Origin of the sequence: Marinobacter sp. UBA2688 (genome assembly GCF_002352785.1) — a bacterium.
Lineage (GTDB): Bacteria > Pseudomonadota > Gammaproteobacteria > Pseudomonadales > Oleiphilaceae > Marinobacter > Marinobacter salarius.
On record NZ_DELU01000008.1, the window covers coordinates 1 to 45,392 of the forward strand.

Sequence of the window (45,392 nt, forward strand, 5' to 3'; positions counted from 1 at the left end):
TAACTCCCCCTCCTACTCGATGGCTTCGTCGATGTAGATTTCGGGGGTCTCCCCGCGTACATCGAAGTAAAACCCATAGGTACCAGTCTCGGGCGGGGTAAAGCGGAAGTTTTCGAAGACCGCGGAGCAATTAGTCTTTACCGGTTTGTTCAGCTGAACATCCTTGTCTTCTTCCGACAGATAGCCGCAATTGGTGCCTGACGTCCAGTTGGCATCACCAAACTTGAACTCGTAGGGTTGCCCGTCAGCCTTGAGTTCCACTTCCGTGCGATAGAGCCCGTTGTCCACTTTCTTGACCTTGTATTCCGGCAGTGCATCCCACCAGGCAAATTGCCCACGTAGATACAGGGATTTGCTGTAATCGCGTTCACCACCGGTGGTGGCGCAACCGGCTGTGATGGCCATAACCGAGGCCAAAGCCAGCGTTGTGAGTTTCCTGTTCATGATTGTCTCCTTTATGGTTGCTGGCCCCATGGGTCTGTTCTTCCATGGGGCCGCCAGGGCCGTTGTCAGCGGCCTTATCGATTGAATACAGCCACTGACAGGGCCGGTACCGTGAAGGTGCCGTTCGCTGCCGCAGCGGTCTGTTCCGGGGAGGTGTCCGCCATCACGGAGAAGGCCTCACTAAGGCTGGTGTCCAGTGCCTGTTGGGTCCCTGTGCTGTTGATCACCACGACGACCTGATCCACGTCGCTGTCCAGATCGGTCAGGCCGTTGTCGGGGCCATCGTCCAGGCTGAAGGCAATCACGCCGGGTACCTGGCTGGGACCGGTGTTGTGGAACGCCAGCCGCTCACTGACCTGTTCAGCGGTGCGTAGACGGAAAAGCTCGCTTCCGCTACGAACGGTCAGCAACTTCTCGACCTGCTTGCGGGTGTAGTCGATCTCGCTTGGCGTTGGGCCGGCCGGGAACTGGCCGATAATCTCGGTGATCAGGTCCCAGTTCGCGCCGTCTTTGTCCTGACGGGGCAGGCCACGATTCCAGGCGGTTTCCTGGTAACTGAAGTCGACTTCATTAAACCAGTCGCCGGAATCGTAACTGTCCCTTTCCATGGATTTGGAACGCAGCAATTCCGAACCCATATGGATGAAGGGAATGCCCTGGCTGAGGATGGGGACGGAAAGCCCCACCACCTGCATCTGGGCACGTTCCTGAAGCGTGGCGGCGAAATCCGCCTTGTACTGGTTGTTGTCCCAGAGCGTCTGGTTGTCGTGCTTGGAGACGTAGTTGATGATTTCCTGGGGGTCGCTGGTATACCCGGCACTCTGACCGTTGTAATCGATCTCCGCGCCGGTTCTGGTGGTGCCATCGGCGGTGACCAGCGAATAGTTGCTCAGGCTGCCGGCAATGCCGACGCGGATCCAGTCGCTGATCTGCAGCAGGCGGGTTTTCTCAGCGTCACTGCCGCTGTTTCGGTCGTTGGGGATGCTGAACAGACCATTGCTGAAGCCCTGGTTGGCGCGCAGTGCGTCACCGCCATCGAAGGGGCCGCCACCACGTACGGCGTCACGCAGGCGATCGTTGAAGGAGCCGATGCCCGTTCCGGCCATGTTCGGCTGGATGGCGTTGACGCCACGCGCATTATTGGCGACTTCACCGAAGTTCCAGCCCTCACCGTAGAAGTAGGTGTCTGGATCGACCGCAGTTACGGCATCCAGTGCCTTTTCCATGTTCGACAGCATGTGATGCCCCATCAGGTCAAAGCGGAATCCGGAAATGCCGTACTCCGACGCCCAGGTGACCAGGGAGTCGATCATCAGCTTTTCCATCATCCGGTGCTCGGACGCGGTGTTTTCACAGCAGGTTGACTGCTCAACAACGCCGGTTTCGGGGTTCTGGCGGTGGTAGTAGCCGGGGACCAGTTTGTCGAGAACCGACTTTTCGGCAAGCCCGGAGGCGTTGGTGTGGTTGTAGACCACATCCAGGACCACGTTCAGGCCCAGATTGGTGGCGGACTGCACCATTTCACGGAATTCCCGTATCCGGGCCACGCCGTTGGCATCAGAGGCATAGCTGCCCTCGGGAACGGTGTAGTGCACCGGGTCATAGCCCCAGTTGAAGCTGTCGAGGCCACGAAAAGTGCCATACAGCGCCTGGGCATCGCCGGTTGCAGGGTCGAAGGATGCAAGGACCGTGCGGATGGTGTCGCCACTGCCGCAGAGGTCCGCATAGTTCGCTGCGGCTTCGTCAGACAGGTCGCACAGTTTGCTGAAGTCGTCGTCGATATTGACCACCTCGGCCGGGTCTTCGTTGATCGTTGCGATATCGAAGGACGGCAGCAGGTGGAGGTGGGTGATGCCAGCGTTCGCCAGGCTTTCCAAGTGGGTGACGCCATCGCTGGTGGATTCCGTAAAGGCGGCGTACTTGCCCCGATTGGCCGCTGCAACGGTTTCGTCGGTGGCGCTGAAATCGCGAATATGGGTTTCATACACCACGACATCCTCGGGTGCCTGCACTGTCGGTGGGGTCAGGCTGTCCCAGTTGGCCGGTTTCAAGTCGCTGTCAGCCAGGTCGACGACCTGCGCATACACCCCATTTTCGGAAAGGCTCAGGGCATAGGGGTCCGATGTCATAGTGGTTTCGATGGCATCGGTACGGGGGTGGTAGACCGTCACTTCATACTGGTAGAACTTACGGTCGACATCGGTGGTGTTGCCGGTATGCCTCCAGACACCGTTATCCCGGGTCATGTCTACCGGATAGCCGCTCACCATGCTGCCGTCGGCATTGAACACGTGCAGGCGCATGCTCTGGGCGGTTGGGGCCCAAACTGCAAACCCGGTATCGGCGCCGCTAACGGTAGCGCCCAGAGTGCCGTCATAGGCATAGAGATCGTCGAGCACACCCGGGATCTGAAGGCGGGTAGCCGATATCAGCTCATCATTGCCATTGTAGGCGCCGGCAATCAGTTGGCCGCGCAAAGCGTCCATTTTGGTCTGACTGTCTGTGTCCACGCTATAGGCCGGCCAGCCCGCAAGATGGGGGAATGCCTCTTTCAGATCTGGCGAGAGGGTGGTTGCGCTCAGCTCAATAGCGGTGCCCCCGTTCAGAGTTTTATCGGAGTCATCGACAGTGATGCCGGCGCCAGCGTCATATCGAAGTTCGACTCGGGTTGCCGAGGCGGTGTCGGCAAAAACAAGCGTATTGGCATCCAGCCAGTGTGCCTTGGCGCCGTCGACGGCCAGTTCCTCGGCTTCGATCGGGTCGGGGGAGAGCAACTGACTGCCGCTGATCGTGAAGATCCGATTGCCCAGGGCGCCAAAATGCCAGCGTTTATCATTGTCACCCAGGTCTTTCTCATCACCCTTGTGCATGATGAAGTTCATGCAGTCTCCGCCATCGCGCATGGGAATGATGTAATAGGCGCCGTAGGTGTCGTTCACACCACTGGAGGTGTGTGGGTCGGTCCACTCGGTCGGCACGCCTTCCGCCAGGCCATCGCAACCGGCTGCGGTGTCGTTCCAGAGATGGAGCCCCCAGCCGTCGTAGTCGCCGGCGGGGCGTTTGTAATAGAGGATGGCTTCGTTGTCGCCGGGTTCCAGCAGGGCGGTTGAGTCCCCGCCTCCGCCGTCGCCGGAGTCTGAAGATGAGCTGTTGCTACCGGAGTTGCAACCGACAAGAGCCAGGGACAAAGCCAAGGCCCAGCCGCCTGCAACCAGTTTATGGTCAGGCATAACGCGTATCCTTTTTCCATTGTTGTTGTTTGGGATGTTGCTTGCGAACCGGCAGAACCTGTACGCAAACGTTGCAGGATCATGGTTGCGCGAAGAGCTCGGCCACACATCCTTCGGCAACGGACTTTTGCGGGCGTAGTCTGAGGGGCGTATGGGGAGTAGAGAATAGAGGAGTGGTGCGTACAAAAAAGGGCCGGCTGAAAAGCCGGCCCAAGGAGGTCCAACGAGAGTGTGTGGGGTTTAGAGCCTTACCACCAGGTTTCGATCTGGGCACCGATCTGGATGTCGCCATCGATGCCCTCACTGCGAGCGGCTTCCGCCTGATCGCCAAAGAACGCTGCGGCGTAGGCGCGGATCACCGGGCGTGCCCAGTAACCGGGACCGGCACTCCACTGCTGCGCAATGGCTACCTTCTGCAGATCGGTCTCTTCGTCGTTATAGGGCTGGTGCACGTCCTCGTAGCCAATTTCCAGAGCCGTGCTGGTCACGGAGTTCCAGTTGTAGATCGGGCGAGCAACAACGCTCAGGCGGGTGGGTTCTTCTTCATTGATCGGGCCGTAGGTTTCACCTTTGGAATACAGGGCGGAGTAGCCAAGCTCCCACGGGCCACCGAGTTTGATTACACCATGGTTCAGAACCCGCCAGCTCTTCTCAAGCGTACCGGGGTAGTAGGGCCCATTGAGGCTTGAATTGCCACCCTGGTTATTGAATGCTGCTTCGCCCAGTGAGTCGGTCGCATACTGCAGGACGAACTTGTTAAAGCCGCCCATAAAGCCCGTCGCAAGCTCAACGGTACCAAAGAAACCATCCTCGTCCATGATGTCGGCCGCTTCCTGCTCATCGGTCAGGTCGGCCATGCCATAGATGCCCGCCAGTGTCAGCGTGCTTTCGCCAACCGGGAAGGCGTAGCGCAGGTCCAGCTTGTTGTTCTGAACGATGGTGTCGCTTTCCTGCTTGTCAAAGTTGATCCATGCAGCGGAGAACTGGCCAGCACCGGCCTGAATGTTTTCAACGCCGGCACCGTAGCCGGAGTTGTTAATATAGTACAGGTCCAGCTGGTGCACGTCGTGACGCTTGTAGTAGCGCTTGCCAGCCCAGAGCGTGGCGCCAGGCAGAGATTCGATGACGTTGGTGCCGGACACGTAAAGCTGACGCACCGCTACTTCGCCGCCGCTATAGGGGTTGCCGTTGTTGCGAGTGGTTTCCTCACCGGCAAAATCGACGCCGTTGACATCGTCGGCGCCGTCAAATGCCTGGTAGTCGTTACCCTGGTTGATGGCTTCGTAGGAGACCATGGAGTCGAAGCGGAACGTTTTACCGTCCTGGCTGAAGAGCTGGTCACCAAAGGCCAGTTCCGCATAAGTGTCGCATTCGTCTGCAAGGCGTCCGACAAAGTGGCCGTTGGCACCGCTACCGAAACAGGTTTGTTCCCCGCCACTGCTGGTGTTGGTGGAAAGGCCTGAGCGGGCGTAACCGTGGAACTCAACGGCGATGGCGGGCGTAGCCATGATGGCAGCTGTGACCGCAGCCGCAAGCGGGAGTTTGTTCGGGAAAAAGCGCTTATTGTTTTGCATCATCTGCATCCTGTGCTTTTTGTCTTTTTTGAATGTCAGGGAAGCGGAAGTTCCGACATCGTGTCGTGGACAGTCAGTTCCGGAACAGGCCTCCGGTTCCCTTGATTGCAGCTTCTGCCAATCAGACATTGGGAAACCGGATTTCATAGTCCTGTAACGGGTGGGGTAGTGCATCCTCCGCCCTGAAGAAAAAGGGGGGTGAGTTTTCAGGGGGAGGGGGGGCGTAGAGGGATGAGATGCTAAATCAGTGGTTTTGCTACCTTTAGACTGTGTGGTGCTCAGGTCGTCGGGAAGCGAGTTGGTTTCAGGCTTTCCTTGATTTTTTTAAGGTGGCCCAGGAAGTCTGCACCGCGCTTGAGAGTCACGCCGGTCGCGAGGATATCGATCACCGTCAGGTGAATAATGCGGGAGGACATCGGCATATAAACCTCAGTGTCTTCCGGCGCGGTTACCTCGATGACCACGGTGCAGACCTCCGCCAGCGGAGAACCGGGCATGGTGATGCCAATAACGGTAGCGCCGTTGGTGCGCGCATGCTGCGCAATCTCGACGGTTTCGCGGGTGCGCCCGGTGTAGGAAATCAGCACGATGACATCGCCCTTGGTGGCCCCCGCGGCAACCATGCGCTGCATCAGGGCGTCATCGTACGACATGACCGGGATATTGAAACGAAAGAACTTATGCTGGGCATCCATGGCAACGGGTGCGGAGCCGCCCATGCCGAAGAAGTTGATCTGCTTGGCCTGGATCAGATAGTCGATAGCCGACGCCAGTGCTTTTGGGTCAAGGGCCTGACGTGCCTTGTCCAGGCTGGCGATGGTGCTGAGCATGATCTTGTCGGAGAACTCTGCGACAGTGTCGTCGGGTTCCACATTCTGGCCAATATACGGTGTGCCAGTGGCAATGCTCTGGGCCAGGCGTATTTTAAAATCAGGAAAGCCGGTGGCTGAAAAGCCGCGACAGAAACGATTAACGGTTGGCTCACTGACGTCTGCTGCCCTTGCCAGAGCGGCAATGCTGTATCGGGTGGCGGCACTTGGGTCGCGAAGAATCGCTTCGGCAACCTTGCGCTCCGATTTATTGAGCGTGTCCAGTCTTAGCTGGATATCTTCGAGCAGGTTGTCATCGCGTTGCGCCTGGTTCGCAGCCATTTGGGATACTCCCTGAATCATCGGCGTTCTTGTGAAAATCCGCGCTGATTATAGCGTGTTTTTGGGAGGTTTGTGGTAGTAAAAGTGTCATTAATTCGAAAATATCCTTGGAAAACGTCATATTTGGTGTCATTATTTGCATAAAATTACTACATTGATGCCTCGAGTCGTGCAGTAGTGCGCTGCTGCATGAAAACAAAGAGAGAAGGAACCGATGGCTGATCCGATAAATACCCGCTGTGACCTGATGATGTTTGGTGCGCTTGGTGACCTGGCGCAACGCAAACTGTTTCCCGCGCTGTATCAGCTTGAGCGTGCGGGGCTGCTCCATAAGGGCACTCGTATTTTAGCAATCGCGAGAAACAAGGCAGACAGCAGCGAGGTTCGCAAGATCCTTCTTGGCAAGTTGAAAGAGCACGTCAAGAAAGTCGAATTTGACGCCGAGGTGGCTGAGCAGTTCCTGCGGCGCGTGGATTACCAGTTCCTCGATTTTGCCAACCCTGATGGCTACGGTGCCCTCAACGACTGGCGCAGCACTGAACCCAGCAACCTGATTGTCTACATGGCGACACCACCAGCCATGTACGGCGAGATTTCGCGTAACCTCAGGGCAAACAACTGCTGTGATCACAACACCCGGGTGGTTGTCGAAAAGCCAATCGGTCACGACCTGGAGTCGTCCAAGGTCATCAACGATGAGTTGGGCGAAGTCTACAACGAAAACCAATTGTTCCGTATCGACCATTATCTGGGTAAGGAAACGGTCCAGAACCTGATCGCGCTGCGATTTGCCAACAACCTCTTTGCCTCGCAGTGGGACCAGAATCATATTTCCCACGTCGAGATATCCGTGGCTGAGAGTGTAGGTATCGAAGGCCGATGGGGCTATTTCGACAAAGCCGGTCAGGTTCGCGATATGGTGCAGAACCACCTTCTTCAACTCCTGTGCCTGATCGCCATGGATCCACCGTCGGACCTGTCTGCAGACAGTATCCGCAATGAGAAAGTGAAAGTGCTGAAGGCGATGCGCCGCATCACTCCGGACATGATGGATACCCATGTGGTGCGCGGGCAGTACACCGCTGGCACCAGTGGCGGAAAGCCCGTGCCGGGCTATCTGGAGGAAGAGGGCGCGGCGCGCGGCAGCAAGACCGAAACCTTTGTGGCCCTGAAAGCCGAGATCGATAACTGGCGCTGGTCTGGCGTACCGTTCTACATCCGTACGGGTAAGCGCCTGCCGGAGAAGCTGTCGCAGATCATCATTCACTTCAAGCCGGCGCCACACTACATCTTTGATCCGGATCAGAAGCACCTGGCGAACAATAAACTCATCATCCGCTTGCAGCCGGACGAGGGCATGTCCCTGCAAATTCTGACCAAGGACCAGGGTCTGGATAAAGGTATGCGCCTGCGCCAGGGGCCTCTGGAACTGACGTTCTCGGAAACCTTCGAAACCGATCGTATCCCGGACGCCTACGAGCGCCTGCTCTGGGAGGTCATGAAAGGCAATCAGTATCTGTTCGTCCGTCGCGACGAAGTGGAACACGCCTGGCAATGGGTTGACCAGATCATGCGCAATTGGGACGACAGTGGCGTGCCGCCAAAACGTTACGCCGCAGGTACCTGGGGCCCGGTTGCCTCCATCGCCATGATTACCCGTGACGGAAGGAGCTGGTATGAAGATGCATGACCTGAATCTGCCGGAGTCAGTGGATGCGTATTTTTTCGACACCCCTGGTGATACGGCGGTTGCGCTGGCGGATGCAGTCGCAAAACACCTCTCGGAACGGCTGCTGATTGCACCCCGCGCCAGTCTGGCGGTGTCTGGCGGCTCAACCCCGCTGCCATTTTTCGAGGCCTTGCGGGAGAAGCCGTTGGATTGGGCGCGCATTGACGTGCTGCTGGCGGACGAGCGCTGGGTCTCCGAAGACGATAACGACAGCAATACCCGCCTGGTGCGGGAAAGTCTGTTACAAGGCCCTGCCTCGGAAGCCCGGTACCTGTCCCTCAAGCAGCCAGGCGACACGCCGGCTGACGGCTTGGCGGCCGCGGAAACAGCCCTTGAGGAGCTCCATCTTCCGCTGGATGTGCTGATCCTGGGTATGGGCAACGACGGCCATACGGCGTCATTGTTTCCAGATGCGCCGGAGTTGGATCAAGCCCTTGATACGGATTCGACCGCCATCGTGGCCCCCATGACGCCACCTTCCCAGCCCCAGAAGCGCATTACGCTGACGCTGCGTGCCCTGAGCCGTGCGGGTTTTACGGCATTGCACCTGAAGGGGGACGACAAGCTGGAAACCCTGCAGGGTGCCTGCAGCGATATCGAAAACATCCGCGAAATGCCCATCCGCGCTTTCCTGAAACCGGGGCTGCAGGTTTACTGGAGCGCTTAAGGCTGTTCGCCCGAGATTTGTTATACCGGAGATATGTATGAACCAATTGTCTGACTTCCACCGCGAGCGCGTCCAGGCGGTCTTGAACGCTTCCCCGCTTGTTCCGGTGATTACCATTAACCACCCGGACGAAGCGCTGCCACTGTGTCAGGCTTTGGTTGATGGTGGCATTCGAGTACTGGAAATCACCTTGCGTACCCCTCATGGCGTGAAGGCCATTGAGCAGGTACGAAAAGCGATCCCGGATGCCTGGGTTGGGGCGGGCACGGTCACCAGCATTGCCCAGTACCGGCAGGTTGAAGCCGCCGGCGCCCAGTTCGTGATCACGCCGGGTGTCACCGAGGCCATTCTGGAGTTCGGTGTGACTTCGGAAGCGCCGTTGCTGCCGGGCATTTCAACGATTTCGGAGCTGATGGTGGGCTACAACCTGGGCTACCGCGAATTCAAGTTCTTCCCGGCCGAAGTCGCCGGCGGCATCCCCGCCCTGAAGGCGTTCTCTGGTCCTTTCCCGGACGTTACCTTCTGCCCGACCGGCGGTATCCGCCGCAACACTGCCAAGGACTATCTGGCCCTTAAGAACGTCTCGGCCGTTGGTGGTACCTGGTTGACCCCTGGTGATGCCGTTGCTTCCGGTGACTGGGGGCAGATTTCTGAGATTGTTCGCGGGAGTCTTGGTGACCTGTGAGCTCTGTTCTCGGTCTGTAGCCTGAGAGGTTGGGGTATTCGCGGTTGGTGGCAGGGCCGTTCGGGAAACGCTACGAGCACATCCATGTGCGCTTGGAATTGGCCATCCATGGCCAATTACATTCCCGAACGGCCCTGCCACCAACCGCTTGTTCTGACTCTTAAGATAGCTCTTTCGGTGCTTTGGTCATGTATAAGGTGTGGATACGGCAAGTGTTTTAAGCAGATATAAGATTCGGCACGAATAACACGAACGCTAAAAGTGCTGTCTGGCGATAACTGGTTAGTTCAAACAAGAGGCTGCGGGGCGGGGCTTCCCAAAATGTAATTGGCCAGGGATGGCCAATTTCAAGCGCACATGGATGTGCTCGTAGCGGTTTTGGGAAGCCCCGCCCCGCAGCCTCAAGGCACCAAAACCATCAGGCTACAAAAGACGACACCTCCCAATTCCCGTCTAGCGAATATCAGCCCCAACACGAACAATCTTCATAGTGTTCGTGCCGCCCTGGGCATTCACATAATCGCCCTTGGTAATCACCACCAGGTCACCCTCTTTGACGGCCCCCATCCGAACCAGCTCAGCCACCGCGCGCGAGTTTGTCTGCTCGGGCGGAATCGTCGCCGAATCAAAAGGCACCGTCTGTACACCACGGAACATCGTTACCCGATGTTGAGTAGAGTGATTGCGCGAGAAGGCGAAAATCGGAAGGCTGGATTTGATGCGCGACATCAGCAGGGGAGTGGCACCGGTTTCCGACATGCAGATAATCGACGTCACACCATCCAGGTGATTGGCCGCGTACATGGCAGACAGGGCGATCGCCTCATCCACATGCTCCATGCTTTCATGAATGCGGTGCTTGGACTGATGCATCGACGGATGCTTTTCTGCGCCCATGCAAATTCGCACCATGGCTTCCACCGCTTCCGTGGGGTAGTCGCCGACCGCCGTTTCTGCAGACAGCATGACCGCGTCGGTGTAGTCCATCACCGCGTTCGCCACGTCGGAAACCTCCGCCCGGGTCGGCATCGGGTTTTCGATCATCGACTCCATCATCTGGGTGGCGGTAATCACCACCGTGTTCAGGGCGCGGGCGCGGTTGATGATGTGCTTCTGAACGCCCACCAGCTCGGCGTCGCCAATCTCAACAGCTAGGTCGCCCCTGGCCACCATAACCGCGTCCGACGCATCGATGACCGCATCCAGGGCGGCGTTATCGTGGGCCAGTTCCGCGCGTTCAATCTTGGCAACCAGGCGTGCTTCCGAGCCAGCTTCCTTCAGCAGGCGGCGGGCAACGTGCATGTCTTCGGCGGTGCGTACAAACGACACCGCGACATAATCGGCGCCCAGGCGGGCGGCGGTTTTGATGTCCTGCTTGTCTTTCTCGGTCAGGGCTTCGGCGGAGAGGCCGCCGCCGCGCTTGTTGAGGCCCTTGTTGTTGGACAGGGGGCCGCCGATAAGAACGCGGGAGGAGATGCTGGTGCCGTCAACGGACTCGACTTCCATCTCGATGCGGCCGTCGTCCAGTACCAGGATGTCGCCTGGCTTGACGTCTTCAATCAGTTGCTCGTAGTCAATGCCGACGCGCTCTTCATTGCCGGCTTCCTTGTCCATGCTGGCGTCCAGGATAAACTGCTGGCCGGCCTTGAGGGTCACCTTGTTTTCCGCGAAGCGCGCGATACGAAGTTTTGGCCCCTGGAGGTCGGCGAGCAGGGCGACAAACCGGCCGTTGGCGGCGGCAGATTCCCGCACCCGCAGGGCGCGTTGGATGTGGTCTTCCGCACTGCCGTGGGAAAAATTCAATCTCGTAACATCAACACCTGCAGCAATAATAGCTGACAGTGATTCCGGTGAATCGGTGGCGGGGCCGAGAGTGGCGACGATCTTGGTGCGCCTTAACATGGTTCCAGTTTCCTTTTGTTTTTCAGTGAAGCTTTCCGGTTGTGCTGGACGAAATGGCAGGTGAGCAGAGTTACTGGCTCGCCTTTTTCATCAGTGCAACAGCGTTGTCGAGCATCCGGTTGGAGAAGCCCCATTCATTGTCGTACCAGGCCATGACTTTCGCGTGACGGCCCATGGCCCGTGTGTGATTGGCGTCGAAAATGCTGGACAGGGCGTTGTGGTTGAAGTCCACACTAACCAGTTTCTCTGCGTTGTAGCCAAGGACCGGGTTGTTTTCCGCTGCAGCTTTCACGACCTCGTTGATTTCTTCCACGGTGGTGTCGCGGCTGGCGATGAAGCCGAAATCCACCAGGGAAACGTTGATAGTAGGAACCCGCACGGCCAGTCCGTCAAGTTTTCCGGACAGTTCCGGGATCACCTTGCCAATGGCTGCGGCTGCACCGGTTTTTGTCGGGATCATGGACTGGGTGGCCGAGCGCGCGCGATACAGGTCAGAGTGGTAGACGTCGCTCAGTTTCTGGTCATTGGTGTACGAGTGGATCGTGGTCATCAGGCCACTCTCAATGCCAATTTTCCTGTGCAATGCTTCAACAACCGGTGCCAGGCAGTTGGTGGTGCAGGAGGCGTTGGAGATGATGTTGTGTTCGGCGGTCAGAACGTCGTCGTTGACCCCGTAGACAACCATCGCGTCGGCGTCAGAAGAGGGGGCTGAGATAATGACTTTGCGTGCGCCGGCTTTGAGGTGACCCTCTGCCTTGTCACGGGCGGTAAACAGGCCAGTGCACTCGAAGACCACATCCACATGGTAGTCTTTCCACGGCAGTTCTTCGGGGTTACGGATGGCGGTGATGGCGATGCGGTCACCGTTGACGGAGAGTGATTCGGCATCGTGGTTCACAATGCCGTTGAAGCGACCGTGAACGCTGTCGTATTTGAGTAGGTGAGCGTTGGTTTCCGCGTCTCCCAGGTCGTTGATGGCAACCACCTGAAGCTCATTTCGGTAGTCGTTTTCATAAAGTGCGCGGAGAACATTGCGGCCAATGCGACCAAAGCCGTTAATTGCGATACGAATAGTCATGTTCTGGCTCCAGATTTGTTTGTTTATTGTTCGTTTCAGTTTCTGATGTAGTAAATATAACAACAAATAATGGAAAAATGAATGACTGGCGGGTGAAAGTAGCAAAAAAAGAAAGTAAACTTACGGGAATAAAAAAGTAATTAGATAACAAGTTTCAGGAGACCCACTATGCACCCGACCGTAGACGCGGTTACCAAGCGGATCATCGAGCGCAGTCGCGCTACCCGGCAGGATTATCTGGACAGGATGGGCGAGCTCAAAGCCCAGTCACCCCAGCGCAGCACGCTGTCCTGCGGCAACCTGGCTCATGGCTTTGCCGCCTGTAACCAGTCCGATAAAGATACCCTCAAATTCATGAACAAGGCCAATGTGGCCATTGTCTCCGCCTACAACGACATGTTGTCGGCCCACCAGCCTTATCAGGACTTTCCGGACGTGATTCGCAAGGCGGCCAACGGAATGGGCTCGGTGGCGCAGTTTGCCGGTGGCACCCCGGCCATGTGTGACGGTGTGACCCAGGGCCAGCCGGGCATGGAGCTGAGCCTTTTTTCACGCGACACCATCGCCATGAGTACGTCGGTCGCCCTGAGTCATAATATGTTCGATGCCACCATGTTGCTCGGCATCTGCGACAAAATCGTTCCTGGTTTGCTGATCGGGTCGCTGAGCTTCGGCTACCTGCCGACCATTCTGGTGCCGGCTGGTCCCATGCCGTCTGGGCTGCCCAATAAAGAGAAGCAGCGCATTCGCCAGCTCTACGCCGAGGGCAAGATCGGTAAAGACGAGCTGCTGGAGGCGGAATCCCAGTCCTACCACAGCCCCGGTACCTGCACGTTCTATGGTACCGCCAACAGTAATCAGCTTCTGGTGGAGGTAATGGGGCTGCATCTGCCAGGGTCGGCCTTCGTGAACCCGGGTACGCCGCTACGTGAAGCCTTGACCCGTGAGGCAACCGAACAGGTTATCCGGCTGTCCAAGCCCCACGGAGGCTCGTTGGGTCTGGGCGACATGGTGGACGAAAAGAGTATCGTGAATGCGCTGGTGGCGCTGCTGGTGACCGGTGGCTCCACCAATCACACCATTCACTGGATCGCCATCGCCCGAGCCGCCGGCATCATTGTCGACTGGAACGACTACTCCGAGTTGTCATCGGCGGTACCTTCGATGACGCGTATTTATCCCAACGGCCAGGAAGACGTGAACGCCTTCCACGAAGCGGGGGGAACGCCGTTCCTGATCCGTGAGTTGCTGAGTGCCGGTCTGCTTCATAATGACGTTGAGACGGTTGTGGGGCATGGGCTGGAACAGTACGCACGAATGCCGGAACTGGAGAATGACAAGCTGGTGTGGAAGCCGGCGCCTGAGAAAAGTGCCAAGCCGGATGTGCTGAGTACGGCGGCGGAGCCCTTTGCGCCGGACGGCGGGTTGCGGGTTCTGGATGGCAATCTTGGCCGTGGCGTGATCAAGGTGTCGGCCGTGGCGGAGGAGCACCGCGTAGTGAAGGCACCGGCTGTTGTGTTCAATGACCAGAACGAACTCAAGGCGGCCTTCGATGCGGGTGACCTCAACCGCGATTGCGTTGTGGTGGTCCGGTTCCAGGGCCCGAAAGCCAACGGCATGCCTGAATTGCACAAGCTGACGCCGTATCTTGGTGTGCTTCAGGACCGTGGCTATAAGGTTGCGCTGGTTACCGATGGTCGCATGTCCGGAGCGTCCGGTAAGGTGCCGGCAGCCATACACGTCTATCCGGAAGCGGCGAATGGTGGGGAGCTTTGCCGGGTGCGCAATGGCGACGTGATCAATCTGGACGCGGTTGCCGGAACACTGGAGATTGAGGTGTCGGCTGAGGAATTTGCCAGCCGCGAGGCAGAAAAAGCGGACCTGAGCAGTTATCATCACGGCCTGGGCCGGGAGCTGTTTGGCTGGATGCGCAAAGCCGCCAGCAACCCGGAAGAGGGCGCCAGCTTTTTCTGGAATCACGACGCATGACGAAAGACAACTACTCGCTGGTAGGAGACATCGGGGGTACCAACGCCAGGTTTGCTCTCGTTCGCTCCGGTGACGTTACCCCGGAGGCTGTTGAAGTCCTTGCCTGCGGGGACTACGACAATCTTGATGCTGCCATCGTTGATTACCTTGCCCGCTGCGGCGTAGGGGAGGTGCAGGATGTCTGTCTTGCGGTAGCATCGCCAGTCCAGGGCACCCAGGTGCGGATGACCAACAACCACTGGCGTTTCGACAGCGAGGAGGTTCGCAGGCGGTTTGGTTGGGGCGCGTTCAAGGTGATCAATGACTTTACTGCCATGGCCCTCGGGGTTCCCCATGTCAGTGCCGATAAGCTGGTCCACGTTTGCGGCGGCCCGGGCAATGCGGCGCGCCCCCGGCTGGTTATCGGTCCGGGTACCGGCCTGGGAGTGTCAGGGTTGGTTCCGTTGCAGCATGGCTGGGTGCCGCTGATGACTGAGGGTGGTCACGTGGACTTTGCCCCGACAGACGACACCGAGATGGCTATCCTGCGGATTCTGAAGGCCCGGTTCGGTCGCGTTTCCGTCGAACGTATCCTGTGTGGTCAGGGTTTGCTGAACCTTTACCAGGCCCACGCAGAGATACAGGGCGTGGCCGCCCCCCTGGATGCGCCGGAGAAAATAACCGCCGCCGCGTTGGATCAGTCTGATCTGCTTGCCCGCCAGACTTTGCGGCACTTCTGCGAGATTCTTGGGCGCGTTGCCGGCAATGGGGTTCTGACTCTCGGCGGCACTGGGGGTGTTTACCTGTGCGGAGGCATTCTCCCCAGGTTCATCGATTTCTTCCTGGAAAGCCCGTTCCAGAAAGGTTTCGAAGACAAGGGGCGGATGCGTCCCCTGCTGGAATCAACGCCGGTTTACGTGGTGATGGATGGGTACACCGGTTTATTGGGGGCTGCCGAAGCGCTGGCCAACCCGGAAGTGTAGTCCGGCGCTCATTCACAGGTAGTGAATGAGCGTATCCCTCTCAAAGCGGTATTGGCGGTTATACACGCCCTTGTCTGAGCGTTTCCCCGCCGCCAGTACCATGGTCACCAGGCCCTTTCGCGGTAGCTTCAACAGCCGTCTTACCCGGCATTCGTCAAAGCCTTCCATGGGGCATGAATCGTAACCGTGGGCCCTCAGCGCCAGCATGGCCAGCTCAAGGCAATCATCCAGCACGTGTTCCGGCACTGGCTCGTCGGTAAATCGGCGTACTGAACGCCGGCTGCGAACAACCTCGCGAAACGCATTCAGGGTGGCGTTGGAGTCAACATCTGACTTGGCATTCATGGGCGGAGCAGTCCTTGTGCCGTTCTCGGAATCGTCGATTTGTGGCTAACGGGTTGAGGCTTTATGGTTACGTTAAGTGGCTGTGTATGCAATGGCCTATTCTTCTGGAGTGGTTGGCACAAATGACCAGTCTTTATTCCCGGATGCCGTTTGGTGAATTGGTGGCGAACGTTCGCCAGTGCCGGATCTGTGAAGCTCAGTTGCCCCTCGGGCCCCGGCCGGTGGTCCAGATCTCGCAGTCAGCGCGTTTGCTGGTGGTGGGGCAGGCGCCCGGGCGCCGTGTTCACGATACCGGATTGCCGTTCAACGACCCCAGCGGCGACCGGCTGCGTAACTGGATGGGCATTGACCGGGACACTTTCTACGACGAACAGCAACTGGCGATCTTGCCCATGGGGTTCTGTTATCCCGGCACAGGAAAGAACGGTGACCTGCCACCACGGCCGGAGTGTGCGCCTGCCTGGCGGGACCTGCTACTGGAACGCCTGGAGCATGTGGAGCTGACGTTGGTGATTGGACAGTACGCTCATGCCTGGCACTTGCCAGGGGCGAAAACGTCGGTGACTGAGCGGGTGAGGCAATGGCGGGAGGTGTGGCCGACCATGTTGCCGTTGCCACACCCCAGCCCGAGAAACAACCTTTGGCTACGGCGCAATCCCTGGTTCGAGCAGGAGGTTATTCCCGAGCTGCGCCGCCGGGTAAAGGATATTCTGGACGACTGAGCTCCCAGGTGTCTGTTGTACACCTATCGGGCTTCTTCCCAGCGCGCAAGAAGATCCTCGTAGCGAATGGTTTTCCCCGGTGGCTTTTCGTTCTTCAGCTTCGGCTTCGGAGCTCCTGGTTGTGCGAGCCACCAGTCGCGACCTTTTGCATCGTCGTCTGATGCGATACGGGGTGGGCAATTTTTGACTGTGTAGTTGCGTTCCATCACTGCCATCGCCCTGTCCTGACTTTCGGCCAGTTTATCCATGGCCTGCTGTGCTGTGCGTTCTCCCGACATTGCATCGGCGATGTTCGGCCACCAGAGTTTGGCCAGTTTGGGATAGTCGGCGATATTAACACCGGTCGGTGTCCAGGCTTCACGGGCGGGGCTGCGGTAGAACTCCACCAGCCCGCCCAGTTCCGCGCTTCTGGCCTGCATTTCCGGGGAGTCCAGGTCCGATTCGCGAATTGGCGTCAGGCCCACGAGCGTTTTTTGAAGTGATACCGATTTTGAGACGGTGAACTGGGCGTAGAGCCAGGCCGCTTTCTGGCTGCGATCACTCATCACTCTGGGAATGGTCCAGGCGCCTACGTCCTGATAGCCGAGTTTCATGCCTTCCGACCAATAGGCGCCGTAAGGGGAGGGTGCCATTCGCCATTTCGGCGTACCGTCGTCATTGACCACGGGGAGCCCGGGTTTGGTCATGTCGGACGTGAAGGCGGTATACCAGAAAATCTGCTGGGCAATCTGGCCCTGAGCGGGAACGGGACCAGCCTCGGAAAAGTTCATCTCTGGCGCTTCCGGTGGCGCGTAGCTTCTGAGCCAATCTATGTACTTCTGCAAGGCATAAACAGCGGCCGGCCCGTTGGTGGCGCCGCCTCTCTCGACGGAGGAGCCAACAGGATGACATTCCTCCATCCGGATTCCCCATTCATCCACTGGCAGGCCATTGGGCAGCCCGGGGTCGCCAGCGCCCGCCATGGATAGCCAGGCATCGGTGAAGCGCCATCCAAGTGACGGATCTCGTTTGCCATAGTCCATATGGCCGTACACGGGCTCGCCGTCGATCTCCTTCACATGGACGGTGAAGAACTCGGCAATATCCTCATAGGCGGACCAGTTCAATGGCACGCCAAGCTCATAGCCATAGCGCTCCAGGAACTTTGCGCGTAATTCGGGGCGCTGGAACCAGTCGTAACGGAACCAGTAGAGGTTGGCGAATTGCTGGTCCGGCAACTGGTAGATTTTTCCATCCGGGCCCGTCACGAAGCTCAGGCCAATAAAATCCTTCAGGTCCAGCGTGGGCAGCGTGTACTCGCGCCCCTTGCCTTCCATGTAGTCACTCAGTGCCAGTGCCCAGCCGGTGCGCGCGTGGGTGCCAATCAGGTCTGAGTCGTTGACGAAGGCGTCATACCGACCCTTGGCAGCCATGATCCTTTGCAGGTTGACCTGCCGGATGACCTCGCCTTCCGGTTTCAGGTCGTGAGTCACCTTTATGCCGGTAATGTCGGAAAACGCTTTCGCGAGTACTTCGGATTCGTAACGGTGCGTTGCCAGGTTCTCTGACAGAACCGAAATCTCAAGGCCTTCCAGCGGCTTGGCGGTGTGTGCAAACCAGGCAAGCTCTTCTGCCTGTTGCTCCGTAGATAGCGTGGACGCCTGAAAATTTTCTGAAATCCACTGATTGATGACCTGCTTGCGTGCTTCCGGCAACGCACTAAACGTATCTGAACCGTGACCGGCTGCGCTGAAGCACAGCAGACAGGTGGTCGCAGCGACAATTGGCCATTTCCTCATGGAACACCTTTCTTGTTGTTAGTTACACGTGTTTTGTTGGTTTTGCTACATTATTCAGAGTAATGTTCGTTTTATGGTTCGTCAACGAAAATTTATCAACATTTCTGTATCTGTAATTAAGTCAATAAAAACAGCAATATATGGATTGTTTCGTTGTTTTTTGCGCCATGAAAGGGCGTAAATTTCAGATAAAATATGTTCTAAAACTTTCCATTTTTTCTTTAGCGCGCTAGATTTGTTCTGTCTCGAAAACAGAAAGCGGCCGAAAACCGCAATGAATGTTCGAGATGACAGTGTCTGTTAGCAAGAGGTAGCCCATCAAGTTACTGATATAAAGGTTATTTCAGGTTCCAACGAGAGGAAGTGCTGATAGGCCAGAAAATCTCAAACAATAATAGGAAGCTATCATGATCGAAAACAAAAACTGCGCGAATGTTAAGTCTTTCAAATTGTCTGCGCTGGCGGCCGGGGTTGCGATGGTTGCCGGAGCGTTTGCTGCGCCGGCATATGCTGATACCACGTTCGAATCCGACAGCGGTTGGAGAGCGGGATTCAATGGTCACATTCCGATCTTCGCGGTACTTGGCAACTACGACGATCCAACGGACGAAGACTCGTTTACCATCACCACAGGCTTTAACCCGGCTACGCTGCAAACCAACATCTACGCTCCCACACAGAATGGCCTGGAAGTATCGGGTCACTTCCAGATGAACGCAGACATAGCGCCTGGTGATGCCAATGCGAATTTCCGCAGCCGCGTGTCCGAAATCGCGGTTGCCGGTGATTTCGGTCAGGTCAACATTGGTAAGGGCTTCGGGATCTTCGGTGTTCCAGCTATCGGGGACAACGGCAGTGCCCTGGGTGTCGGCCTGATCGGCGGCCCGGACCAGGTGGCTGCAACGGCGGGACGTATTGGTAACGGTTACTTCTACGCCAACTTCACGCCGCGTGTGATGTATACCTCGAATAGCCTGGGTGGTCTGCAATTCAAGGTGGGTGTATTCAGCCCCTCCAAGGTGGATGGCGTAGCTGATGCGGAATACAGCGCGCCCCGAATTGAGGGCAACGTGGTCTACACCGCGGATATGTTCTCGTTGTGGTCAAGTGCCTTTACTCAGGATGTAGACTCGAAGACCGGCACCTTTGACGACTACACCATGTCTGGTGTCGATTTTGGTGGTTCGGTGTCGCTCGGCAACCTGAATGTTCGTGGTAACTATTCCATGACGTCCGGTACCGGGAACGGCGTATTTGCCGCTCGCCTGGATCCGAACGAGGAAGACGCCAGTCAGTGGTACGTTGAGACGACATACGGCTTCAACCGCACCACATTGGGTGTCAGCTACGGCGAGGGTGAAGACGACATCAACTCGAGCGCGAACGATACGGATCTGACCATGGTGTTTGCGCGTTACGCCGCTACGGACGCCCTGACCCTGATGGCCGAGTACACGACGCTGGGCACAGAGGGTGGTCAGGGTGAATACGATGCGTTCATTGTTGGCTCACAGCTGACGTTCTGATAGAAGCGGAAGAGCCTTATACACCCTACTGACTGGACGAAGGGTGGGGCAGGAAAAGCCGGGTGCCGTAAGGCATCCGGCTTTTTCGTATCCAGGGATACCGGGGAGTGCTTGCCAGTAAAGGGGCACAAAAAAGCTCCGGGCGGGGGAGGCCGGCCGGAGCGAAATGCCTGAGAGAGTGATTCAGGCGCTGTGGTGGAGAGCAACGGTTTGCGGTTGCGGGGTTGCCTGGGAGGATAGATATCTGTCCAGCTCCCGAACATCGTCTTCAGTGGCATAGAGCCCCTGTTTGGTGCGGCGCCAGAGAATGTCCTCCGACGTCATCGCCCATTCATGCTTGATAAGATACTCGACTTCGCGCTCGTAGAGTGTGCCGGCAAACCGATATCCCAGATCCTGGATGGATTTTGCGTCGCCCAGAAAGTCGTATGCCTTGGTGCCGTAAGTACGCACGTAACGGCTGTATACCGCTTCGGGAAGCCACGGGTATTCGGCTGACAGGCTTGCCTCGAGAGTGTCGTGATTCTCGAAATCACCGCCGGGCAGGATGCCTGTTTTGGTCCACGGGCCGCGAGCGTGGGGGAAAAACTGGCAGAGTTTGTCCGTCGCAGCTTCCGCAAGTTTGCGGTAGGTGGTGATCTTGCCACCAAAGACGGAGATGACCGGCGCCTTGCCCTTTTCCCGGCTGACCTCAAACGAGTAATCGCGGGAAGCCTTCTTGGCGTCTCCCTCTTCGTCGTCCATTAAAGGTCGAACGCCGGAATAGGACCACACGACATCGCTTTCCGTTAGTTGGCGTTTAAAGTGCGAGTTGACGATATCCAGCAGATATTCGGTTTCTTCCGGCGATATTTTCGCTTTTTTCGGGTCACCTTCGTAATCCACATCAGTGGTGCCTACCAGGGAAAACTCGTCCTCGTAAGGGATGACGAACACAATGCGTTCATCCTCGTTCTGGAGAATATAGGCCTCGGTTTCCCGATTGAGGCGAGGCACCACAATATGACTGCCCTTGACCATGCGAATGGTTTTTGGCGCTTTCATGGCGAGGCTTTCGCTGAACAGCCGGCTTACCCAGGGGCCTGAGGCATTCACGATCACCTTGGCGGAGACGTGGTGGATACTGTCGTCATTCATATCCTGAAGCGAGACGTTCCATGAATCGGCGCCGCGCTCGGCGTTGATGCACTTGGTTCTGGTCAGAATGGTGGCGCCGCACTCCTGAGCTTTCTTTGCGGTCAGTACCACCAGGCGAGCGTCATCCACCCAGCCGTCTGAATACTCAAAACCTTTGGTGATGTCCGACTTGAGCGGATCCTTCTCATCGAACTTTATGGAGCGCGACCCAGGAAGGACCTCTCGCTTGGCCAGATGGTCATAAAGGAACAGTCCGGTCCGGATCATCCAGGCGGGGCGAAGGTGAGGGCGGTGTGGCAACCGAAAGCGCATTGGCCACATGATGTGTGGCGAATTTCGCAGCAGCGACTCCCGTTCTGCCAGGGCTTCACGTACCAGGCGGAACTCGTAGTGCTCAAGGTATCGGAGACCTCCATGAATCAGCTTGCTGCTGCTGGACGAGGTGGCTGAGGCGAGGTCGTTCATTTCGCAAAGCAACACCTTCAGGCCGCGGCCTGCGGCGTCCATGGCGATACCTGTGCCGTTGACGCCACCGCCCACAACGACAACGTCAAATGTATTGTTCTCCTCGGTCATCTCGAGTCATCTCCTGACGCCAATGAAAGGACGCTTCCGGCGCTCTTTCCGATTTTCACAGAAACGTATACCCACATTATGCGAAAGCAAAATATATTCGTAAAGGAAAATACAGAAAAAAAACGAAAAAAGATGGGCGAAGGCTTTGGGAGTCACGCTGCCAGGCTATGACTGGGTGATGGTTACGGCGATGGAGGGGTCAGACCAGGTGCAGTTCCACGTTGTTTTCACGCAGGAGCTGGCGGATTTCGACGGGAGGCGGTTCATCGGTAAACACATGATCTGCCTGAGCAATGCTGCCGAGGCGCACCATGGCGTTGCGGCCGAACTTGGAATGGTCCGCGGCCAGCAGTACCTGGCCGGAATTCTCGATGATGGACTGGGCAACCCGGACTTCCCGGTAATCGAAGTCCAGCAAAGAACCGTCACTGTGGATGCCGCTGATACCGATAATGCCGAAATCCATCTTGAACTGGTTGATGAAGTCCCGAGTGGCTTCACCCACGATGCCGCCGTCGCGGTTACGCACTTCGCCGCCGGCAATAATGATGTGGAAGTCTTCCTTGGCGGAAAGAATGGATGCGACGTGAAGGTTGTTGGTGACTACCTGGAGGTTGTTTTTCTCAAGCAGGGCCTTGGCAATGGTTTCCGTGGTGGTGCCGATGTTGATGAACATGGAGGAGTTGTCGGGGATCATGTCGACCAGTGCTTCAGCGATGCGCTCCTTGGCTTCCAGGTCCATGATTTTGCGAGCCTGGTAGGCCGTGTTCACCGTGCTGGAGTCGATGCCGGCGCCGCCGTGATGTCGGCGCAGTTTCTTCTGGCTGGCCAAGTCGTTCAAATCCCGGCGGATGGTTTGCGGCGTTACCTTGAACTGATCAACCAGTTGCTCGGTGGTCACGAAGCCGTTCTGCTGGATGAGCTCCATGATCAGGTCCTGTCGGCGTCGTTGTGCCATTCAACTTCCTCCGGTTCACGGTTTTTCTGTAACGAACGAAATAGCGATTTCAAACCTGAACTCAGTTTAGAGTGTTTTGTGCCTTTGTGCAGCATTTTTAGGGGCTTGTGTGAGGCTTGCGAAGTGCGGGTAAGTTTTCGTCCGCAAAAAGGGTTGGCTTTTGTTTTCAAAAAAGTAAAAATACGAAAAAATAAGAACACTGGCCCGAGGCAAAACAACTATGACTCAGTACATTCTGTCGATCGACCAGGGGACAACCAGTTCCCGCGCCATCCTTTTCACCCTGGATGGCAACATCCACGCGACGAGCCAGCAGGAGTTCCCTCAGCATTTTCCCGCGAGCGGCTGGGTCGAGCATGAGCCGGAAGACATCTGGCGTACTGTCCAGGAAACCTGCGATGACGTGATGGCCAAGGGGTGTGGTGACAACGATGAGGTTGTCGCAGTTGGCATAACGAACCAGCGTGAAACCACGGTGTTGTGGGACCGCGCAACGGGCGAGGCCATCTACCCGGCGATCGTCTGGCAGGACAGGCGAACCGCGGACTGGTGTGAATCGCTCAAGAAGCAAAGCCTTGAACCTTCAGTGAACAACAAGACAGGGCTGTTGATTGACCCCTATTTTTCGGCGACGAAAATTCGCTGGATACTGGACAACGTACCGGGCGCCCAGCAACGGGCGGAACGCGGAGAATTGGCGTTCGGCACGATCGACAGTTTTCTTCTTTGGCGACTGACCGGCGGCAGGGAGCACAGGACCGATGCGACCAATGCCAGTCGCACCCTGTTGTTCAACATTCACGATCAGGATTGGGACCCGGAGCTACTTGACCTGTTCGGCATTCCTGCCTCGTTGTTGCCGCAGGTGATGGATTCGGCAGCGGACTTCGGCCAGATCGTCGGTAACGATCGGCTGGGTGGTACGTCCGTCATGGGTATGGCGGGGGACCAGCAGGCGGCCCTGTTCGGCCAGACGTGCTTTGAAACCGGAATGGCGAAAAGCACCTACGGTACCGGCTGTTTCCTGATGCTGAACACCGGCGACAAGGCTCTGACGTCAGAGCACCGCCTGCTCACAACGGTAGCCTATCGCCTCAACGGAAAGCCTGCCTACGCGCTGGAGGGGAGTATCTTTATCGCCGGTGCGGCTATCCAGTGGCTGCGAGACGGATTGCAGCTGATTCGGGACGCCTGTGAGACCGAACCCCTGGCGGAAGGCACGCCGGTGGACCACGGGGTCTATCTGGTGCCAGCGTTTACGGGCCTGGGCGCACCGTACTGGGACCCCAACGCCCGTGGGGCGATTTTCGGGCTGACCCGTGATACCGGGATCAAGGAAATCGTGACCGCTGGCCTGCAATCGGTTTGCTATCAGACCAAGGATCTGCAGAAGGCGATGGAGAAGGATGGCATAAGGCCCATTACCCTGCGTGTGGACGGTGGCATGGTGGCCAACAACTGGGTACTGCAGTTCCTGGCGGATATCCTCGGGGCGCGGGTCGATCGGCCTGCATTGGTGGAGACCACCGCGCTGGGCGCGGCCTATCTGGCTGGCCTGCAGGCGGGTGTCTACAAAAGCCTGGAGGATCTGAGCAGTATGTGGCGATGCGACCGCAGTTTTGAGGCAACGATGACTAAAGCCCAACGTGACAAGCTCTACGACGGCTGGCTTAAAGCCATTCGCAAGCTATGACTACCTTACACCCAGATCCCGAAGTCGCTTGTACAGGGTGTTGCGGCTGACAGCCAGTTCCCTGGCTGCACGGGACACGTTGCCCATGCACTGTCGGTAGACCACCAGTGTCTGATCCATGGTGTCATTCCGGGAGTTGTCATTCGCCTGGGGCGATTCTCTGTAGGGCGATGCATCGAATACCGGTTTGCGCTCGGGCCTGGTTTGACTCTCATAATCCGCCAGGAAATCCTCCGGCAGGTGCCAGAGTTGCACGTCGTCGCCGTCGGCAATGGCCACGGCGACGCGGACGATGTTCACCAGCTGGCGAATATTGCCGGGCCAGGGGTGATTCTCAAGCGCCGCCATTACCTCATTGTTCAGAGTGTCCGATTGGCCGCTGTCACGATGCTCCAGATAGATTCTGCGGATCAGCTCGCGCCGGTCCATTCGATCCCTGAGTGCTGGAAGCTCAAGGCTGAGGCCATTGATGCGGTAGTAGAGGTCCGCTCTGAACTCACCATTGTCGATTCGATCTGCGAGCGGGCGGTTGGTCGCAGACACCAGCAGTATGTCCACGGGAATGCGTTCCGTGGAGCCCACCGGTGTCACTTCCCGTTCCTGCAGAACGCGCAATAGCCGGGATTGGGCGGCCAGGGGCATTTCTCCGATTTCGTCCAGGAACAGAATGCCCTTGTCGGCCTTGCGTATCAGGCCCAGAGAACCCTGGGCGCGGGCGCCGGTGAATGCGCCGGCCTCGTAGCCAAACAGTTCGGATTCGACAAGCTCCGGTGGGATCGCCGCACAGTTAACGGAGACCAGAGGCTGCGCGCATCGTTGGCTGGTTCCATGCAGGGCTTTGACCATCACTTCCTTGCCCACACCGGTTTCACCACAAATCAGTATCGGAACGCCTCTCTCCAGAACCTTCCTCGCCTGGTCGGCACAGCGCCGGACCAGTGGATCCCCATGTTCAATATCGTCCATGGAAACGCCAGCCATGCCTGGCTCCGTGGGCCTGGCACGGGGTATTGCGCGCGCGGGTTTTGTGGTGGCGGTATCGAGCGAGACCGGCCGCTTCAACAGTCCTGACAGCCGCACTCGTTTCGTGGTCGTGAGCTGTATGGGGGTGTTGTGGGAGTGATTCAGTATCAGGTTCCGGTTTTCAATGAACAGCGAGTTCAGGTTGCGCCCTGACAAAGGCTCGCCGAGTAGTTGATCTGCCCGCTGATTGGAGGCAACTATGCGGCCGCTGGGGTCAAACGCGATCAGTCCCGACCAGGGGCTGTCGATATTGTCCGCCGTGGTGTTGAGGGTGAGGATAAAATGATTGCCCCCCAACTGCCTGACGATCAGACGGTTTTCAACCGATTGCGAAAGAAGACGAACCATCCCCAGCGTATGCGCCTGCGGTAGGTAGGCATCACTGAAGGCACTGAGAACCCCCACCAGGGTTCTGTCGGTATCGAATATCGGCGCCGCAGAACTGATGATGCTCCGGTTGAGTTTGAGAAAGTGTTCGTTTCGCTGGACCTGGACGGGCGAGCGGGTGGCGATGGACGTGCCGATGGCGTTGGTGCCAGCGTAGCGTTCGTGCCAGCTGGCGCCTGCGCTGAACCATGGCCGCAGATGGCTTTCGGTAATGCGTTTGTCGCCCCAGCCCTTCAGGACCTGGGCATGGGAGTCGGCCAGCAGGATCAGGCAGCGGCTGTTGGACATGATGTTGTTGTAGTAGGGAAGTACTTCCGTCTCTGTTGTGCTGAGTAACGCTTCGTAGTCTTTTTCCAGCGTTTCCCGGGCACGGTCGTCGAGGTTCGCGGGTTCGGGTTCGTAGTCATGGTGAAGCCCGTAACCAATACAGCGGTTCCAGGAATCCGCGATGATGGATCGGTATTCCGCCCTCTCTTGTTGCCTTTTCACGCGAATCCTCCGCGTTCCTGAAGTTCGTTTTGTTTTTTCGCACCCCGCCAGGGTGGCCCGAGGCCGCGAATCTGTTCGCTACGATGTTCAATAATGTGCTCATTGGTTGTTCAGGTCAATGTTCAAACTGAACAAAAAGTTTGATAGCGAACATTTTTGTTTTCAATAAAGAAATTTTCCAGAAATTTAATGGCAATAAAAACAATGGTCTACGTATTTGCTCGTGGTTTTCACCTACATTGGTATGCTCATTGCCTTTATGTATTCGAAATCGAATTTTCGCCGGTCGCCTGCGGTGACGGCGGATAACGTGCCACAAGAACAACAAAGGAAAGCCTATGTCCTTAACGCTGGAGAACCTCTCCCGTGTCGTGGATGGAGTCGATTACATCCGCGACGCGAACATCACGTTTGAGGCAGGTTCGTTCAACGTTCTGCTCGGGCGTACATTGGCCGGCAAAACCTCGTTGATGCGGCTGATGGCCGGGCTGGACAAGCCCGATGACGGCCGCCTCATCTACAACGGCAACGATGTCACCGGGCAAAGCGTTCAACAACGCAATGTCTCAATGATCTATCAGCAGTTCATCAACTATCCCAACCTCACGGTGTACGAAAACATCGCCTCGCCCCTGCGTCTGGCCAAGATGAAGGAGAGTGAGATTGACCGACGGGTTAAGGAAACCGCGAACATGCTGCAGATTGACCCCTTGCTGAAGCGGTATCCGCTGGAGCTTTCCGGGGGGCAACAGCAGCGCACGGCGATGGCCAGGGCCCTGGTCAAGGACGCGACCCTGATCCTGTTTGACGAACCGCTGGTGAACCTCGACTACAAACTGCGGGAAGAGTTGCGCGCTGAGTTGCGGGAACTGTTCCGCGAACGCCAATGCATTGCCGTATACGCCACCACCGAAGCCAACGAGGCTCTGGCGTTGGGAGGTGTCACCACGCTCCTGAACGAGGGACGGATCGTTCAGAGCGGCCCGGTGATGGACGTTTACCGTAACCCAGTGAACACCCTGGCGGCACAACTGTTCAGTGAGCCGCCCATGAATATGATCAAGGGCCGGGTCACCGACACGGAAGTGACCTTCGACGAATACTCCCATCATGCGTTGACCCAGGAACTCGCACGGCTCGAACCCGGCGATTACTGGTTTGGTATCCGCCCGAGTCACATCGGACTGGTCCCCAACAATGAGGATGATCTCGAGATGTCGATGGAGGTTGAGCTCAGTGAAATCAGTGGCTCCGAAACCTTCATGCACGTGCGCAATCGGTACTTCGAGATGGTGATGCAGTTGATGGGCGTACACCAGTACCACACGGGTTCGCCCATCAAGATCTACCTGCCCATCAACAAACTGTTCGTATTCGATAAAGACGAAAGCCTGGTGCACACACCGGCCCAGGTCGTCACAGGAGGGTCGGTCTGATGGCTGAAATTCATTTGAAGTCCCTGGCTCACAGTTACAGCGACACTCCTGCCGGGCCCGATGACTACGCGATCCGTCAACTGGACCATGTCTGGGAGAAGGGGGGGGCGTATGCATTGCTCGGTCCGTCCGGCTGCGGCAAGAGTACGATGCTGAACATCATTTCGGGTTTGCTCCAGCCCTCCGAGGGCGACGTACTGTTCGATGGCAAGCGGGTGAACGAGCTGTCCCCGAGGGACCGGAACATTGCCCAGGTTTTCCAGTTCCCCGTGATCTATGACTCGATGACGGTGTACCAGAACCTGGCATTTCCGCTCAAGAACACCGGCGTGCCGTCGTCCCAGATCAAGGCCAAGGTGCATGAGATCGCGGAGATCCTGGAGATTGAGAGCGAGCTGCAGAAAAAGGCCAAGAACCTGTCCGCGGACCAGAAGCAGAAGGTTTCCATGGGTAGAGGCCTGGTTCGGGGCGATGTGTCCGCCATCCTGTTCGATGAACCGCTGACGGTTATCGATCCCCAGCTCAAGTGGAAGCTGCGCCGCAAGCTCAAGCAGATTCACGAACAGTTCGATATCACCATGGTGTACGTCACCCACGACCAGCTCGAGGCGTCCACTTTCGCCGACAAAATCGCGGTGATGTACGGCGGTCAGATTGTTCAGTTTGGCACCCCAACGGAGCTCTTCGAACAGCCCAACCACACATTTGTGGGGTATTTCATCGGTAGCCCCGGCATGAATCTGATTGAGGTTCAGCGTTGCCCACGCGGGGTCTGCTTCGGCAGCACGGTTGTCCCGCTGAGTGTTCAACACGTCGAGCTGTTGCAGCGCCTGCAGTCCAACAATCTCAAGATCGGTATTCGCCCGGAGTTTATCCAGGCGTCCGATATGCCGGCGGACGATACGTTTGAAGCCGAGGTGTTGGATGTCGAGGACCTCGGCACTTACAAGGTCATGACAGTCAAGCTGGATTTCGAAACGTTGAAGGTTCGGCTGACGGAAGACCAGCACTTTGCAGTTGGCGGCCAGGTTCAGCTCAGCTTTCCGGAAAAGTGGCTGAAGCTTTACGTGGACGAGTTTCTGGTAGAGGAGAAGGACCAATGAATAAGGTTCCCAATAATCGTGCCTGGTGGCTCGTTCTGCCAGTGTTCATTCTGGTGGCGTTTTCTGCGCTGATACCGTTGATGACCGTCGTGAACTATTCGGTTCAGGACATATTCGGGCCGGGTAATGCCTACTACGTGGGTACCGAGTGGTTCGAGGAAATTCTGGCCGACGAGCGCCTGCGAGATTCGCTACTGAGGCAGTTTCTGTTCTCCGGCGCCGTGCTTGCGATCCAGATACCGCTGGGTATCGGGGTGGCGCTGATGATGCCGAAATCCGGTATCAAGGCCTCGCTGTGTCTGATCCTGCTGGCGATTCCGCTACTGATTCCCTGGAACGTGGTGGGTACCATCTGGCAGATCTTCGGTCGGGGAGACATCGGCCTGTTCGGCTGGGGGCTCAATTCCCTGGGTGTTGACTACAACTATACGGGCAGCACGGTAGACGCCTGGCTGACGGTACTGTTGATGGATGTCTGGCACTGGACGCCCCTGGTGGCCCTGTTGTGCTATTCGGGTTTGCGCGCCATACCCGAGGCTTTCTATCAGGCCGCTGAGATTGACCGCGCGTCCAAATGGGCGGTGTTCCGCTACATCCAGCTGCCGCGCCTGAGAAGCGTGCTGGTGATCGCCGTGCTATTGCGGTTCATGGACAGCTTCATGATCTATACCGAACCATTCGTGCTGACAGGTGGCGGCCCGGGCAGCTCAACCACCTTCCTCAGTCAGACACTGACCACCATGGCCATAGGCCAGTTCGATATCGGTCGTGCGGCGGCATTCTCACTGATCTACTTCCTGATCGTGCTGCTGGTGTCCTGGTTGTTCTTTACCGCCATAACTCACCTCGACAAAGAAAAATAAGGAGAGAGTGATGACCTATTCACGTTCAAAGGGCTTCGGGATGACACTGTTTATCGTGCTCCTGCTGACCCCGATCTACTGGCTGCTGAACATGTCGTTCAAGACCAACCAGGAAATTCTGGGCGGGCTGACGCTCTGGCCCCAGCAGTTTACGCTGCACAACTATGCGGTGATCTTCACCGACGCCAGCTGGTACTCGGGTTACATCAACTCGATGATCTACGTGTCGATGAACATGACCATCACATTGTTGGTCGCACTGCCGGCGGCTTATGCGTTCAGCCGCTACAAGTTCGTCGGCGACAAGCACCTGTTTTTCTGGCTGCTGAGTAACCGCATGGCGCCACCGGCGGTGTTCCTGCTGCCATTCTTTCAGCTGTACTCGTCTATCGGCCTGTTCGACACGCACATTGCGGTGGCACTGGCCCATTGCCTGTTCAACGTACCACTGGCGGTCTGGATACTGGAAGGCTTTATGTCCGGTGTTCCCCGCGAATACGACGAGATGGCCTATATTGATGGTTACAGTTTCCCGAAATTTTTCGTGAAGATTTTTCTGCCGATGATCCGCTCGGGGATCGGTGTGGCCGCGTTCTTTGCCTTCATGTTCTCGTGGGTGGAGCTACTGCTGGCGAGGACGCTGACGTCGGTGGACGCGCAGCCGATAGCAGCCATCATGACCCGAACGGCGGGGGCCAGCGGTATAGACTGGGGCGTGCTCTCCGCCGCGGGTGTGCTGACCATTATTCCAGGCGTGCTGGTGGTCTGGTTTGTTCGTAACCACATCGCCAAAGGTTTTGCACTGGGCCGGGTATAAGGAGATCTATCATGATTGCGTGGATGAACTGGACACCAAGCGTTGCTATTTTCTTTGCCGTGATCGCCTGCATTCTGGCGTTTATGACGGTTTATGAGGTGGTTTCGCCCTGTACCGAAAGAAAGGGCTTTCTGCCCATATCGACAACACGCGGGGACCGGTTGTTTATCGGACTGCTGTCCGCCGCCTATATTCATCTGGCTTTTCTGGCCGTCAGCGATATCACTCTCTGGGCAGCGCTGGTGGTGTCCGTGATATGGCTTCTGGTGCTGCTGCGCTGGGGGTGAGCCAACACATTAGGATTTTCGTTTGCCAGGGAAGGCCGAAAAAAAATCTTCTGAATTATTATTGAAAACGGTTGTAAAAAATTCTTTAACGAACTATTTTCAGTTAAATGATCGGATTCGAACATTATGATTCGGAGCCGATCGAAAGGATAGCGACTAGAACGCTATGCAGTGAAAACTGGAGCGCAGTCAGTATTGATGTCGCGTTTCGAACAAACCAAAACAAGACGAACGAGGTTGGATATGTTCAAGAACAATAAATATCCGAAAACCCTCCTGCTGAGCGCCGCGATTGGCTCGGTCGGGTTGGGTCTCAGCTTCCAGGCAAGTGCAGATCAGTATTCTGACGCCGCCAGGAAGTGGGTCAACGAGAAATTTGACGACTCTACTCTCACCAAAGAAGAGCAGATGAAAGAGATGGAGTGGTTCATCCAGGCCGCCAAGCAGTTCCGTGGCATGGATATCAACGTGGTTTCCGAAACCATCGCCGTTCATGAGTACGAATCCAGTGTGCTCGCCAAGGCCTTCAGCGAGATCACCGGCATCAACCTGACCCATACCCTGATTCAGGAAGGGGATGTGATCGAAAAGCTGCAGACCCAGATGCAGTCGGGCCGGAACATCTACGATGGCTGGGTCAACGACTCTGATCTGATCGGTACCCACTTCCGCTACGGCAAAGCAATGCCCGTCGAGGACATCATGAACGGCGAAGGCAAGGATCTGACCCTGCCGACACTCGACCTGGACGATTTTATCGGCCTTGATTTTGCCACCGCCCCGGATGGCAAGCTTTACCAGCTTCCCGATCAGCAGTTCGCCAACCTTTACTGGTTCCGTGCTGACTGGTTCGAACGCGCGGATCTGAAGAAGCAGTTCAAGGATATCTACGGCTATGAGCTGGGTGTGCCGGTCAACTGGTCTGCCTACGAAGACATTGCTGAATTCTTCTCGGTACACGTGAAGGAAATTGATGGTAAGCGTGTCTATGGTCACATGGACTACGGCAAGAAAGACCCGTCACTGGGATGGCGCTTCACTGACGCCTGGTTCTCCATGGCCGGTGCCGGCGACAAGGGCCTGCCTAACGGTCTGCCTGTCGACGAGTGGGGCATTCGCGTGGATGAGTGTCACCCGGTTGGTTCCAGCGTAAGCCGTGGCGGTGCCACCAACGGTCCAGCAGCCGTCTACGCGACCACCAAGTATGTTGACTGGCTGGAGAAGTACGCGCCGCCTGAAGCTCAGGGCATGACCTTTTACGAGGCCGGTCCGGTACCGGCCCAGGGTGCGATTGCCCAGCAGATTTTCTGGTACACCGCGTTTACCGCCAGCATGATCAAAGACGGCCTGCCCGTGGTAAACGAAGACGGCACCCCGAAATGGCGCATGGCTCCCTCTCCCCGTGGACCCTACTGGGAAGAGGGCATGAAGCTTGGTTATCAGGACATGGGTTCCTGGACCTTCATGAAGTCCACGCCGCAGAAGCGTCGTCTCGCCGCATGGCTGTACGCCCAGTTCACGGTTTCCAAGACCGTGTCCCTGGAAAAAACCATGGCTGGCCTGACACCGATTCGCGAGTCTGATATCAACTCTGAACAGATGACTGAAATGGCACCGCAGCTTGGCGGTCTGGTGGAGTTCTACCGCAGCCCGGCCCGTGTGCAGTGGTCACCGACCGGTACCAACGTGCCTGACTATCCGAAGCTGGCTCAGGTGTGGTGGCAGTATATCGCCCAGGCTGCAAGCGGTGAGGCAACACCCCAGAAAGCACTGGACGGCCTGGCTGAAGCACAGGACCGCATCATGGAGCGTCTTGAGCGTGCCAATGTTCAGGAAACCTGTGGCCCGAAGCTGAACGAGCCCCGTGATCCTCAGTACTGGCTGAACCAGCCCGGTGCACCGAAAGCCAAGCTTTCGAACGAGAAGCCCATGGGCAAGACCGTTCCTTACCAGGAGTTGCTGAAAACCTGGGAAGAGGCTCGCGAGAGCTGATTTCTGAGACGGCTCGAGTAGTCCCTCAGTAAATCACTTACCTGTAGTGCCCTGCCGTTGTCCCGGGTTTCCTGGGGCAGCGGCAGACCTAACACCGTCAGGTCGGTGGGTCTTGGCCGGTTGCTTTCATTCCCCCCCTATTAGCATTTCAGGCGTTCCCCCGTGTTTAGCGGGTTGACCCTGCCGGCCCTTTTTCCACCTTTTTGCACCTGATCTTTCCTTTCCAAATTCCGGACCTGTCCAGGGCTGGCAGCAGGGGTTGATAGGGCATGAGAAAAATTTCAGTTATCCATCGTCTATACCTGGGCTTCGGTTTGCTTTGTGTGATCATCGCAGGCTGGGGGCTGTTCAACGGCAGTATGATGACATCCATTTCCGAGGGTACGTCTGCGGTAAAGGAGAGAATCTTCCCGTTTCAGCGTGCTGTCCAGGCTGTCGAGGCAACGACAGGGGGCAGTGGCATGGCGGTCATCTCGCTCGCCAGGGTGAGGGACAACCAGGAACTGGAATCCCGCTATGGAAGGCTGATAGAGAAAATGACCGCGCTGGATAAGCAGGTGACGTCACTCGCTGCCGAAGCCGGCGAAATCCGCTTGCTTACTGGATTCGAGGAACCCGCGCAGCAGTACCGGGAGGCCCTTGGCGCGCTGCAAAAACAAGCGGCCAGGCTTAGCGAACACCAGGCGGAGGTTATCCGGGTATCTGAGTCAGTGAACCGTGATTTATCCGACTTTCTTGCCAAAGCCTCGGAAATGAAACAGTTGTTGCTTCGTGAAGCATCAGCGCCCGCAGGGTCTGACATTTATCTGAAAGACCTGCTCATGACGGTTATGGGGAACCTGTCCAATATTGAACTGCTAATTATGCAATTGGTCAGCACCGACGATGCCGAACGGCTCAAAGCCGTGGTGGAAAACCTGCGATTCAACACCGTGACGGTTGAGCAGGATATTGAGGCCATCATTGGCGAGATTGCGTCGCTGGAGTCGCTTGCGCCTATCGCAAGCGATTTCTTTGAGTCGGTCAACAGTGAGGCCGGCATAGTCAGCCAGTATTACGATTACCGCAGCAACCTGCTGGCGGTGAACAGCACCGTCGCGGACATAGAGGCCGGGCTTGATAACCTCAACAGCCATATTGACCGGATGGTCGCGGCGGCCGGAGAGGCCGCTGTACAGACCGTCGACAACCTGGATGCCACGGCGCGTTTCTCGGAACAGCTGGTGTATTACCTGGTACCGCTAATTCTGTTTATTGCCGTTGTGATCTCGGTGTGGTTGGGGCGGTTGATCAGTATTCCTCTGCGTGCCACCGTCAATCACCTCTCGGCGATGGCTGGGGGCGACTATAGCCGCGAACTGACATTCCGCGCCAACGGCGAGTTTATTGAACTGAAAGAGTCGGCCAATAAGCTCGCAGCGGCCATGCGGGAGGTGTTGGGCAGCCTGCAGAAAGCCGGCGGTGAAATTACCGGTGTGGCGGCGTCCAACGCGGATTTTTCCCACGACCTGAGCCAGCGTATTAGGGGGCAGGCCGATGACCTCAATTCGATAGCGACCGCCATGACGGAGATGGAAGCGTCCTGCCATAACGTGGCGGAATCCGTCAGGGACACCCACCAACTGGTGGAGTCGGTGAACAGTCGGGTTGATGAAAGCAAAGAGACCGCCAACGCCAACATGGAGTGTGTGAATGAACTGGAAGAGCAGATACAGCAGACCTCCGGCAAGCTGAAAAAGCTGGAGAGTGCGTCCCACGACATCGGGCGCATCACCGAATCCATCGATGAAATCGCCAACCAGACCAACCTGCTGGCGCTCAACGCCGCCATTGAGTCCGCCAGGGCTGGAGAGTTTGGCCGTGGTTTTGCGGTGGTGGCCGACGAAGTCAGACAGCTTGCCCAGAAAACTACCAGTAGCACGGACACCATTCGTGGCCTCGTCAACCGTCTCCAGGGGGATGCGGCCGAAGCCGTGAGGTCGATGGAAGACAGCTTCCAGCGCCTGGAATCGGTCAAGTCCCTGATCACCGATGCCTCCAAAGGCGTTGAAACCATTCGAGAGGCCGTCGACCAGATCCGCAATAGCGCGGAACATGTTCGTACCGGCATGGACGAGCAGGAAGACGTCAGCCGTTCGGTGTCGCGCAATGTTACCGAAATCAGCGGGTCGTCATCGGAAAACCTGGCGGAGATCGAACAACTGGTAGCGACCAGCGACCAGCTCAAGGCATCAATGAGTGATATCGAAGCGTTGATCGGGCGATTCCGGGTGTAGTCGAACCCGTTTGAAGTTCCTATTGGGGTTTTCCATATAACAAAATCATATGGAATTGTGTTCTTTTTCGCTTGTGAATGTTCGTAAACGAATATTACAATCGAGTGAGCTGTTCGATAGTGCACCTATGTGTGCGGAAACAAAAACAACACGAGCAAGTAGGTTAATGATTATGGAGCGTATTCAGTCCGTATTCGCCCGGGAAATTCTGGATTCCCGCGGTTTTCCCACAGTGGAAGTGGATGTTGAGTTGGGAAACGGCGTGGTCGGACGCGGTCGCGCGCCGTCGGGCGCCTCCACCGGCTCCAGGGAGGCCCTGGAAAAAAGGGACGGTGATCCTGATCGGTACAATGGCAAGGGTGTGCTGGGGGCTGTCGAAGCGGTTAACCGCCACATCGCACCAGCGATTGAAAACCGGGTGGTGTTTGACCAGTTGGTGATTGATCGGCTGATGCGCCACCTGGACGGCACCGATAACAAGTCCGGTTTTGGTGCAAACGGCATTCTCGCCGTGTCCCTGGCGGTTGCCGATGCCGCCGCCAACTTTCGACAGCAACCGCTGTACCGCTATCTGGCAGAACTCTATGGTTGCTCCGGTCCGTGTGTGTTGCCGGTACCCATGATGAATATCATCAACGGCGGTGCCCATGCAGACAATACCGTTGATCTTCAGGAATTCATGATCCAGCCGGTCGGAGCGCCCAGCTATAGCGAGGCATTGCGAATGGGTGTTGAAACCTTCCATGCACTGAAATCACTGCTGACCGAGAAAGGCCTTTCCACCGCCATTGGTGACGAAGGCGGTTTCGCGCCGGATCTGCGCTCCAGCGAAGAGGCGTTGGATCTTGTCCTGGAAGCCGTCGTCAGGGCGGGTTATCGGCCGGGCACGGATATCGTGCTGGCTCTGGACTGTGCCGCGTCCGAGTTCTACCGCGATGGCCGCTACGAGTTGTCCGGAGCCGGAGCAAGCTTTGACTCCGCCGGCTTTGCGGATTATCTGCTGTCGCTGGCGATGCAGTACCCCATCGCGTCCATCGAGGACGGTATGGATGAGGACGACTGGGATGGCTGGAAGCTGCTGACCGAAAAGCTGGGGGAGCGGGTGCAACTGGTAGGGGATGACCTGTTCGTGACCAATGCGTCACTGATCGCGGATGGCGTGCGGAAGGACATCGCCAATTCGGTTTTGATCAAGTTCAACCAGATAGGCACCCTCACGGAAACCTTTGAAGCCATTGGAACGGCACAGGATGCTGGCTACACCGCGGTTATATCCCATCGCAGTGGTGAAACCGAGGATACGTTTATTGCCGATCTGGCAGTGGCAACCAGAGCAGGTCAGATCAAGACCGGTTCCCTCTGCCGCTCTGACCGTGTTGCCAAGTACAACCGGTTGCTTCGTATCGAGCAGGACCTTGGCGCCCACGCTTTCTATCCCGGTGTTGGAGCCATTCGCTGTGCCCTGGATACCTGACACGTCGATACGAGGAATCACAGGAGACAAACCATGAGAAAACCCATTCTGATTGCGAACTGGAAAATGAACGGCAGCCTGCACTCCAACCAGGCGTTGCTTGTGCGGATGCTGGCAAAGCTCCGCCCCTTTCGCAAAACCATTGATATGGCCATTTGCCCGCCGTTTCCCTATCTGTTCCAGGTTCGGGACCTGCTCGGGTACACCGGCATCGCACTCGGGGCGCAGAATGCCAGCCGTGCGCCGTCCGGTGCACACACCGGGGAAGTAAGCGCCACCATGTTGCATGAAATGGGGTGCCGTTACGTATTGGTCGGGCATTCGGAGCGACGCGCGCTTTACCACGAGTCCGACGATGATGTTGTTGCCCGGTTTCAGCAGGTGCTCTCCGCGGGGCTGATACCGGTGATATGTGTTGGCGAAACGTTGGAAGAGCGGGAGCAGGGGTGGACGATGAAGATCGTTCAGCGACAGCTGCAGACGGTGATTGACCAATGCGGCATGTCCGGCCTGGCTGGCAGCATCGTTGCCTATGAACCGGTCTGGGCCATTGGCACCGGCAGGACCGCTACCCCGGAGCAGGTGGCGGACACCCACCGGGCTATCCGCCAGTTTCTGGAGAACTGTGAGACAGGCGCAGGGCAGTCCGTGCGCATTGTTTATGGTGGCAGTGTGAAAGCGGCCAACGCGGCGGCTCTGTTCTCGTCACCTGAAGTGGATGGCGGCCTGATCGGCGGGGCGTCCCTGCAGGCTGACGAGTTTTCAAACATTGGCGCGGCGCTGGCAAACACGGTTAACCCAGTGACATCGACGCTCACCTAGAGGTTGAGCGGCTGTCCGGCTTCCTTGCGTCTGGCTTCCCATTCCTGCCGGGTCTGGGCGGCCTCATCGCCGGGCATGGAGTCGATGATCTCGAAGTAGTCAGCCGAGTACTCGTCTTCCATGATCTGGTTGCGGGGCTTTACCCTCACAACGTAGACCGTCTGGATGTTCTGGTGGTCGAAGTCGCGCCAGTACTGCTCGTCCTTCAGGAAAGTGTACCGGTGGCCTTCCAGGGCTCGAATAAGCTCGCGTGTGTCCGTGGTGCCGGTTCTTTCCACGGCATCCTTGTACTGGTAGACGATGCTGTAGGCAGAGGCTGCCGCAGTGGAGGGGCGCATCTCGTAGCGGCTCGAGAAGGCCTCTACGAATTCCTTACCGCGGGCGTAGTTGTACTGGTAGGGAACGCTCCACACCCAGGGCGAACCGCCAACGACACCTTCCATAATGGTCGGGCCCACCTGGCGGGCCATGCCGAGCGTGAGGTTGGGTACCACCACCTGCATTTTCTTCGTCAAACCCATTTCGTAGGCGACGTTCAGCGCACGCACCATGTCGTCGCCAAACAACACCATCATCAGGACCTTCGCGCCACTTTGTTCCGCCTGTTCCAGAGCCTGGCGAAAATCCGTAATCAACGCGCGGGGAAAGGGTGTCTTCACGCCCTTATGAGCGTCGGTGTTTTCGGTATTGGTGAATTTCCGGACCGATTTCTCCACCGACCAGCCCCAGGTGTAGTCTGCCGTGATGTAAAAGTATTCGTCGCCGGCATGCTGGGTATTGAGGTATTGGCTCAGTACCTTCGCCGTCATCCAGGCATTATAGGGTTCGCGAAACATGTGACTGTGGCCGGCGGCGCCGGTGGTGGCGTTGGAGTAGGTCAGGGTTCCGAAGTAGATACGGTTTCGGTCCCTTGCTGCTCTGCCGGAGGCAATGGCTACTGCGCTGGAAACGCCACCGAATACCATTTGCACCCCTTCGCGGTCGATCAGCTCAGCGGTGTTTTTGGCGCCCTTGTCTGGTTCGCCGGAGGTGTTGCGTATCACCAGTTCCACTTCGCGACCCATGATGCCGCCGGCCTTGTTGATTTCGTCAACCGCCAGGAAAGCGCCCAGGCGTTGTTGCAGGCCCTGGTCCTTGTAGCGGCCGGTCTGGGGGTAGTTAAGCCCGATTTTCAGGGTTTCCGCTGCAACGGGAGCCGCCGCCAGCAGGGTCAGTAACAAAGAGAGAAGCAGCTTCTTGCAGAGCATTGGCACAGGCCTCCTTGGTCGCGCCGGGCCGGTAACGCAGGCCCTGATATTGTTGTTGTGGATCAGGACCAGTGTCGCGGCTGTCTGCAAAAGCAACAATCGGACTAAGGTGGAAGTTGTGTAACGATTTGTCAGGCGTTGACGGACGTCACAACGCACATCCGGGTCAGGCAACCGCGGTATTGCGAACCGATTCCAGTAGCCGGTACCAAAGGGCCCGTGGCATAGGGCTTCGAGCGCCATTGAGCGCTGAGTGAATGCGCTCGGGGTTCATGGAGCCCAGCACGGGTATAGGCGTGCCGGGAATCTGTCGTAACCAGGCGATAGCCAGGCCGGTGTCATCCAGACCGGTTTCTTCCCGAGCCTCTCCCATCAGCTCTGCCGGGATGCGGTCCGCCAGGCCACCACCACCCAGCGGAGACCACGCCAACCAGCGCAGTCCATCCGCAAGATGAGCTTCAAGGGTGCCATCGAACAACGGATCGGTGTGGAGCAGGGATAACTGGCTTTGATTGCACACCAGCGGTAGCTCGGTGTTCCGGGCCAGCCATCGCCATTGCTCGGGCAGGAAGTTGGAGACGCCGATCTGGCGAATCTTACCCGCGGACACCGCCGCTTCCAGCACCCGCGCGACGTCCTCGGCCTGCATCAACGGGTCAGGACGGTGAATCAGAAAGGTGTCAATCTGTTCTACCGCCAGTGAGGCGATGGCCTTGTTGATCGCGTTTTCCACATAATCTGCTTCGGCCCGGTAGTGTTTTACCCGCCACTGCGAGGTGTCCCGGTCGGCCGGTACGATGCCGGTCTTGGTGATCACCTGCAGGTTTTGGGCCAGGGCCGGGTGAGCCCGTAATGCATCCCCGAACAGCCGCTCACACTCGCCACCACCGTAGATGTCGGCATGATCGAACACGTTCAGGCCGTCATCCAGTCGCGCGGCAATCCAGTCTGCAAGCCGGGCGGGTTGCGTGAGGCTGGGATGGTCATGGAGCCGCATCATTCCCAGAATCAGGGGTGTTTCCGGTGTGAATCCTGCTGTTTGGGTGTTTTGCACGATTACTCCTTGCCGAAGGCGATCACCACCCGGTCGTCGCCGTGGGTTCTTGAAAAGACGTAGGGTTTGGTACTGAGTTGTTTGTGTTCCCCGGCACCAATTGCCGGGTGACGTGCCCGGAACTGGCCCAGCTTTGTCCAGTGGGACAGGACCGGCTGTGCCGTGCCATTTTCGATGTCGGCCCAGTTCATGTCCGAACGGGTGCCCTGGTGGCCATCAGATCCCGTGGGCCCGAAAGCGCGGCCGGATTCGTCTCCGTAGAATATCTGACTGGTGCCTGGTGTAAACAGCAAGGCGGCGGCGACCCGCTTCTGCAACGCCGGTTTGTTGTCGGCAATGCGGCTGAACAGCTGGGTGTCGTGGGATGAGATATAGCTCATGACGTTGAAGGGTTTGTCGCCGTGCATCTTGTCGGAATACTCGCTGTAGATGGGCTCCATGGCGGGCAGGCAAGCTGCACCGGCCTGGGCTTCCTCCTGCAGGTCAAAGTTGATGACGGCGTCGAATCCGGCATCAAAGTAGCTGCTTCGGGTCACGGTATGGGGGAATACCTCCGCGACCATCCAGAATTCCTCCGCTGGTAACGGCTGGCCGGGATTATTGGCGCGATAGGTGTCCAGTGCATCCTGAGCTTTGGTTTTCAGTTGTTTCCAGGCTTCCGGCTCCACGTGCTTGGCGGTGTCCACCCGGAAACCATCAACACCGAACTCGCGCACCCAATCGGTCAGCCAGGTGACCAGATAATCCCGGACGGTGGCGTCTTCAAGCTGTGTGGCGCGGGTGTTTTCCTTGTTCTGCAGGAAAATGGGCAGGTCCACCGCTTTATCGGATTCCGTCTTGAAATCCGGCAGGAAGGCGAGGGAGCCCCGTACCGGATCGATGGAGGCTTTGGGCGGCGTGTCGTAGTCGCCGATGCCGGCGCGAACCCAGTCCTTGCCCCACCAGTTGGCCCAGCCCGGATGATCGTAGTCGATCAACGCATGGTAGGCGTGGAAGTTCTCCCAGGATTCCGGTCGCCAGTCGCCCCATTGTTCGGGCAGGTGCTTTTCGAAGCCTTCGCGCAGCCCGCCAACGTTGAAGGTCTGCATATCCTGAAGGGTGGCGTAGCCCGGGTGGTTCATAACCACGTCCATAACCACGCGGATGCCGCGGGCATGGGCTTCTTCCACCAGGGTGCGGAATTCCTCGCGGGTGCCGAAGTTGGCGTCAGGGCGGGTTAAGTCCAGAGCGTAATAGCCATGGTACCCATAGTGTTGGAAGTCCCCCTGGTCACCACCGCCAACCCAGCCATGAATCTGCTCGAAGGGTGGGGTGACCCAGACAGCATTGACGCCGAGATCCTTCAGGTAGTCCAGCTTCTGTGTCAGGCCGGCGAAATCCCCGCCGTGGAAGGTGCCGATTTCATCCTTGCCGTCGGGCTTGCGGCCGTAGTTCAGGTCGTTGTCGGTGCGGCCATTGGCAAAGCGATCTGTCACGGTAAAGTAGACAGTCGCGCCCGCCCAGGTGAAGCTCTGCTCCGGAGCGTCCACGGCTTCCAGCAGCAACAGGCCTTCAGCGTCCGGGGCCGGGGTGAGGGTGACCTGGCCATTTGTCACCTGTGCCTTGTTGCCACTGTAGTAGTCTCGCACCCAGTCGCCGTCTTTGAAGGCATTGCCGACGGTAACGGTCATCTCTGCCTGGGTGGCGGTGCACATCCCGCCGGTTGAAACAGCGCGGTTGTCCGAGGGTGGGGCGGCAGTCTCGAACTGGCCACCGGCGCAGCCGGCAAGCGAGAGGCACGTCACAAGGCTGGCGGTAAACCTGATTTTTTTCGGGGTCTGTCTCATGCAATGGGCTCCGGTTCCATTTATTGTTGTGGTTATGCAATCAAACCAGACCTGAACGGAGGGTGGTAGACGGAATTCACTACGCCTCACTACTCCCCCGTTCTACGCCTCAGGGAATGAAATCAGGGCTGATGCCAGCAACAGCAAATTGCAACACAGTTCGGTTACTCGCAATAAAAAGATTTGCGTTCAGCCCGCCCGGCCAACCTCGTGTCAGGGCGGACAACAAGAATAAGGCAGGAACAAGCAGAGGAAACACCTGATGAATCGTCGAACTTTTATCCGTAGTTCACTCGCAGCTTCCATTGTTGCAGCAACCTTTGGCATGTCCGCACCGGCTCACGCCGAGATCGAGGAAGGCAAGCTCCTGGTCTGGATCAACGGCGACAAGGGCTATGACGGCCTGCAGGAAGTAGGCGACTGGTTTACCGAGGAAACCGGCATCCCCGTTGAAGTGGCTCATCCAGACAGCGCCACTGACAAGTTCCAGCAATCCGCCGCCACGGGCAATGGCCCGGACATCTTTATCTGGGCCCATGACCGTTTCGGCGAATGGGCGCAAAGCGGCATCATTTCCGAGGTCAAGCCGTCACAGCGTGTTATCGGTGAGAACTTCGATTTCACCTGGGATGCTGTGACCGTCGATGGCAAGATGTACGGTTACCCCATGGCCGTCGAGTCCATTGGTCTGATCTATAACAAGGATCTGGTGCCCGAGCCGCCAACCGCCTTCGAGGACATTCCCGCCATTCACAAACAACTGGCGGAAGATGGCAAGCGCGCCATCCTCTGGGACTACAACAACACCTATTTCACCTGGCCAATGATTGCCGCGGCCGGCGGCTATATTTTCGCCCAGAACGAAGACGGCAGCTATGACGTCAAGGACACTGGCGTGAACAACGAAGGTGCCATGAAGGGCGCCAACATGCTCACAACCCTGATTGAAGAAGGTGTGATGCCTCGTGGTGCGGATTACAGCGCCATGGAGTCCAGCTTCAACAAGGGCGAAACCGCGATGATGATCAACGGCCCCTGGGCCTGGGGTAACCTGGAGAAGAGCGGCATTGACTTTGGCGTTGCCAAGTTGCCCACCGTCGATGGTCAGCCCAGCAAACCCATGGTTGGCGTGATGGCGGCGACTCTGAATACGGCCAGCCCCAATAAGGACCTGGCGGTAGAGTTCCTTGAGAACTACGCGCTGTCCGTCAAAGGCCTGAAAATGGTGAACAATGATGTTCCCCTGGGGGCCGTGGCCAACAAGGAGTTCATGGACGAGCTATCGTCCAACCCGAATATTGCGGCGACGTTTGAAAACGCCCAGTTGGGTGAACCCATGCCGAGTGTGCCTGCCATGGGCGCTTTCTGGTCCTCCATGGGGCCGGCTCTGCAGAACATCACATCTGGAAGACAGCCCGTTGAGGACGCCCTGAACTCAGCAGCACAGCGCATTACCCGGTAATGCCCCCGATGGGAGTGCCGTTGGCCGCCGTGCCGATGGTTCTCCCAGCCGTGCTTACCTGTTGTTGTAAACCTGCCCTCGCCAGACGTTGGCGACGGCTTTAAACGGGCTGACTACAATGATAACGGAAACCCTGTCCTCCCCCGGAACCGAAAGCAGACTTCCAATGACCCGAATGATTCTAAAGTGGGGTGCCCTGGCCGCATTGGTAGGCATGGCGCTCTACCTGATACTGGCATTGTATGCCCAGCAGGAGTTCGTGTTCGCGATGCTGTTCCTGGTGCTGACGGCATCAGCGGTGTTTGTGTTCGTGAACAAGAAACTCTACGCCCATCGCTACATTTTCCCTGCAGTAGCCGGTATGGGGGTGTTTGTTATTTTCCCGCTGATGTACACGGTTGGTATTGGCTTTACCAACTACAGTGCCAGCAACCTGCTGAGTTTTGAGCAGGTGAAGGACAACCTGATGGACCGGACCTACCAGTCCGATTCCGTCCGCTATAACTATGAGCTTTTCAACACCGATGCCGGTTATGTGATCTACCTTGAGGGTAAGCACCAGAACCTGGTTTCGGCTCCGCTGGCGCTGGACGGTTCCGACACCAGCGCGCCGGTCTTACCCGCTTCGGATAAGCCGGCTGGCGAGCCGCTGGCCATTCGCGACATTATCCAGTTGCGATCGGAACTGTCGGAGCTGGACCTGCTGACCGAAGACGGGCGCGAGCTGAGCATGGCCAGCCTGCGTGCCTTTGCGGCCATCAACGCCCAGTTCACGTTGCACGACAACGGCAGCATCACCAACAACCAGACGGACGTGACCTACTTTCCGGACCACGACACCGGCTTCTACCGCAGTGCGGAAGGTCAGACACTGTCGCCGGGGTGGACCGTGAACATCGGCTGGGACAACTACCTGAAGGTGGTGTCCGACCCGAGCATTCGCGGGCCGTTCTTTGAGATCTTCGTATGGACGCTGTCCTTTGCCGTGGCAACCGTGGTGTTCACCCTGGCGCTCGGGCTGTTGCTGGCGAACCTCCTGCAGTGGGACCAGATTCGCGGAAAGGGCTTCTACCGCACCATGCTGATCCTGCCTTATGCGGTACCGGCGTTTATCTCGATCCTGGTGTTCAAGGGCCTGTTCAACCAGAACTTCGGTGAGATCAATCTGGTACTGGAAGGCCTGTTCGGAATGCGGCCTGACTGGTTCAGTGACCCGGCGCTGGCGCGAACCATGATCCTGATCGTTAACACCTGGTTGGGCTACCCCTACATGATGTTGCTCTGCATGGGCTTACTGCAGGCGATACCGAGGGATCTCTACGAGGCCTCCGCGATGGACGGGGCAGGGCCGGTGAACAACCTGTTCAATGTCACCCTGCCGCTGATCATCAAGCCATTGATGCCGCTGTTGATCGCAAGCTTTGCGTTCAACTTCAATAACTTCGTCCTGATTGCGCTATTGACCGGTGGCGCGCCCGATATTATCGGCGCAAGCACACCTGCGGGCACCACAGACCTGTTGGTGAGCTACACCTACCGCATCGCGTTCCAGGATTCCGGACAGAACTTTGGCCTGGCGGCTGCGATTGCCACAGCCATCTTCCTGGTGGTTGGCGCCCTGTCGCTGATCAACCTGAAACTGTCCAAAGTCAAAGTGTAAGGAGCTACCCATGGCAATGGTTCAACCCCGCTCCACCAAGTATCGCGTTCTGGCGTCCCATCTCGGGATGCTGGGCTTTATCGTGATCATCCTGTTCCCGCTGCTGATGGTGATCTCCATCTCCTTCCGCAGCGGTAACTTTGCAGCCGGCAGCCTGCTGCCGGAGAACCCTTCGCTGGAACACTGGTACCTGGCGCTGGGCATTCCCTACACCGGGGAGGACGGCACGGTCACCCAGCCGCCGTTCCCGGTATTGTTGTGGCTGTGGAACTCCATCAAGATCGCAGTGATCTCCTCGGTGATGATCCTGGCTCTCTCGACCACCAGTGCCTACGCCTTCGCCCGCATGCGTTTTGCAGGCAAAGGCTTTGTGCTCAAGTCGATGCTGATCTTCCAGATGTTCCCGCCGGTGCTGTCTCTGGTGGCGCTGTATGCCCTGTTTGACCAGATAGGCAACCATGTGAGCTGGTTGGGGCTGAACACCCACGGTGCTGTGATCGTGGCCTCGCTCGGCGGTATGGCCTTGCATATCTGGACCATCAAGGGCTACTTCGATTCCATTGACCGCTCCCTGGAAGAAGCCGCCATCGTGGATGGGGCAACCACGTGGCAGGCGTTCCGCTACATCCTGCTGCCGTTGTCGGTACCGATCCTGGTGGTGGTGTTCATCCTGGCCTTCATCATGACCATCATGGAATACCCGATGGCATCCGTGCTGCTGGTGGACACCGACAAACTGACCCTGGCGGTCGGCGCGCAACAGTACCTGTACGAGCAGAACTACCTGTGGGGCGACTTTGCCGCTGCCGCTGTGCTCTCCGGGCTGCCCATTACGCTGATCTTCCTGTACTGCCAGAAATGGATTGTTGGTGGGCTGACAGCCGGCGGCGTCAAGGGTTGATGCCGCTGGACTGAATTGAACGTTCTCCTACGCCGCCACGGAGGATCCCGGGCGGCCCTTCCGCGAGAAATGCGTCTTCCTTTTCCGCACTTCGCGACCCGGTCAGGCTAATACCCCCCCCCCTGCT

Annotated in this window: 34 protein-coding genes; 20 read left to right on the forward strand and 14 right to left on the reverse strand. The window is 57.4% G+C overall.

The features are described from left to right. Window positions 1–12: 12 nt before the first annotated feature. The 4 genes from B3M52_RS03640 to B3M52_RS03655 form a co-directional block, all read right to left on the reverse strand. Window positions 13–444, reverse strand: a complete 432-nt coding sequence (locus B3M52_RS03640; RefSeq protein ID WP_075196280.1) for a hypothetical protein — start codon at window positions 442–444, stop codon at window positions 13–15. Window positions 445–518: 74 nt separating this feature from the next. Further along, window positions 519–3,674, reverse strand: a complete 3,156-nt coding sequence (pulA, locus tag B3M52_RS03645) for a pullulanase-type alpha-1,6-glucosidase (RefSeq protein ID WP_083637253.1) — start codon at window positions 3,672–3,674, stop codon at window positions 519–521. 248 nt (window positions 3,675–3,922) lie between these two features. Beyond that, window positions 3,923–5,248 (reverse strand): carbohydrate porin, encoded by a 1,326-nt coding sequence (locus tag B3M52_RS03650; RefSeq protein WP_036205101.1) that lies wholly within the window; start codon window positions 5,246–5,248, stop codon window positions 3,923–3,925. A 278-nt stretch (window positions 5,249–5,526) separates the two neighbouring features. Continuing rightward, window positions 5,527–6,399, reverse strand: coding sequence for a MurR/RpiR family transcriptional regulator (locus B3M52_RS03655; RefSeq protein ID WP_036205103.1), 873 nt, complete (start codon window positions 6,397–6,399; stop codon window positions 5,527–5,529). Between the two features lie 214 nt (window positions 6,400–6,613). On the opposite strand from B3M52_RS03655, the gene zwf reads away from it, so the two are divergent. The 3 genes from zwf to B3M52_RS03670 are packed head-to-tail and all read left to right on the forward strand — an operon-like array spanning window position 6,614 to window position 9,480. Then, a complete protein-coding gene (gene zwf / locus B3M52_RS03660; protein WP_041335525.1) occupies window positions 6,614–8,089 on the forward strand; it encodes a glucose-6-phosphate dehydrogenase in 1,476 nt (491 codons plus the stop codon). After that, complete coding sequence (pgl, locus tag B3M52_RS03665; RefSeq protein ID WP_082040657.1) at window positions 8,082–8,795, forward strand: 6-phosphogluconolactonase; 714 nt, start codon at window positions 8,082–8,084, stop codon at window positions 8,793–8,795. Before zwf ends, pgl begins: the two co-directional genes overlap by 8 nt. A gap of 37 nt (window positions 8,796–8,832) precedes the next feature. Beyond that, window positions 8,833–9,480, forward strand: coding sequence for a bifunctional 4-hydroxy-2-oxoglutarate aldolase/2-dehydro-3-deoxy-phosphogluconate aldolase (locus tag B3M52_RS03670; protein WP_036205111.1), 648 nt, complete (start codon window positions 8,833–8,835; stop codon window positions 9,478–9,480). Between the two features lie 453 nt (window positions 9,481–9,933). Here B3M52_RS03670 and pyk read toward each other — a convergent pair whose 3' ends face one another. Both pyk and gap read right to left on the reverse strand, forming a co-directional pair. After that, entirely contained in the window at window positions 9,934–11,382 is a 1,449-nt protein-coding gene (gene pyk, locus B3M52_RS03675; protein ID WP_041335519.1) for a pyruvate kinase, read from the reverse strand. 70 nt (window positions 11,383–11,452) lie between these two features. Continuing rightward, the gene (gene gap / locus B3M52_RS03680) at window positions 11,453–12,460 is read right to left on the reverse strand and encodes a type I glyceraldehyde-3-phosphate dehydrogenase (protein ID WP_036205115.1); all 1,008 of its coding nucleotides are present in this window, start codon (window positions 12,458–12,460) and stop codon (window positions 11,453–11,455) included. Between the two features lie 168 nt (window positions 12,461–12,628). On the opposite strand from gap, the gene edd reads away from it, so the two are divergent. Beyond that, entirely contained in the window at window positions 12,629–14,449 is a 1,821-nt protein-coding gene (gene edd, locus B3M52_RS03685; protein ID WP_075196279.1) for a phosphogluconate dehydratase, read from the forward strand. Further along, entirely contained in the window at window positions 14,446–15,411 is a 966-nt protein-coding gene (locus B3M52_RS03690; protein ID WP_041335516.1) for a glucokinase, read from the forward strand. The genes edd and B3M52_RS03690 overlap by 4 nt, the downstream gene beginning before the upstream one ends. Window positions 15,412–15,423: 12 nt before the next feature. Here B3M52_RS03690 and B3M52_RS03695 read toward each other — a convergent pair whose 3' ends face one another. Then, window positions 15,424–15,756, reverse strand: a complete 333-nt coding sequence (locus B3M52_RS03695) for a nitroreductase family protein (RefSeq protein ID WP_075196278.1) — start codon at window positions 15,754–15,756, stop codon at window positions 15,424–15,426. 122 nt (window positions 15,757–15,878) lie between these two features. Here B3M52_RS03695 and B3M52_RS03700 point away from each other — a divergent pair, with 122 nt between their 5' ends. Further along, the gene (locus B3M52_RS03700; protein WP_041335511.1) at window positions 15,879–16,478 is read left to right on the forward strand and encodes a uracil-DNA glycosylase family protein; all 600 of its coding nucleotides are present in this window, start codon (window positions 15,879–15,881) and stop codon (window positions 16,476–16,478) included. Between the two features lie 23 nt (window positions 16,479–16,501). Here B3M52_RS03700 and B3M52_RS03705 read toward each other — a convergent pair whose 3' ends face one another. Beyond that, a complete protein-coding gene (locus B3M52_RS03705) occupies window positions 16,502–18,256 on the reverse strand; it encodes an ABC transporter substrate-binding protein (RefSeq protein ID WP_083637252.1) in 1,755 nt (584 codons plus the stop codon). Between the two features lie 407 nt (window positions 18,257–18,663). On the opposite strand from B3M52_RS03705, the gene B3M52_RS03710 reads away from it, so the two are divergent. Continuing rightward, window positions 18,664–19,782 carry a porin gene (locus B3M52_RS03710; RefSeq protein ID WP_075196277.1) on the forward strand — a complete coding sequence of 373 codons (1,119 nt, stop codon included), beginning with the start codon at window positions 18,664–18,666 and terminating at the stop codon, window positions 19,780–19,782. Window positions 19,783–19,965: 183 nt separating this feature from the next. Here B3M52_RS03710 and glpD read toward each other — a convergent pair whose 3' ends face one another. Continuing rightward, the gene (gene glpD / locus B3M52_RS03715; protein WP_075196276.1) at window positions 19,966–21,495 is read right to left on the reverse strand and encodes a glycerol-3-phosphate dehydrogenase; all 1,530 of its coding nucleotides are present in this window, start codon (window positions 21,493–21,495) and stop codon (window positions 19,966–19,968) included. 199 nt (window positions 21,496–21,694) lie between these two features. After that, window positions 21,695–22,453, reverse strand: a complete 759-nt coding sequence (locus tag B3M52_RS03720) for a DeoR/GlpR family transcriptional regulator (protein WP_007155657.1) — start codon at window positions 22,451–22,453, stop codon at window positions 21,695–21,697. Between the two features lie 220 nt (window positions 22,454–22,673). Between B3M52_RS03720 and glpK the strand changes: the two genes are divergently transcribed. Beyond that, a complete protein-coding gene (gene glpK, locus B3M52_RS03725; protein WP_036205131.1) occupies window positions 22,674–24,146 on the forward strand; it encodes a glycerol kinase GlpK in 1,473 nt (490 codons plus the stop codon). Here the strand turns inward: glpK and B3M52_RS03730 are convergent, their stop codons facing one another. Continuing rightward, window positions 24,147–26,045, reverse strand: a complete 1,899-nt coding sequence (locus B3M52_RS03730) for a sigma-54-dependent Fis family transcriptional regulator (RefSeq protein WP_075196275.1) — start codon at window positions 26,043–26,045, stop codon at window positions 24,147–24,149. A 338-nt stretch (window positions 26,046–26,383) separates the two neighbouring features. Here B3M52_RS03730 and B3M52_RS03735 point away from each other — a divergent pair, with 338 nt between their 5' ends. The 9 genes from B3M52_RS03735 (at window position 26,384) to tpiA (ending at window position 37,115) form a co-directional block, all read left to right on the forward strand. Then, window positions 26,384–27,481, forward strand: coding sequence for an ABC transporter ATP-binding protein (locus tag B3M52_RS03735; RefSeq protein ID WP_041335502.1), 1,098 nt, complete (start codon window positions 26,384–26,386; stop codon window positions 27,479–27,481). Next, on the forward strand, window positions 27,481–28,584 hold the full coding sequence (locus B3M52_RS03740) for an ABC transporter ATP-binding protein (RefSeq protein ID WP_041335501.1): 1,104 nt from the start codon (window positions 27,481–27,483) through the stop codon (window positions 28,582–28,584). The genes B3M52_RS03735 and B3M52_RS03740 overlap by 1 nt, the downstream gene beginning before the upstream one ends. After that, the gene (locus tag B3M52_RS03745) at window positions 28,581–29,447 is read left to right on the forward strand and encodes a carbohydrate ABC transporter permease (RefSeq protein WP_075196274.1); all 867 of its coding nucleotides are present in this window, start codon (window positions 28,581–28,583) and stop codon (window positions 29,445–29,447) included. Before B3M52_RS03740 ends, B3M52_RS03745 begins: the two co-directional genes overlap by 4 nt. Before the next feature lie 10 nt (window positions 29,448–29,457). Next, a complete protein-coding gene (locus B3M52_RS03750) occupies window positions 29,458–30,264 on the forward strand; it encodes a carbohydrate ABC transporter permease (RefSeq protein ID WP_075196273.1) in 807 nt (268 codons plus the stop codon). An 11-nt stretch (window positions 30,265–30,275) separates the two neighbouring features. Next, window positions 30,276–30,551, forward strand: coding sequence for a DUF2160 domain-containing protein (locus B3M52_RS03755; protein ID WP_075196272.1), 276 nt, complete (start codon window positions 30,276–30,278; stop codon window positions 30,549–30,551). Window positions 30,552–30,794: 243 nt separating this feature from the next. Next, entirely contained in the window at window positions 30,795–32,543 is a 1,749-nt protein-coding gene (locus tag B3M52_RS03760) for an ABC transporter substrate-binding protein (protein ID WP_075196271.1), read from the forward strand. Window positions 32,544–32,812: 269 nt separating this feature from the next. Next, on the forward strand, window positions 32,813–34,819 hold the full coding sequence (locus B3M52_RS03765) for a methyl-accepting chemotaxis protein (RefSeq protein ID WP_075196270.1): 2,007 nt from the start codon (window positions 32,813–32,815) through the stop codon (window positions 34,817–34,819). A 172-nt stretch (window positions 34,820–34,991) separates the two neighbouring features. Beyond that, window positions 34,992–36,293, forward strand: a complete 1,302-nt coding sequence (eno, locus tag B3M52_RS03770) for a phosphopyruvate hydratase (RefSeq protein WP_075196294.1) — start codon at window positions 34,992–34,994, stop codon at window positions 36,291–36,293. Window positions 36,294–36,326: 33 nt separating this feature from the next. Continuing rightward, entirely contained in the window at window positions 36,327–37,115 is a 789-nt protein-coding gene (tpiA, locus tag B3M52_RS03775) for a triose-phosphate isomerase (protein WP_075196269.1), read from the forward strand. On the opposite strand, the gene B3M52_RS03780 is transcribed toward tpiA, so the two are convergent. The 3 genes from B3M52_RS03780 to B3M52_RS03790 all read right to left on the reverse strand — a co-directional run bounded on the left by B3M52_RS03780 (window position 37,112) and on the right by B3M52_RS03790 (window position 41,242). Continuing rightward, window positions 37,112–38,362, reverse strand: a complete 1,251-nt coding sequence (locus tag B3M52_RS03780) for a substrate-binding protein (protein WP_075196268.1) — start codon at window positions 38,360–38,362, stop codon at window positions 37,112–37,114. The two genes, tpiA and B3M52_RS03780, sit on opposite strands and share 4 nt — an antisense overlap. A 166-nt stretch (window positions 38,363–38,528) precedes the next feature. Next, window positions 38,529–39,416: an aldo/keto reductase gene (locus tag B3M52_RS03785; RefSeq protein WP_036205151.1), complete on the reverse strand. Its 888-nt coding sequence runs from the start codon at window positions 39,414–39,416 to the stop codon at window positions 38,529–38,531. A 2-nt stretch (window positions 39,417–39,418) separates the two neighbouring features. Continuing rightward, window positions 39,419–41,242 carry an alpha-amylase gene (locus B3M52_RS03790; protein ID WP_075196267.1) on the reverse strand — a complete coding sequence of 608 codons (1,824 nt, stop codon included), beginning with the start codon at window positions 41,240–41,242 and terminating at the stop codon, window positions 39,419–39,421. Between the two features lie 262 nt (window positions 41,243–41,504). On the opposite strand from B3M52_RS03790, the gene malE reads away from it, so the two are divergent. From malE to malG, 3 genes are all read left to right on the forward strand, one after another. Then, entirely contained in the window at window positions 41,505–42,704 is a 1,200-nt protein-coding gene (gene malE, locus B3M52_RS03795) for a maltose/maltodextrin ABC transporter substrate-binding protein MalE (RefSeq protein ID WP_075196266.1), read from the forward strand. Between the two features lie 166 nt (window positions 42,705–42,870). Beyond that, window positions 42,871–44,364 carry a maltose ABC transporter permease MalF gene (gene malF, locus B3M52_RS03800; RefSeq protein WP_083637251.1) on the forward strand — a complete coding sequence of 498 codons (1,494 nt, stop codon included), beginning with the start codon at window positions 42,871–42,873 and terminating at the stop codon, window positions 44,362–44,364. Window positions 44,365–44,374: 10 nt separating this feature from the next. After that, entirely contained in the window at window positions 44,375–45,265 is an 891-nt protein-coding gene (gene malG, locus B3M52_RS03805; protein WP_041335489.1) for a maltose ABC transporter permease MalG, read from the forward strand. Window positions 45,266–45,392 lie beyond the last annotated feature (127 nt).

Coding starts and splice junctions, on each gene's coding strand:
- B3M52_RS03640 (WP_075196280.1), bottom strand. CDS start 444: ATGAACAGGAAACTCACAACGCTGGCTTTGGCCTCGGTTATGGCCATC.
- pulA (WP_083637253.1), bottom strand. CDS start 3,674: ATGCCTGACCATAAACTGGTTGCAGGCGGCTGGGCCTTGGCTTTGTCC.
- B3M52_RS03650 (WP_036205101.1), bottom strand. CDS start 5,248: ATGCAAAACAATAAGCGCTTTTTCCCGAACAAACTCCCGCTTGCGGCT.
- B3M52_RS03655 (WP_036205103.1), bottom strand. CDS start 6,399: ATGGCTGCGAACCAGGCGCAACGCGATGACAACCTGCTCGAAGATATC.
- zwf (WP_041335525.1), top strand. CDS start 6,614: ATGGCTGATCCGATAAATACCCGCTGTGACCTGATGATGTTTGGTGCG.
- pgl (WP_082040657.1), top strand. CDS start 8,082: ATGCATGACCTGAATCTGCCGGAGTCAGTGGATGCGTATTTTTTCGAC.
- B3M52_RS03670 (WP_036205111.1), top strand. CDS start 8,833: ATGAACCAATTGTCTGACTTCCACCGCGAGCGCGTCCAGGCGGTCTTG.
- pyk (WP_041335519.1), bottom strand. CDS start 11,382: ATGTTAAGGCGCACCAAGATCGTCGCCACTCTCGGCCCCGCCACCGAT.
- gap (WP_036205115.1), bottom strand. CDS start 12,460: ATGACTATTCGTATCGCAATTAACGGCTTTGGTCGCATTGGCCGCAAT.
- edd (WP_075196279.1), top strand. CDS start 12,629: ATGCACCCGACCGTAGACGCGGTTACCAAGCGGATCATCGAGCGCAGT.
- B3M52_RS03690 (WP_041335516.1), top strand. CDS start 14,446: ATGACGAAAGACAACTACTCGCTGGTAGGAGACATCGGGGGTACCAAC.
- B3M52_RS03695 (WP_075196278.1), bottom strand. CDS start 15,756: ATGAATGCCAAGTCAGATGTTGACTCCAACGCCACCCTGAATGCGTTT.
- B3M52_RS03700 (WP_041335511.1), top strand. CDS start 15,879: ATGACCAGTCTTTATTCCCGGATGCCGTTTGGTGAATTGGTGGCGAAC.
- B3M52_RS03705 (WP_083637252.1), bottom strand. CDS start 18,256: ATGAGGAAATGGCCAATTGTCGCTGCGACCACCTGTCTGCTGTGCTTC.
- B3M52_RS03710 (WP_075196277.1), top strand. CDS start 18,664: ATGATCGAAAACAAAAACTGCGCGAATGTTAAGTCTTTCAAATTGTCT.
- glpD (WP_075196276.1), bottom strand. CDS start 21,495: ATGACCGAGGAGAACAATACATTTGACGTTGTCGTTGTGGGCGGTGGC.
- B3M52_RS03720 (WP_007155657.1), bottom strand. CDS start 22,453: ATGGCACAACGACGCCGACAGGACCTGATCATGGAGCTCATCCAGCAG.
- glpK (WP_036205131.1), top strand. CDS start 22,674: ATGACTCAGTACATTCTGTCGATCGACCAGGGGACAACCAGTTCCCGC.
- B3M52_RS03735 (WP_041335502.1), top strand. CDS start 26,384: ATGTCCTTAACGCTGGAGAACCTCTCCCGTGTCGTGGATGGAGTCGAT.
- B3M52_RS03740 (WP_041335501.1), top strand. CDS start 27,481: ATGGCTGAAATTCATTTGAAGTCCCTGGCTCACAGTTACAGCGACACT.
- B3M52_RS03745 (WP_075196274.1), top strand. CDS start 28,581: ATGAATAAGGTTCCCAATAATCGTGCCTGGTGGCTCGTTCTGCCAGTG.
- B3M52_RS03750 (WP_075196273.1), top strand. CDS start 29,458: ATGACCTATTCACGTTCAAAGGGCTTCGGGATGACACTGTTTATCGTG.
- B3M52_RS03755 (WP_075196272.1), top strand. CDS start 30,276: ATGATTGCGTGGATGAACTGGACACCAAGCGTTGCTATTTTCTTTGCC.
- B3M52_RS03760 (WP_075196271.1), top strand. CDS start 30,795: ATGTTCAAGAACAATAAATATCCGAAAACCCTCCTGCTGAGCGCCGCG.
- B3M52_RS03765 (WP_075196270.1), top strand. CDS start 32,813: ATGAGAAAAATTTCAGTTATCCATCGTCTATACCTGGGCTTCGGTTTG.
- eno (WP_075196294.1), top strand. CDS start 34,992: ATGGAGCGTATTCAGTCCGTATTCGCCCGGGAAATTCTGGATTCCCGC.
- tpiA (WP_075196269.1), top strand. CDS start 36,327: ATGAGAAAACCCATTCTGATTGCGAACTGGAAAATGAACGGCAGCCTG.
- B3M52_RS03780 (WP_075196268.1), bottom strand. CDS start 38,362: ATGCTCTGCAAGAAGCTGCTTCTCTCTTTGTTACTGACCCTGCTGGCG.
- B3M52_RS03790 (WP_075196267.1), bottom strand. CDS start 41,242: ATGAGACAGACCCCGAAAAAAATCAGGTTTACCGCCAGCCTTGTGACG.
- malE (WP_075196266.1), top strand. CDS start 41,505: ATGAATCGTCGAACTTTTATCCGTAGTTCACTCGCAGCTTCCATTGTT.
- malF (WP_083637251.1), top strand. CDS start 42,871: ATGACCCGAATGATTCTAAAGTGGGGTGCCCTGGCCGCATTGGTAGGC.
- malG (WP_041335489.1), top strand. CDS start 44,375: ATGGCAATGGTTCAACCCCGCTCCACCAAGTATCGCGTTCTGGCGTCC.